At 61.5% G+C, this 57671-nt stretch carries 47 protein-coding genes and 2 pseudogenes; 24 read left to right on the top strand and 25 right to left on the bottom strand.

Annotated features, from left to right (window positions below; translation table 11 throughout):
• Positions 1 to 245: 245 nt before the first annotated feature.
• The 6 genes from PSH78_RS12425 to PSH78_RS12400 all read left to right on the top strand — a co-directional run bounded on the left by PSH78_RS12425 (position 246) and on the right by PSH78_RS12400 (position 5417).
• On the top strand, positions 246 to 1412 hold the full coding sequence (locus tag PSH78_RS12425) for an ABC transporter substrate-binding protein (RefSeq protein ID WP_305500849.1): 1167 nt from the start codon (positions 246 to 248) through the stop codon (positions 1410 to 1412).
• Between the two features lie 26 nt (positions 1413 to 1438).
• Positions 1439 to 2413, top strand: a complete 975-nt coding sequence (locus PSH78_RS12420) for a YVTN family beta-propeller repeat protein (RefSeq protein ID WP_305500848.1) — start codon at positions 1439 to 1441, stop codon at positions 2411 to 2413.
• Positions 2410 to 3141, top strand: a complete 732-nt coding sequence (locus tag PSH78_RS12415) for an ABC transporter ATP-binding protein (protein WP_305500846.1) — start codon at positions 2410 to 2412, stop codon at positions 3139 to 3141. Before PSH78_RS12420 ends, PSH78_RS12415 begins: the two co-directional genes overlap by 4 nt.
• On the top strand, positions 3138 to 3929 hold the full coding sequence (locus PSH78_RS12410) for an ABC transporter permease (RefSeq protein ID WP_305500845.1): 792 nt from the start codon (positions 3138 to 3140) through the stop codon (positions 3927 to 3929). Before PSH78_RS12415 ends, PSH78_RS12410 begins: the two co-directional genes overlap by 4 nt.
• A gap of 235 nt (positions 3930 to 4164) precedes the next feature.
• Positions 4165 to 4698 (top strand): PQQ-dependent catabolism-associated CXXCW motif protein, encoded by a 534-nt coding sequence (locus PSH78_RS12405; RefSeq protein ID WP_305500843.1) that lies wholly within the window; start codon positions 4165 to 4167, stop codon positions 4696 to 4698.
• A 53-nt stretch (positions 4699 to 4751) separates the two neighbouring features.
• The gene (locus tag PSH78_RS12400; protein WP_305500841.1) at positions 4752 to 5417 is read left to right on the top strand and encodes a response regulator transcription factor; all 666 of its coding nucleotides are present in this window, start codon (positions 4752 to 4754) and stop codon (positions 5415 to 5417) included.
• Between the two features lie 168 nt (positions 5418 to 5585).
• Here PSH78_RS12400 and nahK read toward each other — a convergent pair.
• From nahK to PSH78_RS12375, 5 genes and pseudogenes are all read right to left on the bottom strand, one after another.
• Positions 5586 to 8229 (bottom strand): annotated as a pseudogene (gene nahK, locus PSH78_RS12395) (hybrid sensor histidine kinase/response regulator NahK/ErcS').
• Positions 8159 to 9322 carry a nitric oxide-sensing protein NosP gene (gene nosP / locus PSH78_RS12390; RefSeq protein WP_305500839.1) on the bottom strand — a complete coding sequence of 388 codons (1164 nt, stop codon included), beginning with the start codon at positions 9320 to 9322 and terminating at the stop codon, positions 8159 to 8161. The pseudogene nahK and the gene nosP overlap by 71 nt, the downstream one beginning before the upstream one ends.
• Before the next feature lie 301 nt (positions 9323 to 9623).
• Positions 9624 to 10808: a porin gene (locus tag PSH78_RS12385; protein WP_305500837.1), complete on the bottom strand. Its 1185-nt coding sequence runs from the start codon at positions 10806 to 10808 to the stop codon at positions 9624 to 9626.
• Between the two features lie 259 nt (positions 10809 to 11067).
• Entirely contained in the window at positions 11068 to 12342 is a 1275-nt protein-coding gene (locus PSH78_RS12380) for a glucarate dehydratase family protein (protein WP_305500835.1), read from the bottom strand.
• Entirely contained in the window at positions 12339 to 13646 is a 1308-nt protein-coding gene (locus tag PSH78_RS12375) for an MFS transporter (protein ID WP_305501236.1), read from the bottom strand. The genes PSH78_RS12380 and PSH78_RS12375 overlap by 4 nt, the downstream gene beginning before the upstream one ends.
• A gap of 202 nt (positions 13647 to 13848) precedes the next feature.
• Here PSH78_RS12375 and PSH78_RS12370 point away from each other — a divergent pair, with 202 nt between their 5' ends.
• Both PSH78_RS12370 and PSH78_RS12365 read left to right on the top strand, forming a co-directional pair.
• On the top strand, positions 13849 to 14745 hold the full coding sequence (locus PSH78_RS12370; RefSeq protein ID WP_305500833.1) for a LysR substrate-binding domain-containing protein: 897 nt from the start codon (positions 13849 to 13851) through the stop codon (positions 14743 to 14745).
• 110 nt (positions 14746 to 14855) lie between these two features.
• A complete protein-coding gene (locus PSH78_RS12365) occupies positions 14856 to 15287 on the top strand; it encodes a nuclear transport factor 2 family protein (protein WP_305500832.1) in 432 nt (143 codons plus the stop codon).
• 168 nt (positions 15288 to 15455) lie between these two features.
• Here the strand turns inward: PSH78_RS12365 and PSH78_RS12360 are convergent, their stop codons facing one another.
• Positions 15456 to 16379, bottom strand: coding sequence for a LysR family transcriptional regulator (locus PSH78_RS12360; RefSeq protein ID WP_305500830.1), 924 nt, complete (start codon positions 16377 to 16379; stop codon positions 15456 to 15458).
• 123 nt (positions 16380 to 16502) lie between these two features.
• Between PSH78_RS12360 and PSH78_RS12355 the strand changes: the two genes are divergently transcribed.
• Entirely contained in the window at positions 16503 to 16709 is a 207-nt protein-coding gene (locus PSH78_RS12355) for a 4-oxalocrotonate tautomerase family protein (RefSeq protein ID WP_030140737.1), read from the top strand.
• Between the two features lie 347 nt (positions 16710 to 17056).
• A complete protein-coding gene (locus tag PSH78_RS12350; RefSeq protein ID WP_305500827.1) occupies positions 17057 to 17791 on the top strand; it encodes an SDR family NAD(P)-dependent oxidoreductase in 735 nt (244 codons plus the stop codon).
• A 58-nt stretch (positions 17792 to 17849) separates the two neighbouring features.
• Here the strand turns inward: PSH78_RS12350 and PSH78_RS12345 are convergent, their stop codons facing one another.
• Together PSH78_RS12345 and PSH78_RS12340 are read right to left on the bottom strand one after the other, a co-directional pair.
• Entirely contained in the window at positions 17850 to 19991 is a 2142-nt protein-coding gene (locus PSH78_RS12345) for a TonB-dependent siderophore receptor (RefSeq protein ID WP_305500825.1), read from the bottom strand.
• Between the two features lie 77 nt (positions 19992 to 20068).
• The gene (locus tag PSH78_RS12340; protein ID WP_305500824.1) at positions 20069 to 21481 is read right to left on the bottom strand and encodes a PLP-dependent aminotransferase family protein; all 1413 of its coding nucleotides are present in this window, start codon (positions 21479 to 21481) and stop codon (positions 20069 to 20071) included.
• A gap of 131 nt (positions 21482 to 21612) precedes the next feature.
• On the opposite strand from PSH78_RS12340, the gene PSH78_RS12335 reads away from it, so the two are divergent.
• From PSH78_RS12335 to PSH78_RS12305, 7 genes are all read left to right on the top strand, one after another.
• Positions 21613 to 22779, top strand: a complete 1167-nt coding sequence (locus tag PSH78_RS12335; protein WP_305500823.1) for an MFS transporter — start codon at positions 21613 to 21615, stop codon at positions 22777 to 22779.
• Positions 22780 to 22859: 80 nt separating this feature from the next.
• Positions 22860 to 23531, top strand: a complete 672-nt coding sequence (locus tag PSH78_RS12330) for a GntR family transcriptional regulator (protein WP_305500821.1) — start codon at positions 22860 to 22862, stop codon at positions 23529 to 23531.
• A gap of 109 nt (positions 23532 to 23640) precedes the next feature.
• Positions 23641 to 24573: a 4-hydroxyproline epimerase gene (locus PSH78_RS12325; protein ID WP_305500819.1), complete on the top strand. Its 933-nt coding sequence runs from the start codon at positions 23641 to 23643 to the stop codon at positions 24571 to 24573.
• Positions 24570 to 25685: an FAD-binding oxidoreductase gene (locus tag PSH78_RS12320; RefSeq protein ID WP_305500817.1), complete on the top strand. Its 1116-nt coding sequence runs from the start codon at positions 24570 to 24572 to the stop codon at positions 25683 to 25685. Before PSH78_RS12325 ends, PSH78_RS12320 begins: the two co-directional genes overlap by 4 nt.
• 61 nt (positions 25686 to 25746) lie before the next feature.
• On the top strand, positions 25747 to 25983 hold the full coding sequence (locus PSH78_RS12315; RefSeq protein ID WP_305500815.1) for a 2Fe-2S iron-sulfur cluster-binding protein: 237 nt from the start codon (positions 25747 to 25749) through the stop codon (positions 25981 to 25983).
• Positions 25980 to 27236 carry an FAD/NAD(P)-binding oxidoreductase gene (locus tag PSH78_RS12310; protein ID WP_305500813.1) on the top strand — a complete coding sequence of 419 codons (1257 nt, stop codon included), beginning with the start codon at positions 25980 to 25982 and terminating at the stop codon, positions 27234 to 27236. The genes PSH78_RS12315 and PSH78_RS12310 overlap by 4 nt, the downstream gene beginning before the upstream one ends.
• A gap of 81 nt (positions 27237 to 27317) precedes the next feature.
• Positions 27318 to 27548, top strand: coding sequence for a hypothetical protein (locus tag PSH78_RS12305; RefSeq protein WP_305500811.1), 231 nt, complete (start codon positions 27318 to 27320; stop codon positions 27546 to 27548).
• Between the two features lie 67 nt (positions 27549 to 27615).
• Here PSH78_RS12305 and PSH78_RS12300 read toward each other — a convergent pair whose 3' ends face one another.
• The 3 genes and pseudogenes from PSH78_RS12300 to PSH78_RS12290 form a co-directional block, all read right to left on the bottom strand.
• Entirely contained in the window at positions 27616 to 29550 is a 1935-nt protein-coding gene (locus tag PSH78_RS12300) for a PAS domain-containing sensor histidine kinase (protein WP_305500810.1), read from the bottom strand.
• A 122-nt stretch (positions 29551 to 29672) separates the two neighbouring features.
• Positions 29673 to 32034, bottom strand: a pseudogene (locus PSH78_RS12295) (ATP-dependent DNA helicase).
• Positions 32013 to 33665 (bottom strand): VRR-NUC domain-containing protein, encoded by a 1653-nt coding sequence (locus PSH78_RS12290; protein ID WP_305500809.1) that lies wholly within the window; start codon positions 33663 to 33665, stop codon positions 32013 to 32015. Before PSH78_RS12290 ends, PSH78_RS12295 begins: the two are co-directional and overlap by 22 nt.
• Before the next feature lie 220 nt (positions 33666 to 33885).
• Between PSH78_RS12290 and PSH78_RS12285 the strand changes: the two genes are divergently transcribed.
• On the top strand, positions 33886 to 34110 hold the full coding sequence (locus PSH78_RS12285) for a YgdI/YgdR family lipoprotein (protein ID WP_305500808.1): 225 nt from the start codon (positions 33886 to 33888) through the stop codon (positions 34108 to 34110).
• 33 nt (positions 34111 to 34143) lie between these two features.
• Here the strand turns inward: PSH78_RS12285 and PSH78_RS12280 are convergent, their stop codons facing one another.
• Positions 34144 to 34545, bottom strand: coding sequence for a hypothetical protein (locus tag PSH78_RS12280; protein ID WP_305500807.1), 402 nt, complete (start codon positions 34543 to 34545; stop codon positions 34144 to 34146).
• 1 nt (position 34546) lies between these two features.
• Positions 34547 to 35464 carry a LysR family transcriptional regulator gene (locus PSH78_RS12275; RefSeq protein WP_305500806.1) on the bottom strand — a complete coding sequence of 306 codons (918 nt, stop codon included), beginning with the start codon at positions 35462 to 35464 and terminating at the stop codon, positions 34547 to 34549.
• A gap of 129 nt (positions 35465 to 35593) precedes the next feature.
• On the opposite strand from PSH78_RS12275, the gene PSH78_RS12270 reads away from it, so the two are divergent.
• Both PSH78_RS12270 and PSH78_RS12265 read left to right on the top strand, forming a co-directional pair.
• Complete coding sequence (locus tag PSH78_RS12270; protein WP_305500805.1) at positions 35594 to 37036, top strand: MFS transporter; 1443 nt, start codon at positions 35594 to 35596, stop codon at positions 37034 to 37036.
• A gap of 209 nt (positions 37037 to 37245) precedes the next feature.
• On the top strand, positions 37246 to 37524 hold the full coding sequence (locus PSH78_RS12265; RefSeq protein ID WP_003201764.1) for a DUF1652 domain-containing protein: 279 nt from the start codon (positions 37246 to 37248) through the stop codon (positions 37522 to 37524).
• Positions 37525 to 37580: 56 nt separating this feature from the next.
• Here the strand turns inward: PSH78_RS12265 and PSH78_RS12260 are convergent, their stop codons facing one another.
• The 5 genes from PSH78_RS12260 to PSH78_RS12240 all read right to left on the bottom strand — a co-directional run bounded on the left by PSH78_RS12260 (position 37581) and on the right by PSH78_RS12240 (position 46652).
• Positions 37581 to 40049, bottom strand: coding sequence for a UvrD-helicase domain-containing protein (locus PSH78_RS12260; RefSeq protein ID WP_305500802.1), 2469 nt, complete (start codon positions 40047 to 40049; stop codon positions 37581 to 37583).
• A 219-nt stretch (positions 40050 to 40268) separates the two neighbouring features.
• Positions 40269 to 41915: a phosphoglucomutase (alpha-D-glucose-1,6-bisphosphate-dependent) gene (gene pgm, locus PSH78_RS12255; protein ID WP_305500801.1), complete on the bottom strand. Its 1647-nt coding sequence runs from the start codon at positions 41913 to 41915 to the stop codon at positions 40269 to 40271.
• A 92-nt stretch (positions 41916 to 42007) separates the two neighbouring features.
• On the bottom strand, positions 42008 to 43405 hold the full coding sequence (locus PSH78_RS12250) for a PLP-dependent aminotransferase family protein (protein WP_305500800.1): 1398 nt from the start codon (positions 43403 to 43405) through the stop codon (positions 42008 to 42010).
• Positions 43406 to 43480: 75 nt separating this feature from the next.
• Entirely contained in the window at positions 43481 to 44965 is a 1485-nt protein-coding gene (locus PSH78_RS12245) for a hypothetical protein (protein ID WP_305500798.1), read from the bottom strand.
• A 661-nt stretch (positions 44966 to 45626) separates the two neighbouring features.
• Positions 45627 to 46652, bottom strand: coding sequence for a zinc-dependent alcohol dehydrogenase family protein (locus tag PSH78_RS12240; protein WP_305500796.1), 1026 nt, complete (start codon positions 46650 to 46652; stop codon positions 45627 to 45629).
• A 257-nt stretch (positions 46653 to 46909) separates the two neighbouring features.
• On the opposite strand from PSH78_RS12240, the gene PSH78_RS12235 reads away from it, so the two are divergent.
• Positions 46910 to 47824, top strand: coding sequence for a LysR family transcriptional regulator (locus tag PSH78_RS12235; protein ID WP_305500794.1), 915 nt, complete (start codon positions 46910 to 46912; stop codon positions 47822 to 47824).
• A 34-nt stretch (positions 47825 to 47858) separates the two neighbouring features.
• Here the strand turns inward: PSH78_RS12235 and PSH78_RS12230 are convergent, their stop codons facing one another.
• The 4 genes from PSH78_RS12230 to PSH78_RS12215 all read right to left on the bottom strand — a co-directional run bounded on the left by PSH78_RS12230 (position 47859) and on the right by PSH78_RS12215 (position 51438).
• Positions 47859 to 48251: a RidA family protein gene (locus PSH78_RS12230; RefSeq protein ID WP_030138712.1), complete on the bottom strand. Its 393-nt coding sequence runs from the start codon at positions 48249 to 48251 to the stop codon at positions 47859 to 47861.
• A gap of 1120 nt (positions 48252 to 49371) precedes the next feature.
• The gene (locus PSH78_RS12225) at positions 49372 to 50139 is read right to left on the bottom strand and encodes a molybdopterin-dependent oxidoreductase (protein ID WP_030138710.1); all 768 of its coding nucleotides are present in this window, start codon (positions 50137 to 50139) and stop codon (positions 49372 to 49374) included.
• Positions 50132 to 50692, bottom strand: a complete 561-nt coding sequence (locus PSH78_RS12220; protein WP_370871119.1) for a cytochrome b/b6 domain-containing protein — start codon at positions 50690 to 50692, stop codon at positions 50132 to 50134. The genes PSH78_RS12225 and PSH78_RS12220 overlap by 8 nt, the downstream gene beginning before the upstream one ends.
• Before the next feature lie 134 nt (positions 50693 to 50826).
• A complete protein-coding gene (locus PSH78_RS12215; RefSeq protein WP_030138708.1) occupies positions 50827 to 51438 on the bottom strand; it encodes a hypothetical protein in 612 nt (203 codons plus the stop codon).
• A 216-nt stretch (positions 51439 to 51654) separates the two neighbouring features.
• Here PSH78_RS12215 and PSH78_RS12210 point away from each other — a divergent pair, with 216 nt between their 5' ends.
• The gene (locus tag PSH78_RS12210; RefSeq protein WP_305501234.1) at positions 51655 to 52350 is read left to right on the top strand and encodes a heavy metal response regulator transcription factor; all 696 of its coding nucleotides are present in this window, start codon (positions 51655 to 51657) and stop codon (positions 52348 to 52350) included.
• The gene (locus PSH78_RS12205; RefSeq protein ID WP_030138706.1) at positions 52323 to 53717 is read left to right on the top strand and encodes a heavy metal sensor histidine kinase; all 1395 of its coding nucleotides are present in this window, start codon (positions 52323 to 52325) and stop codon (positions 53715 to 53717) included. Before PSH78_RS12210 ends, PSH78_RS12205 begins: the two co-directional genes overlap by 28 nt.
• A gap of 58 nt (positions 53718 to 53775) precedes the next feature.
• On the opposite strand, the gene PSH78_RS12200 is transcribed toward PSH78_RS12205, so the two are convergent.
• On the bottom strand, positions 53776 to 54282 hold the full coding sequence (locus tag PSH78_RS12200) for a nuclear transport factor 2 family protein (protein WP_305500789.1): 507 nt from the start codon (positions 54280 to 54282) through the stop codon (positions 53776 to 53778).
• Between the two features lie 54 nt (positions 54283 to 54336).
• On the bottom strand, positions 54337 to 55194 hold the full coding sequence (locus PSH78_RS12195) for an SDR family oxidoreductase (RefSeq protein WP_236010357.1): 858 nt from the start codon (positions 55192 to 55194) through the stop codon (positions 54337 to 54339).
• 123 nt (positions 55195 to 55317) lie between these two features.
• Between PSH78_RS12195 and PSH78_RS12190 the strand changes: the two genes are divergently transcribed.
• Positions 55318 to 56775 carry an MFS transporter gene (locus tag PSH78_RS12190; RefSeq protein ID WP_030138703.1) on the top strand — a complete coding sequence of 486 codons (1458 nt, stop codon included), beginning with the start codon at positions 55318 to 55320 and terminating at the stop codon, positions 56773 to 56775.
• 1 nt (position 56776) lies between these two features.
• Here the strand turns inward: PSH78_RS12190 and PSH78_RS12185 are convergent, their stop codons facing one another.
• Positions 56777 to 57637, bottom strand: a complete 861-nt coding sequence (locus PSH78_RS12185; protein WP_305500782.1) for a LysR family transcriptional regulator — start codon at positions 57635 to 57637, stop codon at positions 56777 to 56779.
• Between the last annotated feature and the right edge of the window lie 34 nt (positions 57638 to 57671).

Raw genomic sequence — 57671 nt, 5'->3', positions numbered from 1 at the left:
GCTCCCACAGGGATAGTCTTGTGTCGATCAACCCCGATCAGGCTCAGGATCAGCAACAACGGCAACAGCAGCGTCTTGAGTATCCGCACGATCCGTTCGCTCCCTGATGAATGACGATATCGCCATCCTAAAACCCCGACGCCCGCGCCGAGCTACTACCTTGGTACTGCCCCGGCGGTACTTTCTGCATATTTCCCCGCAACCCTGGCCTTCCTATGCTGGCGCTACCTGCAATGGAGGATGTCATGCGCCGGCTCGCACGTTTTGCCCTGGTTTATCTGCTGGCTATGACCACCGCTCAGGCCGGCGATGCCGTGGCGTTGCAAGTGCGCATCGGCTACCTGGGTTATCGCCCCGATCCCGGCCCGCTGCTGTCCAATGTGATTGCCGAACCCACCGATGCCGGGCTGCGCGGCGCCGAACTGGCGATTGTCGACAGCAACAGCACCGGACGTTTTCTCCAGCACGACTACCGCCTCGAAAGCGCCAGCGTAGACAGCCCCGAAGCGCTGCTCCAGGCAGCCCGCGCCCAGCATCAACAGGGCCTGCGGCTGTTCGTGGTGAATGCACCCGCTGCCAGCCTGCGCCAGCTCAGCGCCGCCCTGCCCGACAGCTTGCTGTTCAACGCCGGTAGCCCCGACGACAGCCTGCGCACCCGCGACTGCCTGGGCAACGTGCTGCACACCCTGCCTGATCGGGCGACACTCGCCGATGCGCTGATCCAATTCAGCGTTGTGCGTAAATGGCAACGCGCCTTGCTGATCGTCGGCCAGACACCCGCAGACCAGGCCTACGCCGCCGCACTGCGCCGGGCCATGAAGCGTTTCGGCATGAAGATCGTCGCCGAGAAACCCTGGCAGTTCGACAACGACCAGCGCCGCAGTGCCCAGGCCGACATGCCGCTGTTCACCCAGACCGCCGAATACGACGTGGTGCTGGTGGCCGACGAGCGCGGCGATTTTGGCGAGTACGTGCCCTACCAGACGTGGTACCCGCGCCCCGTGGCCGGCACCCAGGGACTGACCCCGACCGGCTGGCACAAGACCGTCGAGACCTACGGCGCGGCGCAACTGCAAAAACGCTTCGAAGCCATGGCCGGGCGCTGGATGAACGACCGCGACTTCGCTGCCTGGATTGCCGTGCGCAGCATTGCCGCCGCAATCAGCAAGCTGCGTCAGGATGAGCCGTTCGCCATCCGCCAACTGGCCCTCGGCGACCAACTGCCGCTCGACGGTTTCAAAGGCCGCAAGCTCAGCTATCGCCCCTGGAACGGCCAATTGCGCCAACCGATTGCGCTGGTCCAGCCGCGCGCTCTGGTCAGTACCTCGCCCCAGGACGGGTTCCTGCACCCCAGCAACGAAATGGACAGCCTGGGCTACGACCGGCCCGAAGTCGGCTGCCGCTACCCCTGATCAATAACAACAACAAGGAAAACGCCATGCGCCGCTCTCTGCTTCACCAGATTCTCGCCTTCGGCGCTGCGTTGATCGCGGCGGGCCCTGCCGTCGCCGCCATCGCCTGGGTCTCCAACGAGAAAGACAACAGCCTGAGCCTGATCGATATGCAGAGCCTGGAAGTCGTCGACACCCTGCCGGTGGGCCAGCGCCCTCGGGGCTTGCTGCTGTCCCATGACAATCGCCTGCTGTACATCTGCGCCAGCGATTCGGACCGCGTCCAGGTGATGGACATTGCCACCCGCAAGATCATCAAGGAGTTGCCCTCCGGCAAGGACCCCGAACAGTTCGCCCTGCACCCCAACGATCGTTGGCTCTATGTCTCCAACGAAGACGATGCCCTGGTCACGGTGATCGACACCGAAACCTCCGAAGTACTCGGCCAGATCGCCGTGGGCGTCGAGCCCGAAGGCATGGCCGTCAGTCCCGATGGCAAGTGGGCGGTCAACACCAGCGAGACCACCAATATGCTGCACTGGATCGACACCAGCACCCAGACATTGGCCGACAACACCCTGGTGGACCAGCGGCCGCGCTTCGTCGAATTCAACCGCGACGGTACGCAGCTCTGGGCCTCGGCCGAGATCGGCGGCACCTTGAGCATTCTCGACGTCGCCACCCGCCAGGTACTCAAGACCCTGACTTTCCAGATCAAGGGCGTGCACCCGGACAAGGTCCAACCGGTCGGCATCAAGCTCAGCGCCGACGGCAAGCTGGCGTTCGTCGCCCTGGGCCCGGCCAACCATGTCGCGGTAATCGACGCGCAAACCTTCGAAGTGCTGGATTACCTGCTGGTGGGTCGACGGGTCTGGCAGTTGGCATTCACCCCGGACCAGCAGCAACTGCTGGCAACCAATGGCGTCAGCGGCGATGTCTCGGTGATCGACGTGCGGAGCCGCAAGGTGCTCAAGTCGGTAAAAGTCGGACGTTATCCGTGGGGCGTGGTGGTGACGCCATGAACGTCTTGGAGGTCAGCGACCTGAGCTTCGCCTACGGCGCGCGCGAAGCCCTGCGCCAGATCGGTTTCAGCCTGCCCGCCGGGCGCTTCGCCGCGCTGCTCGGGCCCAACGGTGCCGGCAAGTCGACGCTGATTGCCTTGCTGACGCGGCTGTACGACGTGCAACGCGGCGAGATCCGGGTCGGCGGCCACTCGTTGCAGGGCGCGCCGCGACAGGCCTTGCGCCAGTTGGGCGTGGTGTTCCAGCAAAGCACCCTGGACCTGGACCTGAGCGTCGAACAGAACCTGCGTTATCACCTCGCGCTGCACGGCATTGCCCGGCGCCAGGCCGACGTCCGGATTGAGCTCGAACTGGCTCGCCAGCATCTGACCGAACGGCGTCACGAGCGGGTGCGCGACCTCAACGGCGGGCATCGGCGCCGGGTGGAAATTGCCCGCGCGCTGCTGCATGAGCCGCGCCTGTTATTGCTCGATGAGCCGAGTGCCGGCCTCGATCCGGCCAGCCGTCAGGCCCTTGGAGAGCATATCCGCCAACTGTGCCGCGAACAGGGCATCAGCGTGCTCTGGACCACGCACCTGCTGGACGAAGTGCAGCCCTTTGACGACTTGCTGATCGTGCATCAGGGACGGCTGGTCGCCAGCGGTCGCGCCGAAAAGGTGAGCCTGGAACATGGCGGCAGCCTCGGCTCGGCCTTCCATCGATTGACCGCCTCGGGAGTGGTCGTATGAATGCGTATTGGCAATGTTTCAGCGGCATCGTGACGCGCGAATGGCTGCGTTTCGTGTTGCAGCGCACGCGGTTGCTCAGCGCCCTGGTGCGGCCGCTGTTGTGGCTGCTGGTGTTCGCCGCGGGCTTCAGGGCCGCCCTGGGCATTGCGATCATCGCGCCCTACGACACCTACATTCCTTATGAGGTGTACATCGTGCCGGGGCTGGCCTGCATGATCCTGTTGTTCAACGGCATGCAGGGCTCACTGTCGATGGTCTATGACCGGGAAATGGGCAGCATGCGCGTACTGCTCACCAGCCCCCTGCCCCGGGCCTTCCTGTTGGCGAGCAAGTTGCTCGCGACTTCGCTGATCTCGCTGTTGCAGGTCTATGCCTTTCTCGCCATCGCCTGGCTGTATGGCGTCCAGCCTCCCGCCACGGGCCTGTTGCTGGCGCTTCCGGCGTTGCTGTTGGTGGCCTTGATGCTCAGTGCCCTCGGCCTGTTGCTGTCCAATGCGATCCGCCAGCTGGAGAACTTCGCCGGGGTGATGAACTTCGTCATCTTCCCGATGTTTTTCCTGTCTTCGGCGCTGTACCCGCTGTGGAAAATGCTCGAGGCCAGTCCGTGGTTGTACTGGCTGTGCGCGGTGAACCCGTTCACCCACGGCGTGGAGCTGGTGCGCTTCGCCCTGTATGGGCAATTCAACCTGCTGGCGATGTCGGTGTGCGTGGCTCTGAGCCTGGTGTTTGCCTTGCTGGCGGTGTGGACGTTCAATCCGCAGCATGCGGCGTTGCGCAAGGCGAATTAAAGCTACCTGGCAAATATCCCTGTGGGAGCGAGCCTGCTCGCGAAGGCGGTGGATCAGACACATCAATGGCGACTGGACCGCCGCTTTCGCGAGCAGGCTCGCTCCCACAATGGATTGGTGTGTACGTCCATAATGTGCAAATTACTACTTTAGTAGCGGTTTTCCTGTCTATGGTCGCATTCACAAGACCTCGACCGTGACATGTAATGGGCGCATAACAAGAAGGATAAAACCTATGCCCCGTTTGCTCGCGATCGTCTTGCTGGGCCTGTCGCTGAATGTCGCGCAGGCCGACACTGCGCTGTTTTCCCCGCAGGGCTTTCGCATCACTCAATACCGCAGCCCGACGCCCGCTTCCGCAGACGGCGCGCAAACCGTCGACACCGAAGCCTTGCAGCGCCTGCTCAGGCAAACGCCCGCGCCCGTGCTGATCGACGTCTACCGCCGGCCCTGGGTCCAGGGCCGGTTCATCGACACCGAACCCCATGCCAACCTGCCCGGCAGCTTGTGGCTGGCCAACACCGGCGACGGCGAACTGGACGCGACCTGGCAGGACTACTTCACGTTTTACCTGCGCAAAGCCACCGCCGGCCAGGCCGATCAACCGCTGGTCTTTTACTGCCGCTCCGATTGCTGGTTGAGCTGGAACGCGGTAAAACGCGCCGCCGCCTTGGGCTATAAACATCTGTATTGGTACCGCGACGGCCTGGATGCCTGGGAGGCGGCCAACCTGCCCCTGCAAGCGGCCCGACCTGAACCCTTGCGCTGAATGGCCGTGAGCCGTGCAACTGCCCCAACACGACAATAACGAGGTGAATGGCCATGTATAAAATCCTGATAGCCGACGATCACCCACTGTTTCGCGAAGCCATCCACAACGTCATCAGCGATGGTTTTGCCGGGAGCGAGGTGATGGAAACCGCTGACCTGGACAGCGCCCTGGCGCTGACCCGCGAACACGATGACCTCGACCTGATCCTGCTCGACCTGAATATGCCCGGCATGCACGGCCTCAATGGCCTGATCAACTTGCGCAACGAGGCGCCGACCATCCCGGTGGTGATCGTGTCCGCCGAGCAGGACAAGCAGATCGTCCTGCAGGCCATCACCTATGGCGCGGTGGGTTTCATCACCAAGTCGTCGCCGCGCGCGCAGATGACCGACGCCATCGAGCAGATCCTCAACGGCAACGTGTACCTGCCGCCAGACATCATCCGCACCCAGAAGAGCCCGACCGGCCGGCGCCTGAACGAGACCCCGGCGTTCCCGCCCGAACTGCTCCAGGCCCTGACCCGCAAGCAATTGCTGGTGCTCGAACGCATGACCAAAGGCGAGTCGAACAAGCAGATCGCCTACACGCTGGACATCGCCGAAACCACGGTCAAGGCCCACGTCTCGGCGATCCTGCGCAAGCTCAACGTGCATAACCGGGTGCAGGCGATTCTCAGCGCGGGGGATATTGATTTCGGGGCTTATCTGCGGCGGTAACTGCTATCCGCACTTCATGGCGAAAGGAGATCAACTGTGGCGAGGGGATTTATCCCCGCTGGGTCGCGAAGCGACCCCATGATTCTTCCTGCTGTACCGAGTTGCCAAGTTTTAGGGCCGCTTCGCAGCCCAGCGGGGATAAATCCCCTCGCCACAACAGCGTTCGACTCACCAAACCTGGGTTTGGCCCAACAAATGACTCATCGCAATCTTCAGCTTCATCGGCCGCACCGGCTTGTGCATCAGCGTGTGCCCGCGCTCGCGGATCTGCTGCTTGAGTTCGTTGCTGTAGTTGGCCGTGATCATCATGGCCGGGATCGGTGAGGTGCGGCAGGCGTTGATCCGGGCCACCGCGTCCATGCCATTCTGATCGTGGTCCAGGTGATAGTCGGCGATCAGCAGATCCGCCTTGGTGCGGTAATCGTCCACCTGGCGTGCCAGGTCCTGTTCCGATAGCGCCGTTACCACGCGGCAGCCCCAACCTTCGAGCAAGGTCCGCATGCCGGCGCAGATTGCCGCGTCGTTATCCAGCACCCAGACCCGCGCGCCGCGCAGGCGTTCGAGCATCGGCTCGCCTCATGTCCAGGCAGGCCAGCGGCTTGGGCGCGGTAGCGCTGAGCGGCACCTCGATGGCGAACACCGAGCCCTGGCCCGGCCAGGAGCGGACCCGGATCGGATGCCCGAGGATCCCGGCGATCTTCTCGACGATCGCCAATCCCAGGCCGAGTCCGCGGTCCTGGTCCGGGCGCTGGACGTCACCACGCTTGAATTCCTGGAAGATTTCCTCCAGCCGATCCTGGGCAATGCCGATGCCGGAATCCCAGACTTCGATCGAGACACGGTTGCCGTGACGCCGGCAACCCAGTACCACCCGCCCGTTGGGGGTGTAGCGAATGGCGTTGCTCAACAGGTTGCGCAGGATCCGCGCCAGCAACTGGATGTCGCTGCGCACCAGCACCGAACAAGGCACGAAGCGCAACGCCAGGCCCTCGCTACGGGCAACCTGAAGGTATTCGGCGGCCAGGGTGTCGAGCAACTCACTGAGGGCGAACGGCGCCACATCGGCCTTGATCACGCCGGCATCCAGCTTGGAAATATCGACCAGGGTGCCCAACAGGTTTTCCACATCCTGCAGCGAATTGCTGACGTTGCGCACCAGTTGCGCGTTCGCCACCGGTTCGCGGCGTTCGAGCAAGGCGCTGGTGAACAGCCGCGCCGCGTTCAACGGTTGCAGCAGGTCATGGCTGACCGCCGCGAGGAATTTGGTTTTCGACAGGTTGGCCCGCTCGGCCTCGCGCTTGGCTTCGCGCAGGCGCAGCTCGACCCGGCTGCGCTCGTCGATCTCGCGTAGCAACTGGTCGTTGAGCGTGGTCAGCTCGACCGTGCGCTCCTGCACGCGCTGCTCCAGGTTCTGGTAGGCCTGATGCAGGGCCTCGGCGGTGCGGCGACGTTCGGTGATGTCGCGGATCAGCACGAAGATGCCCACCACCTCGCCGTTGGCCAGCCGATTGGGCACGTAGGAGCGCAGCATGTAGCGCTCCTGGTTGTTGATGTTGGTCTCGGCGAATTCGAAGGTCACGCTCTCCCCGGCCAACGCTCGGGCCACGTAGGCTTCCAGGCGCTGGTAATGCTGCTCGCTGTGGGCTTCGCGCAGGCTTTGGCCGAGCATCACGCCCCGCGGCCAGCAATACCACTGCTCATAGACCTTGTTGGTGAATTCGTAGACCAGATCGGCGTTGAGGTAGGCGATCAGTGCCGGCACGTGATCTGTGATCAAGCGGATCCAGCGCTCGCTTTCGCTCAGGGCCTCGGCATGCTGGTAGCGCTCGGTAATGTCAGTGAAGGTATTGACGTAGCCGCCGGTCGGCAGCGGATGAGTCCGGATCTCCAGGACCCGGCCATCGGACAGGCGCTGTTCGCACTCCTGGATCAACCGCCCATTGCCGTCGCGACTGGCCGGCGTCAGCAGTTGCAATTCACTGTCGGCGATCACCTCGTTGAATGGTCGATGAGCCGCCACCGGTGCCAGGCCGCTGAGCTCCAGGAAGCGCCGGTTCCACAATTCCAGCACGCCCTGGGCATTGACCATCGCTACGCCCTGGGACAGGTTGTCCACCGCGCGCTGCAACAGGTGGGATTTCTGCGCGATGGCTTGCTCACGGCGTACGGTTTCGCTGAGTTTGACGTCAGTGATATCGGTAAACAGAAACACCCGTCCGCCTTCCTGGGTCGGCCGTTCGCTGACCTGCAGCCAGCGGCCGTTCTGCAATCTGTACAGCACCGGCTCATCGGGCTGGCCGCGGGTTTCTTCGCTGAACAGGCCATTGGCGGTCATCAGGCGCTTGACCTCGCCAAGGCGCATCCCCGCGATGATCCGCACCCGGCTGTGGGCCCAGAACGCCTTGAAACGGCTGTTGAAGAGGACGATGCGTTGCTGTTCGTCGAACAGCACGAACGCATCGGAAATGCTCTCGATCGCATCGATCAGATGGCGATGGGCGGTTTCCGCTCGCAGCCGGGCTTCGCCCAGCAGATGGTTGCCGGCCTTGAGCTCGGCCATCGCCTGGTTCAAGGCGTCGGTGCGCTCGCGGACCTGTTCGGCCAGCACCACCGAATGCTGGAACGCTGCGTACGGGTCGCTGCCTCGGGTCACGCCGGATTCGACCCGCTCGATCAGCGCCGCGTTGATGCGCCGCAGCTTGTGGTTGTCGTGTTGCAGCGCGGCGATCTGTGCCTGCAGTTCAGCGATGACCGGGGACGCGCTGACGGGCAATGGCAACTCCGGTGAAGGTCTGGTTGATGTGCATGCCATTGAATTGTTCTCCATAGGTGTTGAACCCCATCACCCGTTGTTCGCGCAGGAACTGGCCGATCTGCTCCAGGCCAGCGCTGTCTTCCAGCTCAAGGCGCCTGAGGAAGCAGTCGCAGCCGATGGTCAGCAACAAGTCACCAAGGCGCTCCTGCAAGCCGTCAAACAGCGCGTGCAGGTTTTGCAACAGAGGCCCCGGGCGCATGGCCGTGAGCACGATGCCGTTCTCTACGGCGCAATAAAAACTCAGGCTCAGGTCCGAGTGGACCTGCTGGATCGCCCGCACGTAGTACTGATCGTTGATGCGCACGGCCAGTGGATGGGCGGCAAAGATCCGGTAATCCAGCGCGCTGACCGGCACACCGATATGCCGGGCGTATTCTTCGGCGGCGGGTTCGGCATTGAGCTCGTAGACCCGTCGCGAGGCGCTGTCGGCGCCGGTCACCACCAGCTTCTCCTGGCGAGGCAGGATGTGATGGGTGGTGAACACCTCGAACTCCAGCCAGGTATTGATCAGCACCACCACGGCAGCGCCGCTGTGGAACTGGCCTTCGAAGTAGACGTGGGTGTGGGTCAGGTAATTGTCATCGCCGGCCGAGCCACCGAAATGCGGGATGTCGCCCAAGGCTGCGCTCAACGCGGCCAGCACCATTTCCTCGCGACTGGACAGGCCGTCGAGCAAGGTCAGGGCAAAACTGTGGCCCTTGATCGGCGCCAGAACGTTGCTGCGACAGCCTCCGGCCAGGCGCTCGACCATCTGCTGGGCGTCGATCAGGCTGAAGTGCTCCATCTCGCCGATCAGCTCGGCGGCAATGGAGAAGTGCCGATGATCGAACCCCACCGCCGTCACGCAGTTACGACCGTAGCCCTGCGGGGTGATTTCCCCGGCGCTGGTGCAGCCGACCAGGCGAATCCCGCCGAAACTGCGTGACAACGCCTGGCCCAGGGCCGGCAAGTTGTATTCGGCGGAACAGAAAAACAGCACGAAACCCAGGTATGGGTGCAACAGCTGTCGCGCCAGTTCCTGGGCCACTTGCTCGACGTCCGTTGCCTGGGACATGGCGCTGACCACACCTTCGCTCTGGGCCTGCTGCATCTGCGCCTCCGACGGTGCGTGATAGAGCCCTGAGTGTACGAACCCGCGCCCGGTGGACGAATGCTACTTGGGTAGCGGGTGGACACTTCCATGGGTGGAGAACCGTGGCGGCCCCGACCGCGATGCGCACGGTGGGGGCTGCCACTAAAACCTGGATTGATGCTTTTGTGGCGAGGGAGCTTGCTCCCGCTGGGGTGCGAAGCAGCCCCGAAAATCTGACTGAATGAGCCTGATATACCTCAATCCCAGTTCAAGGGGCTGCTGCGCAACCCAGCGGGAGCAAGCTCCCTCGCCACGTGCCTTACCAGGTCAGCACGGCCCCCACCGCAAAGGTGTCGGTGTCTTCGTTCTGCGCGCTGGTGTCGTGGCCGTTGATTTCGAACTGGTTGTATTCGGCGACGAGCTTGAGGTTGTCATTGATGTCATGAAACAGCGCGACACCGCGAGTCTCGTAGTCGGCACCGCTGCCGACCACTCCGTTGCCGTCGTCCTCGGTCTTGCCGTAGGACAGCGCCAGGCGATTCTTGCCGAGCTTGTAGGAGCCTTGCAGCAGGTAGCCCTTGCTGTCGACGTTGCGCAGTGTGGCCTCGCCGGCGTTGTTGGTGAAAAACGGGTTGATGCCCTTGGCCTGGAACCCTGAGCCGGTGAGCGAGAGCCCGCCCATCTTGGCCTGCACGCCATAACCCAGGCCTTTTGAGGTGACCGATTCGACATTGGTATCGGTGTTATCCGAGGTCTGGTAGCTGCCGTTCAGCCAGCTGTAGATCTTCGCGCCGCCGAGATCGAACTGGTAGGTGACCTCGCTCTCGGTACGCGGGTTTTCCTGGTAGGCCTTGCCGGTGGCGCTGCTGTCGTTGGTGTCCACCGGGTCCATGATGCCCACCGCCACACGCAACCCGTCCATCACCGGAGTGCGATAGGTGATCTGCGAAGTCGGGAACGGGTATGGGTAACCGCTGCCGATATTGCCGAACGACACCCCGCCGCCATCCACCAGGCCGAGGGTGTCGCTGACCTGGCCGTAACCGGCCAGCAACTCATCAAGCAAGATGTTGGAACGGGCAAACAGGCCGAAGTCCTTGCCGATCAGCACCTCGCCCCACTCCGGATTGGCGACGGTGCCGTAGAACTGCCGCACGTCGATGGCGGTGTCGGTGCCGTTGGTTTCGCTGTCATTGATGGTCACCCAGAACGAGGCACGGGCGCCGAGCTTGAGGTCATCGACCTGCTTGCCCATGTTGAAGCCCAGGTAGTTGGGCAAAAAGCCCATCTTGACCCGCGACTGGCGCCGGTCGAACTGCTCCCCCGCCCGGTCCACGTCGCTGTTGACGTAGAAGGCGTTGATGTAGCCATCGGTGGAGAAAGTGGTCTGGTCCTTGTCGTACAGCATGATTTCGGCTTGCGCCCAGGGCGTCAGGCCCAGGCTCGACAGGCCGGCGATGACCGCAGGCAAAAAACGCAGGCAGGTATTCTTATTGTTGTGCATGGCGCGCTCCGCAACAGGGGACGGGATGTCGGAGGCGATTATCGAAAGGCCCCCGGGCGCGTCATACGCTGCCTTGGAGGGAATTGCCGGCTGCTTTGGCAGCGCCGGCCCGGCGCGGCAGTTTGGGTGTAAGACGGCGAGGCTGGCGGGCGCGGTACTTTGGGTGGGGGCCAGCGGTATTGCCCGAGAAGGCAACAGCAGGCCCTGTGGGAGCGAGCTTGCTCCCGCTGGCCTGCGCAGCAGGCCCATGGGATTCGGATCAGAACCGCGGTTTGACAGTGGTCCAGTCCGGCCGATAACGCCGCATCTGCCGCACATCGTCGCGCTGGCGGATGCCGCAACTGAGGAACTGCTCATGCAGCTTGCCCAGTTGATCGCGGTCCAGCTCCAGGCCAAGGCCCGGCGCCCGGGTGATCTTCACGCAACCGTCGACGAATGCCAGCTTGCCGCCCTTGATCACCTCTTCATCCGGTTCCTGCCAGGGGTAATGGGTATCGCAGGCGTAATCCAGGTTCGGCACCGAAGCCGCCACGTGGGCCATGGCCATGAGGCTGATGCCCAGGTGCGAGTTGGAGTGCATCGACACACCCAGACCAAAGGTCTCGCACATTTTCGCGAGCATCTGGGTATCGCGCAGCCCGCCCCAGTAATGGTGGTCGGCCAGGACAATCTGCACGCTGTCCTGCGCCACGCTGCGGCGGAACTCGTCGAAGTCGGTGACCACCATGTTGGTCGCCAGCGGCAGGCCCGTGCGCTTGTGCAGCGCGGCCATCCCTTCGAGCCCGGGCGTGGGGTCTTCGTAATATTGCAGGTCATCACCGAGCAGCTCGGCCATGCGAATGGAAGTCTCCAGCGACCAGTTGCCGTTAGGATCGATGCGCAGCGGCAAGCCAGGAAAAGCCTGTTTCAAGGCCTTGATACAGGCCACTTCATGCTCCGGCTCCAATGCCCCGGCCTTGAGCTTGATGCTCTTGAAACCGTACTCCTCGATCATCCGTCGGGCCTGGGCGACGATCTGTTGCTCATTCAGCGCTTCGCCCCAACTGTCCGCGGGATACGGTGAATCGATATGCTCGGCGTACTTGAAAAACAGGTACGCGCTGAACGGCACTTCGTCGCGGATCGCACCGCCCAGCAAATCCACCAGCGGCACATTCAGATAATGCGCCTGCAAGTCCAGGCAAGCGACTTCGAAAGCGGAATAGGCATTGCTCACCGCCTTGCTCGCATGCGAGCCCGGCGCCAGTTCCGCCCCGGCGACGCTCGCCGGTTTGTGAGCAGCCACGGTGGCCTGGACGATAGCGCGCAACTGGTTGAGATTGAACGGATCGAGGCCGATCAACTGGTTCTGTACCTGCTGCTGGATCGCCAGGGCCGGCGCATCGCCGTAGCTCTCGCCGAGGCCGATGTAACCGTTGTCGCTTTCGATCTCGATGATCGAGCGCAGCGCGAACGGCTCGTGAATGCCGCTGGCGTTGAGCAGAGGTGGATCGCGAAAAGCGATAGGGGTCACGGTAACGCGTTTGATCTTCATGCAGCGGCTCCCGATGGGCCAGGTTTCAGGACGTGAGATTTGTTCAGCGGGTCAGCTTCGACCGAGTTTTCAGGCTGGCCGGACAGCGCGTCAGGTTTGCCGCGCCCCGGTTGGGTCCGGGCGAAAAAGATCACCACGGCGGCAACCAGCGAGGTGATCGCCAACCCATACAGACCGCCTTCGATGGAACCGGTGGTCTGCTCCAGGAACCCGAAGGCTGTCGGGGCGACGAAGCCGCCGAGGTTGCCGATGGAATTGATCAGGGCGATCACCGCCGCCGCGATGCGGGCGTCGAGATAGCCTTGGGGGATCGGCCAGAACAGCGCCGAGGCGGCCTTGAAGCCGATGGCCGCGAAACAGATGGCGACGAAGGCAAAGATCGGCCCGCCGGTGGTGGACATGAACATGCCGAATGCAGCGATCACCAGCGTCACCGCGACCCAGGCCTGCTGGAACTTCCACTTGCCGGCCAGGGCAGCAAAGCCATACATCGCGACGATGGAGATGATCCACGGAATCGAGTTGAGCAAGCCGACCTGGAAATCCCCCAGGTTGCCCATTTTCTTGATCATGCTCGGCAGCCAGAACGTGGCGCCATAAATGGTCAGGGCAATGGAAAAATAGATGAAGCAGAACAGCGCGATCTGCCGGTCGGCGAGCAATTTGAACATCGACGGCTTGATGACCTGGGCGGCTTCCCGCGCCCGCTGCTCTTCGGCGATGGCGGCGATCAGTACGGTTTTCTCTTCAGCCGTCAGCCATTTGGCCTGGCTGGGGTGCGATTGCAGCCAGAACCAGACAAACCCGCACAGGACGATGGACGCGCCGCCTTCGATCAGGAACATCCATTGCCAGCCATGCAGGCCCAACCCGCTGATGTGCAGCAAGGCGCCGGATACCGGCCCGGAGATCACCGAGGCGATGGCCGAACCGCTAAGGAAGATCGCCATCGCCTTGCCGCGCTCGTTGGCCGGCAACCATTGGGTGAAGTAATAGATGATGCCGGGAAAGAACCCCGCCTCCGCCGCTCCGAGGATGAAGCGCAGCACGTAGAAGCTGGTTTCGCCACGCACGAACGCCATGGCCATCGCCGCCGCGCCCCAGGTGAACATGATGCGCGTCAGCCAGGCCCGGGCGCCGTAGCGCTGCAAGAGCATGTTGGACGGCACTTCGAACAGCGCGTAGCCGATGAAGAACAGCCCGGCACCGAGGCCATAGGCCGCTGCGCCAATACCCAGGTCGGTTTCCAGGTGGCTGCGGACGAAGCCGATGTTGACGCGGTCGATGTAGTTGACGATGAACATCACCACCACCAACGGCAGGACGTGACGTTTGACCTTGGCCGCGGCGGTGGCCAGGGTCGAGTCCGATACGTGATTCAAGGGTGCCTCCCAATCTTGTTTTTGTGGGGCTTGCTGCTTTTGCGAGGAGCGGATTGATGATGGACGCGAGGGATTGTTCCCGTCCAATCTAAGTTGGCACTTGATTGATACCGGGATTGAATCAATGTTTGAACTGGCCCAACTGCGCTGCTTCACCACAGTGGCTACCGAACTGAATTTCCGCCGGGCCGCTGAACGCTTGAACATGACCCAGCCGCCCTTGAGTCGACAGATCCAGTTGCTGGAGCATCACCTCGGCGTCGAACTGTTCACCCGCAGCACCCGCAGCGTCGCCCTCACCGCGGCCGGCCGGGCATTTTTCATCGAAGCGCAGAACCTGCTGCAACAGGCGCAACAAGCCGCCGAGGCCGCCAAGCGTTTTGCCCGGGGCGACATCGGCTCGGTCACCATCAGCTTCGTCGGCAGCGCGGTGTATGAATTTCTGCCCAAGGTCATTGCCGAGGCGCGGCTCAAACAGCCGCAGGTCAAGATCGTTCTCGCGGAGATGAACACCTACCAGCAGCACGAAGCCCTGCGCGCCCGGCGCATCGACCTCGGCATCGTTCGCTCGCCGCTGCTGGAAACCGGCTACGCCACCGAATGCCTGGTACGCGAACCGTTCGTCCTGGCCGTGCCGGCCGGCCATCCGCTGGCCAGCGCCGAGTCTGTCAGCGTGCAGGATCTGGACGGGCAACCGTTCCTCATGTACTCCCACTCCGCCTACCCACCCTTCAACGAATTGCTCACCGGCATGCTGCGCTCGGCCCGCGTCGCCCCGCAGTTCGTGCAATGGCTCGGTTCATCGCTGACCATCCTGGCACTGGTCAACGCCGGCATGGGCGTGGCGCTGGTGCCCCGGTGCGCGACCAGCGTGGTGTTCAAGCAGGTGGTGTTTCGCGAGATCGACCTGGGCGAAGGCGTGCAAAGCGAACTGCATCTGGTGTGGCGGGAGGATAACGACAATCCGGCGTTCACGATGCTGTTGGAGGGGATTCGCGGGGCGGTTCGGGAGGGGTTGTAAGAACATTGGCGGAACCACGTGGCTATTCCAGTCTTTCCTGACAAGTTGTACGATGACCGACGAGAGCTCACGCCTCGTTCCTGCATACCTACAACAACAAGGAAATTCTCATGAAAAAAGCACTATCGGTCATCGGCTTCCTGTGCCTGTTCAGCGGCTACGCCGCAGCCGCCCCCGCCTCGGCTGAAAAAGAGGTTGCCGAAGCGGTCGACCACCTGACCCAGGCCATGCTGCACAAGGACATTCCCCAGCTTCAGGCGCTCGCCGCCGAGAACCTGACCTACGGCCATTCCAGCGGCAATATCCAGGACAAGAAAGCCTTCATCGCCGACATCGAAACCGGCAAGAGCGCGTTCAAGACCCTGGAAATGAAGAATCAGAAAATCACCCTGTCAGGCGATGTGGCCCTGGTGCGCAATCATTTTTCCGCGCAAGCACTCAAGGGCACCGAAGTGATCCCGACGGAAATCGAGAACTTCCAGATCTGGCAGAAGCAGAATGGCAAGTGGCTGCTGATCGGGCGTCAGGCGTTTCGGTTCTGATCGCGGGTAGCGTTATTTGAGGTGATGGTGATCCCGTGGCGAGGGAGCTTGCTCCCGCTGGGCCGGTCCGACGCTTCGGGCGCAGCGGCCCCTTTTTTGCGGTTGCTTTGCAACCGAGCGGGAGCAAGCTCCCTCGCCACGGGGATCAGGCTAGGCCGGGCGCCTGCTTCAGCCCTCGGCCCATTGCTGCCGATACCCCAACAGAAAATCCACAAACGCCCGCACTCGCTGCGGCACGTAACGGCCGTGGGGATACAGCAAGGTGAACGGGCGCGAGCGTCCCGCGAACGGCGCCAGCACTTCCACCAGTTGCCCGTCCGCCAGTTCCTTTTCCACGATGAACCTATAGGTCTGGAACAATCCCGCACCATGCCTGGCCAGCGTTACGCCGCCCAGCACATCATCGGAACAGCAATACCCGCCCTGCCCGAATACCTCCTTCTCCTTGCCCTCGACATTGAACAGCCAGGAAATACGTCGCCCACTGCTGGGCAGCTCGAACTGGATGCATTCGTGTAAGTCGAGGTCTTCCAGGGTGAGCGGCGTGCCAGCCCGTTGCAGGTAGTCCGGGGATGCGACCACGACCAGCCCGGCGTCTTCCAGCAATCGGGCGATCATCGAAGAATCCGGCTGGGCGCGCACCCGTATCGCCAGGTCATAACCTTCGGCAACGAAGTCAATGTTGCGGTTGCTCAAATGAACATCCACGCTGACCTGCGGATACAACGCACGGAATGCCGGCAGCAGCGGCAGGATGCGATGATGACCATAAGTCGTGGGCACGCTGATGCGCAGTTGCCCGGACGGCACCGTTTGCGCGCCCATCACTTCCTGTTGCGCCTCGACCAGTTGCGTCAACGCCTGGCGGCACTGCTCAAAAAAGGTCCGGCCGGCATCGGTCAGCCGGATGCTTCGAGTGGTCCGCACGAACAGCCGCGAACCCAGGCGCTCCTCCAGGCGAAAGATCGAGCGGCTCACCGCCGCCGGAGTCACCCCGGCCACCTGGGCGGCCGCCGTGAAGCTGCCCGCCTCGGCCGCCAGGCAGAACAATTCGATGCTGCCCAACTGCAAGTCTTCGAAATGCCGCTTCATGATTCATTACACCGCGTATCAACATAAGATTCCCGATGCCTGTTTATCAGCCCGTGACGTATAAATACAGTGGTCATTGATTGCGCGGCATCTGCTGCGCACTTTCCTCAACTGGAGTGCATCATGCCTTTCGTCAATGTTCGTATCACCCGCGACGGCGTTACCCGCGAGCAGAAAGCCCAGGTCATCAGCGAAATCACCGAGACTCTGCAGCGCGTGCTGGGCAAGGACCCGCACCTGACCCATATCGTGATCGAGGAAGTCGACACGGATAACTGGGGTTACGCGGGCATGACGACAACCGAGTATCGAAGCAAGCCCAAGGAATGACTCTTCATCCCCGACGAGCCCGGTCCGAATGACCGGGCTTTTTTCTGCCCGCGCTAACCACCTCCTGTGGGAGCGAGCCTGCTCGCGAAAGCGGCCTATCAGGCGATGAGGATATTGAATGTGCTGGCCTCTTCGCGAGCAGGCTCGCTCCCACACTGGAATGGGCCAGGCGTTGGATGTGTATGCGCCACAGGGGTTGGGTGAATTTCTGCAGGATTGATTACACCAAGTATCAACTCAAGTACCAGAACCCCCATTTATCAAACCCGAGCGCATCAATAACCTGATCTCAACCCCGCCAACCCAGGCGCAGCGGTTCTAACCCAACGTGATCAGGAGTCAACATCATGAGCAATCGGAAAACCGTCATCATTACCGGCGCGTCCAGCGGCATCGGCCTTGGCCTGGTCAAGGCTTTCCTCGCTCGCGGCTATAACGTGGTGGGCAATGCCCGTTCGCAATCGGGCCTGGATGACGCGGCAGGCCAGCTCGGTCACCCGGCGAGCTTCATCGGCGTGGCCGGTGACATTGCCGCCCCGGTTACCGCTACCGCCCTCGTCGGCAAAGCCATCGAAGTCTTCGGCGCGGTGGACGGGCTGGTGAACAACGCCGGGTTCTTCCTGCCCAAACCCTTCATCGACTACAGCCCCCAAGACCTCGAATCGCTGTTGGATACCAACCTCAAGGGGCTCGTCTACGCCAGCCAGGCTGCTGCCGCACACATGATCAGCCGCCGCCAGGGTTTCATCATCAACATCTCCGCCTCGGTGGCCTTGCAACCGAACATCCAGGTGCCGGCAGCGCTGCCGGTGCTGATCAAGGGCGGCGTCAACCAGATGACCCGCGCCCTGGCGCTCGAACTGTCGCCACACAACATCAAGGTCAACGCGGTAGCGCCCGGCATCATCGACACGCCGATGCATGACCCGGCCAATCGTGACTTCCTCAACAACCTGGCCCCGGCCGGTCGGGTAGGCACCATCGACGAGATTGCCGAAGCGGTCCTGTACCTGGCGGGTGCCGATTTCACCACTGGCGCGATCCTGCCGGTGGACGGTGGGATGAGCACTGGCAAGTGGTAAAAAACAAAAACCCCGAAGGCGAAACCTTCGGGGTTTTTCGTGCAGCCTGGCCTGGTCGCTACAGCGTGTAGGAAATGCCTGCCTGCACCGTACGCGGCGCACCTGGGTAAGCGTAGACGCCGCCAAAAGCGCCCTCCTCGTAATCCGCATCGAACAGGTTCTTGAGGTCGAGGTTAAGGCGAATGCGCTCGTTGACCTTGTAGTAGCCGAGCAGGTCAACCACGGTGTAATCGTCCATGGTGAAGGTGGTGGCCGCGGTGTTGCCGGCCCGCTCGTCGACGTACCTGGCGCCCAGGCCAAGGCCCAGTCCCTTGAAGCCGCCGTCCTGGAACTCGTAGACGTTCAACAGGCTGAAGGAGTTCTTTGGCACGTTGAGCAAGCGCGTCCCCGTGGGAATGCTGACGTCCTTGGTCACTTCGGCATCCACATAGGCGTAGCCGCCAATCACGCGCCACTCCGGCGTCAGGTTGCCCGCCACGTTCAGGTCGAAACCACGGCTGCGCACCTCGCCAGCCGCCACGCTGAAGGTCGAATCCAGCGGATCGGGTGTCAGCACGTTGCGTTTTTCGATCTGGTATATCGCCGCATCGACGCTCAACTGACGATCCAGCGCCTCCCATTTGATACCCATTTCGTAAGACTTGCCTTCCTCCGGCTTGAACCCGCCCCCTTCGCGGCTGGCGCCGTTGTTGGGTTTGAACGAACGGGCGGTGTTGGCATAGACCGCTACCGTGTCGGTCAGGTCATAGATCACGCCCAGGCGCGGGGTGACGGCGTTGTCGGTGACGTCCCAGTTGCGGCTGCCGGGACGCGCCTGGGGAACGAAGGTTTCGTACTCATGCTCGAATCGCTCGAAACGCGCACCGGCCAGCACCTTGAAACGCTCGGTCAGCGCCACCTGGTCCTGGATGAAAAAGCCGAAGGTCTTGAGGTTTTCCTGGTCATTGGTAGGCGTGCGGGTCAGCGCCGGACGCGGCTGCCCATACACCGGATCGAAGATGTCGATCGGATACGCACCGGCACCGGCAGCAGAGCGCTGGATGATCGACTTATAGTCGTAGTCTTCATACTCGACGCCGGTCAACAGCGTGTGCTCGAACCCGCCGGTGGAGAAATGCCCGGTGAGATTGAGTTGGGTATCGCGGTCGGTCCATTCCAGTTTGCGATAGTTGAAATTGCGCCCCAGGGTCCGCCCGTCGGCACCGATGCCGTTGGCTTCGACGGCGTTGCCCTGCAACGTGCCGTCGAGCCACTGGGTGCCGCCGGCCAGGGTCCAGTCGTCGTTGAGCATGTGCTCGAAACGCACCTGCAGCATGCTGTTGTCGTTGTGCAGCTTGCCGGCGTCTTTCTCACCGAAGAAGGTATCGCGGGACGCCGTGCCGCGCTGGCCGGGATAATGGGTCAAGCCACGGTCCAGCGGATGATTGTTGCGCATGAAATCGCCTTCGAACGTCAGGCGCGTGGTGTCGTTGATCTGCCAGGTGACCACCGGCGCGATGCCATAACGCTCGGTCTCGACGTGGTCGCGGAACGTATCGCCGCCCTCGCCGATCACGTTCAGGCGATAAGCCAGGCGCCCTTCTTCATCCAGCGGCCCCGACGCATCCAGGGTGCCGCGACGCATGCCCTGGTCACTGACCTGGCTGCCCAGGGTCACCGTGCGCTCGGCCAGCGGTTGCTTGGAGACGATATTGAACGTGCCACCCGGGTCGCCACGGCCATACAGCATCGTCGCCGGGCCGCGCAGTACCTCCAGCCGCTCGATGGTGTTGGCATCCGGCATGTTCGGATAGCCGCGGTTGATCGGAAAACCGTTACGGTAGAACTCGCCCGTGGTAAAGCCGCGCACCGTAAAGGTGGTCAGGCCCTGGCCGCCGAAGTTGTTGGCCCTGCCGACGCCACCGGCATAATCAAGGGCATCCTGCAGACGCGTGGCGCTTAGGTCCTCCACCACGTCGCGGGAGACGACGGAGATCGATTGTGGGGTTTCATGAATCGCGGTGTCGGTACGCGTGGCACTGGCCGAACGGGTGGCGTGGTAGCCCTTCACCGGCCCCTGCGCGGTCTCGAAGTCCGAGGTGCCGACGATATCGGTGGCTTGCAGCTCCAATGGCGCCCTGTCCGTCGTGCCGGGTTCTTCTGCCCAGGTGGAAATGGAATAAGCCTGGAGCACACACAGAGAAACGAGTATCCGACGCATCGACACACAATCCTAACGAAAGAACGCCAGCCTGGAGGCCGGCAGGAATAGGTCGCGAAAGATACAGCAACTCATTCCTATTTGACATCTATTCCCATTAGCACTGACGTCCCAACAGTCGACTCCTGTTCAATCTCGCGGAAAAAAGCCTGGGCACGCGCGTCCTGGGTATACGCCACGTTCAGGCGCAACCAGTCACTGCCCTCCCCGTGCGGCAAGAACGTCGACCCCTGGGACAATTGCACCTGCAATTGCTCGGCGATCCGTTGCACGCGCGCCGCCGGTACATGCCGCGGTCGCGCCCAGATGAACAGGCCACCCGAGGGCTCGGCAAACACTTCCCAATGGGCCCGCTCAAGCTGGCGCAACGTGCTTGCCAGCTGCTTGTTCAAACGCAGGCGAAGGCGTTGGATCAGCTTGCGATAGGCGCCGTTGGCCAACAGCGTCGCCACGACGTTTTCCGCCAGCAATGAGCAGCCGATGCCGGTCACCATCTTGATTTCAGCCAGGCGGTTGATGATTTCCGGTAGGGCCACTACGTAGCCGACGCGCAATGAACTGGACAAGGTCTTGGAAAAACTCGCCAGGTAGATCACCCGGTCCAGGGCATCGAGGGAAGCCAGGCGTGAAGTCGGGCCGTTCTGGAAGTCGGCGTAGATGTCGTCCTCGATAATGCGAAAGTCATGCAGCGTCGCCAGTTGCAGCAGGCGATAAGCAACGCTCGGCGCCAGGCTGGTGCCGGTGGGGTTCTGGTACATGCTGTTGACGAAGAAGTACTTCGGTTCATGCGCGCCGAGCAAGCGCTCCAGGCTCGCGATGTCCGGGCCCTGCGCGGTCCTCGGCACTGCCAGAGTCTTGACCCCGTGCAGCTTCAGCAGGTTGAACAGGTTGTAGTAACCGGGGCTTTCCACCAGTACCAGGTCGCCGGGTTTGAGCAACGTGCGCACCAGCAGGTCGAGGCCATGACTGGCGCCCTGGGTCGTGATGATTTGCGCCTGATCGACGTGAATATCGATCAGGCCCAGGCGCTTCTGGATTTGCAGGCGCAGATGAGCCGAGCCCAGCGGGGTGCTGTAGTTGAACAATGCATGACTGTCGCAGCGCACCACTTGGCGGATCGCCTGGCCCAGATCGCTGTCGTCGCGCCAGGCGTCCGGCAGCCAGCCGCACCCCAGCTTGAGTTGGGTCGATGGGTTATCGAACAGTTTCCAGGCGACAGCTTCCTCGGTTTGCGCGGCTAACGCCTGTGGCAACTGTTGCGCCACGAAAAACCCTGAGCCATGCCGGGACTCCAACACGCCACTGGCGACCAACTGATCGTAAGCCTTGATCACGCTCGACAGGCTCAAGCCATTTTCCGTCGCCAGTTGGCGGATCGAAGGCATGCGGGCGCCGGGGCGAATGCCGTGGGCGTTTATCCAGTCGCTGACGCTGGCGACGAGTTGCCGGACCAGGGACCCCGTAGCGTTGCGATCGATGTTCAGGTCCACGGCACGGGCTCTCTCCAAGTGTTCTTTATTTTTGCCCAAACAGTTAAACATAAAAGGCATCCCTCTGTTCCTTGTTTGCCTGCGGGACGGCCCGGATAGTTCGCCGAGTCTCCCCCCCTCAAGGAACGCTCTTGAACGCATCGCAACGACACTCATGGGGCCTGGCATTCGGACTGTGCCTGATCACCCTGGCGGTCAATCTCCAGGCGCCGCTGTATACCACCTATGCGCAGCTTTCCGGCTACGGTGCCGGCGCCACGGCGGTGGCGTTCTCCGGTTATGTGCTGGGGGTGTTGCCGGTGCTGCTGGCCTTCGGCGGCTTGGCCGACCGGGTGGGCCGCAGACCGTTGATCATCGCGGCGCTCGGCCTGTCGATGCTGGCGACGCTGGTCACCGTGATCTGGCCCAACCTGATCGCCCTGGGTGTGGCGCGCCTGATGATGGGGGTCGGGACCGGGCTGGCCTCGGCGACCGCGACCGCCTATATGACGGAACTGCTGGCAACCACCGACAGCCGTTCACCGGCCAACCGGGTCACGGCCAGTACCTCCCTGGGTTTTGGCCTGGGCGCGGCGCTGACCAGCCTGTTTCTTTTCGCCTGTCCCAGCGTTACCCCTGGCAGTTTCTGGCTGCAGTTGGTGCTGGCTGGCCTGGCGCTGATCGTGGTCTGGCGCCTGCCCGACCCCGCCGTGCGAATCGAGCAGGCGCCGCTGCTGCGCCTGCCGCTGTTTCCCGCCGGGAGCCTGCCCTACAGCTTTTCCATGCTGCTGGCCTGGGCCACTTCCGGGCTGGTGATCGCGATCCTGCCATCGGTGCTCGCCAGCCACGACTTGCAGCGTTGGTCGGGATTGTCGACGTTTACTGTCATCAGCTGCGGCCTGCTCTTCCAGCCCTGGGTGCGGCGCATGCAACCGGCCAGGGCTACCGGCTTGGGCCTGTTGGTCTTGCCGTTGAGCTATGCATTGCTCGCCTGGGGCGCGAGCATCGGTTCCCTGGCCGCGGTGCTGTTCGGGGCCCTGGGCGCCAGCAGTGCGTGTTACGGCTTTTTGTACCTCGGCGGATTGTCGGCCGTGACCGCCATGGCCGGTGCGCAGAAAGCCCGGGTCAGCGCCGGTTTTTTCCTGTTCGCCTACGTCGGGTTCAGCATCCCGGTGGTGGTGACCGGGTTGCTGGCCGATCGGTTCGGCGCTGATCTGGCGCTGCTGGTGTTCGGCCTGGCACTGCTGGCGGGCGCAACGGTCACCGGTTTGCTGATCGTTCGCAGCGAAGCTTTCATCGCCCAGCCATCCCATGGCTGACCTCGCCACACCAGCGCTCGACGTCGCCGCAGGCAAAGTCGTATACCATATCCCCAACTCAGCCCGAACGACCCGCCGCCGTGACATTATCCAAGTTCAATCTGCCCGACCTGGGCAACACCCCCTCCACTTCGGAAATCATCACCCGTCACCTGCGCGATGCCATTGTGGCCGGGCATTTCGCCGAAGACGAGCCGATTCGCCAGGACGACATCGCCCGGCAGTTCAATGTCAGCAAGATCCCCGTGCGCGAGGCGCTCAAGCGCCTGGAGGCCGAAGGCCTGGTGATGTTCCAGCGCAACCGCGGGGCGATGGTCACGCGGATTTCCGAAGCGGAACTGGCGCAGATGTTCGAGGTGCGGATGCTGCTCGAAGACAAGGTCCTGCGCCTGGCCATTCCCAACATGACCGAAGCGACCTTCGCCCGCGCCGACAGCATCTGTCGCGAGTTCATCGGCGAAGATGATGTCGGCCGCTGGGCCGAGCTCAACTGGCAACTGCACGCCTGCCTCTACGAACCGGCGCAACGGCCGTTCATGGTCGGGCTGATCCGCTCGGTCCACGACAAGCTGGAACGTTACCTGCGCATGCAGATGAGCCTGTCGGCGGGCAAGGAGCGCGCCGACCACGAGCACCGGGAAATTCTCGACGCCTGCCGGGCCGGTGATGTCGAACGCGCGGTGAAGCTGCTGGACGAACACATCGCCGGAGTCTGCCAGACACTGTTCGAATTCCTGCCATCGAGCCGATGATGCCTTCGCGCTATGCCGATTTCGTCACGACCGGCAGATAAAACCCTCAAGCCGCCAACCCCCGGCGCGGGCCACGCTTGCGTTCACTCACCTGAACGGACGTGGCGCCATGAAACGCATCACTGTGATCGACTCCCACACCGGCGGCGAACCGACCCGATTGGTCACAGCCGGTTTCCCTGACCTGGGCCAGGGCAGCATGGCCGAGCGCAGGCAGCGCTTGGCCGAACAGCACGATGCCTGGCGCACCGCGTGCGTGTTGGAACCCAGGGGCAGCGATGTGCTGGTGGGCGCCCTGCTGTGTGAACCGGTGGATCCGACGGCCTGTGCCGGAGTGATCTTTTTCAACAACAGCGGCTACCTCGGCATGTGCGGCCACGGCACCATCGGCCTGGTGGCGTCATTGGCTCACCTGGGCCGGATCGGCCCCGGCGTGCATGACATCGAGACGCCGGTGGGCACGGTGCAGGCCACTCTGCATGAAGATCGTTCGGTCAGCGTGCGCAACGTGCCGGCCTACCGTTATCGCCAGGCGTTGCGCCTGGAAGTGCCCGGCATCGGTCCGGTGGTGGGCGATGTGGCCTGGGGCGGCAATTGGTTTTTCCTGATCACCGACCACGGCCAGCGGGTGGCGGGCGACAATCTCGATGCCTTGACCGCCTACACGTTCGCGGTCCAGCAGGCTCTGGAACAGCAGGGCTTTCGGGGCGAGGACGGCGGGCTGATCGATCACATCGAACTGTTCGCCGATGATCCCACTGCCGACAGCCGCAACTTCGTGCTCTGCCCCGGCAAGGCCTATGACCGCTCCCCTTGCGGCACCGGCACCAGCGCCAAACTGGCGTGCCTGGCCGCCGACGGCAAGTTGCAACCGGGACAGATCTGGCGTCAGACCAGTGTCATCGGCAGTGAATTCGAAGGCTCGTACGAGCGTTCAGGCGAGCGCATCGTGCCGACCATTCGCGGCCGCGCCTACATCAGCGCCGAAACGACGTTGATCATCGATCCGGACGACCCGTTCGCCTGGGGCATTCGTCCGTGAGCGAGGGTCCTGTCGCCGATGTCATCGTCATTGGCGCCGGCATCATCGGCGCGGCCTGCGCACGGACCTTGGCCCTGCGTGGCTTGCGGGTGCTGGTGCTCGACGCCGGCTGGCACGGCGCCACGGCGGCCGGCATGGGGCATTTGCTGGTGCTCGACGACAACCCGGCGGAGCTGGCCCTGAGCCAATATTCACTGCGGCGATGGCGCGAGTTGGCCCCCGCCTTGCCTGAGGGCTGCGCCTGGCGCAATAACGGCACGCTGTGGCTGGCCGCCAACGCCGAAGAGATGACCGTGGCCCACGACAAGTACCTGAACCTGATGGCCCACGGCGAAGCCTGCGAACTGCTTGGCCGGGCCGCTTTGCAGCAGCGCGAACCGGAACTGCGGGCGGGACTGGAAGGCGGACTGCTGATCAAGGGCGACGGCATTCTCTACGCGCCCGCCGCCGCCCGCTGGATGCTCGATCACGACAACATTCGCCAGCAGCGTGCCGAGGTCAGCGAAGTGGACGGCCACCGCGTGCGACTCAGTGACGGTCATTGGCTGAGCGCCGAAGCGGTGGTGCTCGCCAACGGCATCCAGGCCACCGAGTTGTGCCCGGAACTGCCGATCGAACCCAAGAAAGGCCACCTGTTGATCACCGATCGTTACCCCGCCACTGTCACCCACACCCTGGTCGAACTGGGTTATGTCACCAGCGCCCACAACGCCAGCGGGCCATCGGTGGCCTGCAACATCCAGCCGCGCCCGACCGGACAACTGTTCATTGGCGCCTCTCGGCAATTCGGCAACATCGATCCGCAGGTCGAGGGCTGGATGCTGGCGAAAATGCTCAAGCGCGCCGTTGATTACATGCCGGGCCTGGCACACCTCAACGGCATCCGCGCCTGGACCGGTTTTCGCGCGGCGAGCCCCGACGGCCTGCCGCTGGTGGGCCAGCATCCGCAACGCAAGGGCTTGTGGCTGGCGGTGGGTCACGAAGGACTCGGCGTCACCACCGCGCCGGCGACGGCCGACCTGCTGGTCGCGCAACTGTTCAACGAAACCGCGCCGCTGGCCGCACAACCGTATCTGCCGCAACGTTTCCTGGGAGAACCTGCCCATGCCTGAAGCCCTGAACCTCGCCACGGTGGGTTGCTCCAGGCTCTATCTGGCTGAAGGGTAAGAGACCATGCTTGAACTCTGCATTGATGGACGCAAACTCTCGATCGCTGAAGGCTCCACCGTCGCCGCGGCTTTGGCCTTGGGCTCCGACGGCTGCAGCCGAACCTCGGTGACCGGCCAGCGACGCGCGCCCTTGTGCGGCATGGGCATCTGCCAGGAATGCCGGGTGCTGATCGACAGTCGCCGGCGCCTGGCCTGCCAGACGCTGTGCCGAGATGGCATGCAAGTGGACACCCGGGCATGAATGAATCCACTGACATTCTGATCATCGGTGCCGGTCCTGCCGGAATGGCGGCGGCGCTGGCGGCGTCCAGCAGCGGCGCGCGCATTGTGCTGCTCGACGACAACCCGGTCCCTGGCGGACAGATCTGGCGCGACGGCCCCCAGGCCAACCTGCCCAAGGAGGCACGACGCTTGCGGGAACGTGTGCGCGCTTGCACCAATGTGTCCTGGCGCATGGGCGCCCGAGTGGTCGCCAGCGCCGCCGATAAAACCCTGCTGGTAGAAGATGCCGAGCAGGGTTGGCTGATCGCTTATGACCGCTTGATCCTGTGCACCGGAGCCCGTGAACTGCTGCTGCCCTTCCCTGGCTGGACGCTGCCCGGTGTCACCGGCGCCGGCGGCTTGCAGGCGTTGATCAAGGGCGGCCTGCCAGTGCGTGGCGAACGCTTGGTGATCGCCGGCAGCGGGCCGCTGTTGCTCGCCAGTGCGGCCACGGCGAAACATCACGGGGCGCAACTGCTGCGAGTCGCCGAGCAAGCCAACCGCGCCGCCGTGGCGGGTTTCGCCGCGAATCTGCCGCGCTGGCCGGGCAAATTGTTGCAGGCGTTCAGCCTGTTTGATGCGCACTACCGCACCGGTACCCACGTGTTGGAGGCCTTGGGGAAGGACAGACTCGAAGGCGTGCGGCTGCTGCAACACGGCAAAACCGTTGAACTGGCCTGCGACCGGTTGGCCTGTGGCTTCGGCCTTATTCCCAATACCCAGCTGGGCCAGGCTTTGAACTGCGGCCTTGACGGACAAGCGCTTGCGGTCGATGCCTGGCAAGCCACCACTCGCATTGATCATTACGCCGCAGGTGAATGCACCGGTTTCGGCGGCAGCGAACTGGCCCTGGTGGAGGGCGCCATCGCTGGCCACGCCGCTGTCGGCGATACCCTGGCCGCCGAGCGCCTGTGGCCTGGTCGTGCACGCTGGCAAGGTTTTGCCCGGGCCTTGAACACTGCCTTTGCCCTTGATACCCATTTGAAAAACCTGCCCCAACGCGACACCTTGGTATGCCGTTGTGAAGACGTGGTCTATGGTGAGCTGCGCGATTTTGAGAACTGGCGTGAGGCGAAACTGGCGAGTCGTTGCGGCATGGGGGCGTGTCAGGGCCGGGTCTGCGGTGCGGCGCTGGAGCATCTGCTTGGCTGGACGGCGCCTGCCCCTCGCCCGCCTTTCAGTCCGGCGCGGATAGAAACGTTGCTGAGGTTGGAAGATCTCCCGTTCAATTGAGAACGCCCTTGTGCTTGAAAAAAAAGAATTCCACGCCCGTGCCAAGGTCTGTAGAGCATCAACGGCAAGAGGAAGAAATGCGTGGATTATCTGGGATGGGTCCAATGGCCCGCGATGGCGGTAACGGTATTGGCCGCGTGGCTGATCGGCTCACGCCAACCCCGTCGGCGGGTCGCTGGGTTCAGTTGTTTTATCGTCAGTAACATTCTCTGGGTCGTATGGGGCCTGCACACCGATGCCTATGCGCTGATCGTCCTGCAGTTCTGCCTGTGTGCGATGAACCTGCGGGGCTTCAAGAAAAATACCCAGTAGCTGCGCAAGTCGCTTTGGTGGCGAGGGAGCTTGCTCCCGCTGGGTTGCGCAGCGACCCCAAGACGGTTTATTTCATCGTCTGCCCAATCACCTGCACCAGGTCAATCTGCTTGAACGGCTTGGTCAGCCGCGGCAGTTGCGTGGCGAAGCCTTCGAGGCGCTCGGCGTAGCCAGTCGCCAGGATGATCGGCAGCGTCGGCTGACGGTCGCGCAGCAGTTTCGCCAACTGCGCACCGTCCATCTGGGGCATGGCCATGTCGGTGATCACCAAGTCGATATCCGGGTTGCGCTCATACAACTCCAGCGCCTGGGGGCCCGACAGCGCGCAAAGCACCCGGTGGCCAAGGTCTTCGATCAGCAAGCGGGTGCTGGTCATCACCAGGCTGTCATCGTCGACCACCAATACCAGCAGCGCGTGGACAGGTGGCGTAGCTGTCTCTACTGCGGGCGGCTTGTCCGTGGTCGACTCATCAGCCACCGGCAACCACAGCTCGGCGGTGGTGCCTACGCCTTTTTCGCTCCTGAGGATCAGCCGCCCGCCCAATTGCTCGGCCAGACCATGCACCATGGACAATCCCAGGCCGGTGCCCTTGCCCACGCCCTTGGTAGTGAAAAAAGGATCCACGGCCGAGGCCAGCGTCATTTCGTCCATGCCATCGCCTTCGTCGGTGAGCGACAGGCAAATGTACCGCTCGTTGCCCAACGGCCTTCCTGGCCCACCGGCCTGGCTGCCCAGCCGCTCCTGCGCCTCGATCAATATCCTGCCGCCCTGGGGCATGGCATCGCGGGCATTGGTTGCCAGGTTGAGGATCGCCAGTTCGAGCTGGTTGACGTCGGCCAGCACCGGCGACAACGCCTCGGCAAATCGGGTCTGGATATGAATCGACGGGCCCATCGAGCTTTGCAGCAGGCCGCTGATGCCTTGCACCAGCGTCGCCAGCTCCACTGGTTCGGAGCTGAGCTTCTGTCGACGGGCGAACGCCAGCATGCGCTGGGTCAGGGAAACACCGCGAAGCGCCCCCTGGACGGCGTTGTCCAGCAGTTGGGTGAGTTTTGGTTCGCTGGGCATGCGCTTGCGCATGATTTCCAGGTTGCCGAGGATCACCGTCAGCAGATTGTTGAAATCGTGGGCGATGCCGCCGGTGAGCTGGCCGATCGCTTGCAGTTTCTGCGCTTGAAACAGTGCCTCGCGAGCCTGCTCCAAGGCCTGTTGCGCCTGCGTGGCATCGGTAATGTCGCGGGTGATCTTGGCAAATCCAAGGAGTGTGCCGGTATCGCTGCGAATCGCATCGATAACCACATGAGCCATGAAGCGCGTGCCGTCCCTGCGCACGCGCCACCCCTTCTTTTCAAAACGGCCGACGCTGGCGGCTATGCTCAAGGCCCGCTGTGGCTCCCCGGCCTCCCGGTCTTCGGGGGTGTAGAACATCGAGAAGTGCTGGCCGATCGCTTGGGCCGGCAGGTAGCCCTTGATCCGCTGCGCACCCTGGTTCCAGTTGGTCACCTGCCCGTCCGGGTCAAGCATGTAGATGGCGTAGTCGGTGACGCTCTGCACCAGCAGCCGGAACTGTTGCTCGCTTTGCTTGAGGGTTTCCTCGGCCATCTTGCGATCGGTCAGGTCCCGGGTGATCTTGGCGAAGCCGAGCAGCTCGCCGCTCTGGCTGTCGATGATCGGGTCGATGACCACATGGGACCAGAACAGCGTGCCGTCCTTGCGCACCCGCCAGCCTTCGCCTTCGAAACGCCCCTCGCGCACGGCCGTATCGAGGGCCAATTGCGGCAGCCCGGCGGCACGGTCCTGATCGGTGTAGAACCGGGAAAAGTGCTGGCCAAGGATCTCGGATTCCTCGTAGCCCTTGAAGCGTCGAGCGCCAGAATTCCAGCTGGTGATGATGCCGGACGGGTCGGTCATGTAAATGGCGTAGTCGACCACGGCATCGATAAGCAGCCGAAAGCGCTGTTCTTCGTTGATGCGGTTAGTCTTTGGGTTGTTCTCAAGCATGTTGGCCGAGGGATCAGGGGGATTTGTGCGGAGTATGGAACAACTGCAGCCCGAGTAAAAACCTGATTTATGTGGGGCTATAGAATACTTGTGGGAGCGAGCTTGCTCGCGATCGCGGTGGATCAGTCTATGAAGATGCAACCTGTTCCGACGCCATCGCGAGCAAGCTCGCTCCCACATTGGATTGGGGTTGCTCCTGCCTGACGGTCCACCACTGCGGCAATAATCGCTGCACCTTGGCCTCGCCAAAGCGGTCGTCGATCAGCATCACCACTCCGCGATCCTGCTGGGTGCGGATGACCCGGCCAGCGGCCTGCACGACTTTTTGCAGGCCGGGATACAGGTAGGTGTAGTCATAGCCGTCGCCAAAGATCGTCGCCATGCGCTGCTTGATCTGTTCATTGACCGGGTTGAACTGCGCCAGCCCGAGGGTGGCGATGAACGCTCCGATCAGCCGCGAGCCCGGCAGGTCGATGCCCTCGCCGAACGCGCCGCCCAGCACCGCGAAGCCAATGCCCTGGCTGTGCTCCATGAAGCGTTCGAGGAACGCCTGCCGCGGCGCCTCGCCCATGCCGCGCGATTGCGTCCAGGTCGCAATGTGCGGATGTCGCTCGGCCAACAACCCGGCCACCTGCTGCAAGTAATCGAAGCTGCTGAAGAACGCCAGGTAGTTGCCGGGACGCTCGGCGAACTGGCGAGCCATCAGCGCGACGATCGGTTCAAGGGAGCCCTGGCGATGGGCGAAGCGAGTGGAGATCCGGCTGACCACCTGAACATCCAGCTGCTCGGCCTGGAACGGCGACTCGACATCGATCCATACCGTGTCCGCGGGTGTGCCCAGCAAATCGGCGTAATAGCGCCGCGGGCTCAGCGTCGCGGAGAAGAGTACGCTGCTGCGCGACGCGGTGAACCTGGGTCGCAGGAAACCGGCCGCGGCACCACGTTGCGCAGGCACAGCGTCGACAGGCTGCGCTGGCGGCTGGATTCGCGCTTGTGAATATCGAACAGGAAATGCTCATCAAATGCCTCCGCCACGCGACCGAACTGCAACGCATCGAAATAAAACGCTTGCAGCTGACTGTCCAGTCCTTGGGGATGGTCATTGAGGTAGTCGCCGATGGCGCTGGTGCACGTTCCCAAGGCCTGAAGCAGTTTCTCCGGTGGTTTTCCATACGCCTGGTAGGCGGCAATTTGCGGCTCGTGCGAGGCGTTCCACTGACGGCTGACCTTGCGCAATGCTTTCTTCAAAGGCTCCGGCGCCGTTTTCAGCACCGTCGCCAGCGCAAGCTGGTCGAGGCTCGCGCTGTACATCTGGCGCCCTCGCTCCACCAGGTTGTGGGCTTCGTCCACCAGGGTCGCGACCGTCCAGCCATTGGCCTGGGCGAGGCCGAAGAGCAAGGCGCTGAAATCGAAGTAGTAGTTGTAGTCCGCCACCACCACATCGGCCCAACGGGCCATTTCCTGGCTCAGGTAGTACGGACAGACTTCGTGGTTCAGGGCGATATCGCGCAACGCCGCCTGGTCGAGCAGCGTGACCTGGCTCGCCGCTGCCCGGGCCTGCGGCAGGCGATTATAGAACCCACGGGCCAGCGGGCATGATTCGCCGTGGCAGGCTTTGTCCGGATGCTCGCAGGCCTTGTCCCGGGCGATCATTTCCAATACCCGCAGCGGCATTGCCGGGGCGTTGTTGGTGATCAGCCGGGCCGCATCCAGGGCCAGCCTGCGGCCGGGGGTTTTCGCCGTGAGAAAGAACACCTTGTCCAGACGCTGCGGCGCCAAGGCCTTGAGCATGGGGAACAAGGTGCCGACGGTCTTGCCGATGCCGGTGGGCGCCTGGGCCATCAGGCAGCGCCCGGTGCTGATCGCCTTGAACACCGATTCGGCCAGGTGACGTTGCCCCGGCCGGAAGCCGGCGTGGGGAAACGCCAGCGCCTGGGCGCCCAGGTTGCGCGCCTGGCGATGGCGCATTTCCTGTTCGGCCCACGCCAGGAACCGTGCGCACTGCTGCTCGAAGAACGCCTGGAGCTGCGAGGCTTCGTAGCTTTGGGTCAGGCAGGTTTCCTTTTCACTGACGATGTCGAAGTAGACCAAGGCAACGTCAATGCTTGGCAATTGCAATTTGTCGCACAGCAGCCAGCCATAGATTTTCGCCTGGGCCCAATGCAACTGGCGGTGGTTGTCCGGTTGCTTGCTCAGGTCGCCCCGATAGGTCTTCACTTCCTCCAGGCGATTGCGGGCCGGGTCGTAGCCGTCGGCCCGCCCCTTGACTTTCAAGGTCTGGTAGACGCCTTCCAGGCTGACTTCGGCCTGATAGCCCTCCTGGCGCCGCGCTGCCACTGTACGGTGGCCGACGATACCTTCCAGGGCGGTGGGTGACGGCGTGAAACGCAAGTCAAGATCGCCGACCTTGGCGGTGAACTCGCATAACGCCCGCACGGCAATGCTGTAGCCCGGCATCTCGGTCACGCGCCCTGCTCCGCCCATTGCACATAACAGACGGCAACGGGCATCCGGTGTTCGTGGCAGAACTCCAGCCAGCGCAGTTGGTTGTCCTGCAGGCGATCGCCGGGGCCTTTGACTTCGATCATGCGGTAGGTCTTGTGCTGCGGCCAGAACTGGATCAGGTCGGGCATGCCGGCGCGGTTGGCCTTGATGTCCAGCAGCAGACGGCCGAACCAGTGCTTGAGGTGTTCGGCCGGCAGACAGTCGAGCGCCTGGTCCAGCAGGTCTTCGGACAGTGCGCCCCAGAACACGAACGGTGACTGCACGCCCCATTTTTCCGCGTAACGTCGACGGATGGTCTGCCGATAGCGCCCGTCGTCCAACTCGGCGAAGCACGCCGCGAACAGTTCGGCGCGACGGTCATGGAAATCTTCGTTCAGCAAGTCCACCGGCCCGCGCTGGAACGGGTGGAAAAAAGCCCCCGGCAGCGGCGCGAAAATTGCCGGCCAGCACAACAGGCCGAACAGCGAGTTGACCAGGCTGTTCTCCACGTAATGCACCGGGGCGGCTTCGTCATGCAGATGAGCCTGGACGTAATATTCCACCGATAACGTCGGGTCGACACGCGGCAGATGCAAATCCAGTCGTTCGACCTCCCTGGCCACGGCACGGGCCACCGGCGGCCCGCCCAGTTTGCGCCGCAGTCGGGGCAAGATCCGCAGCAAGGCCTGGCGCTCGGCAGCGCTTTGTGGCGCCTGGGCCGCGGCTTCACCCAGTTCGAGGGCCAGGGCATATTCGCCGATGCGCTCCAGCACGCGGATCATTCGCAGTCGCGCGCCGGGGTAGGTACAACCGCGATAAAGACTCAGGGCCTGGGCAAAATCACCGATGCGTTCGCAATGCTGGCCGAGCTGAAACAACAGCTTGCCCCGGCGCCGCTCAAGCCAGGGATTGTCCAGCTCCAGGGCATGGACCCGGGCGATGATCGGTTCGAGCGGTTCGCTGGCGTCGAAGCGTTGCTGGCATTCATGCAAGAAGACACAGGCATCGATGTCCTCGCGGCTGCGCAGCCCCCGGGACTCGGCGCTGAACTCAACGGCTTCATAGACAAAGATGCCCAGGTCCGCCAGCACGAACTCCGACCAGTCCTGATAGAGATTGCCGAAGAACATCAACCGCAAGCGGTCGCACAGCCCCATCACCGTGAGGCTGTACAGCCGCTCTTCGAGTTGCGGGCACCAGGCGCGGAACGGCTGCGGCTGGCCGTCCTGATCACTCAGGGCCTGCAGCCATTCGGATTTGCGTGCCTTGGGTTGCCCGATCAGATGCCCCAGGCACAGAAGTATTTCCGGCTTGAGCAGCACCTCGAACAGTTCGACAGGGCTCAGGCACGCCTGCTCTTCGACCCAGCCCAGCGCCAACAACGGCGCCACGGCGTCGGCGATGTCGCCAATTTCCGCGTAGCGCAGTTTGGTGTGACGAAAGTGCAGGCCCTTGCGCATCACCATCCGCACCAGCAAGCCTTGGGCCGGACGCGGCAAAGCGATGAAATCATCGATAAACCGCTGCTCTTCGACACTCAATACGTCGGCATAACGTTGCGTCAACCAGGCGAGGACCCGCTGGAAGTTGTTCAGGTAATAAAAGGGGTCGTCAAGGGGATTGGCTGTCACGGAAAAAAGCGCCACGCATGCTGAAACACTGGTTATGCGTACAGATATCAGCTACTCGCGGCCCAGGCAACTGCAAAAGATGAGCGGTCGCCTATATTTAAAGGAGAAATCCTTCCCAGTGCGATGAACTTTCCTACAACAAGCGAGACCAATGGCGGTTAACTCAGTGATGGCCCGGTCGAATCAGCCGGGCTGCGTCCTTTCGAAAGAGGTTATGGATATGAACATCAGGTTTCTGGGCCTGCCCTTGGCCGTCACCGCGCTGCTGGCGTTGGCCGGCTGCGCCTCGCCGACCGTGGTGACCTTGCAGAACGGTACCCAGTATTTGACCGAGGACACGCCGAACACCCGCACCGCCGATGGCTTCTACGAATTCGAGGACATTTCTGGCCGCAAAGTCCGGGTCCGCGCCGATGAAGTGGCGACGATTCGCAAGGAAGACTGAACCAACCTCACCTCTGCGCGAAAGGGCCAACAGTCAGTTGATCGGCGCAAACTCGATTCCTACGCTGATGGCTGGCCCGAGAGCGCTCTCGCCGCAACCATCCCATCCGCTCTTTCGCTGTCGAGCCTCGTCCCGCAAGCGCAGGCAGCGCGCCCGTTCCTGTTGAAGGGCACGGTCGATGCTGATATTGCCAGTCACCGGCGGCGTGACTGCCTCCTCCAGGTTCAGTGTCGCCCAGGGTCTGTGTGCCGATATTTCAAACCGCGTTTTTCCTGGAAAGGGTTCTACAGGTTCGCCCGTCCGGGCGGCGGGCAACTGTTCCGAGGTGATGCCGTAACGGTTGAGAATCGAATGCTCCGGCAGCTCCGCCATCACGCTGTCGCATACCAATACACAGATGGCGGCTGCGATAACGCTGTGTTTATTATTCACCACGCTATATCTCCTTTAAACGCGGTTCGAACTGACCCGCGCAGACCTCCCTCATGCAACCTCTAAGCCAGCGATGCACCGGATCGGCATCCATACGCGGGTGCCAGAGCATGGCGATAGTGAACCCGGGCAGCGCAAACGGCAGCGCGAAACTGTGCATGCCGTGGCGCAAGCGGCTGGTGTAGCGCTCCGGCACGCTGGCGATGAGGTCGCTGGACCGGGCGAGCCCCAGCGCAGCGGAAAAACCCGAGACGCTGGTGACGATTTCACGGGACAGGCCCAATGCCCCCAACGCCTGCTCCATCGGTCCATGATCGAGGTCGTGCAGGGACACGCCGATGTGCGCGCCCATCGCATAGTCGGCAGCGCTCACCTCGATCTGGCCCAGCGGATGCCCCGGGCGGACCACGCCGATGAGGCGGTCTCGAAACAATGCCTGCGTGCGCAACTCCGGACGGGTGTGCTCATCCACCACGGCGGTTTCCAGATCCACACTGCCCTCGCGCAGCGCGGTGCTGTCCTTATCAGCCTTGTCGACAAAACACAGCCGAACCCCTGGCGCCTGCTCGCTGACTCGGGCAATCAGCTCCAGCGCGAAATTCTCCACGAAGCCTTGCCGAGTGCGCAGCGTGAAGGTTCGGTTCACCCGTCGCAGATCCGGCGCCTGCTCCGGGCGCAGCGCGGCCTGGGCATCCTGGACCAGTTGACTGACCTGCTCGCGCAACGCCAGCGCGCGCGGAGTCGGCACCAGACCCCGCCCGGCCCGCACCAGCAACGGGTCGCCGGTGGCCTGGCGCAACCGCGCCAATGCCCGGCTCATGGCCGAAGGACTGAGGCGCAGCCGCCGCGCCGCGCCAGCCACGCTGCCTTCGGACAGCAGCGCATCCAGGGTGAGAAGCAAATTCAAATCGGGTGCGGACATTGACGGGACTCGAGCACAGGTGGCGTTGTGTGCAGCTATAACATGCAACTGCTGCGTCTTCCGCCATGTTATGCCTCGGCGTACCGTTCTGACAGCTGCGCCGAAGGAGCCGCAGACAGAGAGGACACGATGAAACCAGCTATTGCAGAACCCCTGTCGACAATCGCCGACAATCCACCGCAGCGCAGCGCACATGGGGCCCTGGCCAGCCTTGCACTGGCAACGCTGCTCGCCTCCCTGGGCGCCAGCGTCGCCAGCGTCGGCTTACCGGTGCTGGCCCAGGCATTCGATGCCTCCTTCCAACTGGTCCAGTGGGTGGTCCTCGCCTATCTGCTGGCGATCACCACGCTGATCGTCAGCCTCGGACGCTTGGGCGACCTGATCGGGCGTCGCAAGCTCCTGCTGGCTGGCATCGCGCTGTTCACGCTGGCTTCGGCCCTGTGTGGCCTGGCGCCGTCGTTGTGGCTGCTGATCGCTGCCAGGGCCCTGCAAGGCGTGGGCGCGGCCATCATGATGACATTGACCCTGGCCCTCGTCGGCGAAACGGTCGACAAAGCCAGGACCGGCAGCGCCATGGGCCTGCTCGCCACGCTGTCAGCGGTCGGCACCGCCCTCGGGCCCTCCCTCGGTGGCGTCTTGATCAGCGGGTTCGGCTGGCAGGCGTTGTTTCTGGTCAACGTTCCTCTCGGGTTACTGACGCTGTCGCTGGCCTGGCGCTTTTTGCCTGCCGGATACCCGGCGCAAAAGACCGGGCGCGTGGGCTTCGATGGCCTGGGCACGCTCCTGCTCGCTTTCACACTGGGCGCTTATGCCCTGGCCATGACACTCGGACGTGGGAGCTTTGGCGCACTGAATATCGGCCTGTTGCTGGCGGCGGTCCTGAGCGGCGGATGGTTCGTCCGGACGCAGAAACGACTCGCGTCGCCACTGATCCCGCTGCCGATGTTTCGCGACCGCCTGCTCGTCTCGGGCCTGGCTACAAGCGCGCTGGTCGCCGCGATCATGATGGCGACGCTGCTGGTCGGCCCGTTCTATCTCGCCATCGCCCTCGGGTTGCCTCCGACAACGGTGGGCCTGGTGTTGGCTGCGGGGCCGTGCGTCGCCGCTTTCGCCGGCATGCCCGCCGGGCGGCTGGCGGACCGTTTCGGCGTGCGCCTGATGCGTCTTGCCGGACTGGCGACCCTGATGCTCGGTTGTCTACTGCTGTCGCTGGTTCCTCCCGCCTTGGGCATAGCCGGTTATGCCGTGGCCATTGTGGTCACGACACTTGGCTATGCGATGTTCCAGACGGCCAACAATACATCGGTCATGGCTGAGCTCCCCGCCCATCAGCGGGGGGCCATCGCCGGCTTGCTCAACTTGTCGCGCAACCTGGGATTCCTTACTGGCGCATCGCTGCTCGGTGCAGTCTTCGCCAGCGCTTTGCCGACGAACGGTATTGGCGCTACAACACCCGAGACTGCGGCCCACGGCTTGCACGTCACCTTCGCCATTGCCTTCGCAATGGCGGGCCTGGCACTGCTGATTGCGCTGAAATACCGCGATCCAGAGCCGTCGCCCGAACGGCAGTAAACCTCACGCAACCGATGGTGGCATTCTGAACATTCCCGGTTAAGTCATGATCCAGATCAAAAAAACTGAACCAATCGCCAAACGGACTGAAAAAATCCACATCAGCTTCATTTTCCGGTGCTATTTTAATTCTCACTGGTAGGGCCATGATGGCTCTTCCTTCCTGACATGAGCAAACGGAAGCGCTTGATGAAGAAGGCGGGCTACAGATGAATAAAGGATCTTTCAGCAAGGTTACGTTCCCCAACGCCTGCCAATTGATGCGCTGGCATTTCCATCCCATGGGCTTCGAGGCCAGCATGGATGCGCCGGGCAGCATGGTTGCCCGGTTGTTCGACCGTGCCAGCGGCGAAACCATGATCGCGATCGCGGGCATTCCCTGCGCCACCGTGATGAACGCGCCCGATGTGGAGCGAATCATCGAAGCGGTGGAAGCCGAGCTTGAAGCTTTCGTGCCGCCGGTTGGCTTGCGACGATTCGCTTCCTGAACAAAAAAAGCCCACGTTAACGTGGGCTTTTTTGTGGCTATCGACTGTGGCACGTATCAGCCACGCGCACGGCGATGGTCGAGGAAGAATGGCTTGCCCGCCGCGACACGGTCCGAAGCTCTGGGCGCGTTGGCGGCTTGACTGTCCTGGCTGTCGACATACCAATAGCAGTGCTGCATCGCCCGCGTGATCCCCACGTATGCCAGGCGCAGAATCTCATCTTTCTGCGCCGTGTCGTACGGTTCGGTGTCGCCGTCCTGGCCCAGCCCAGCCATCCGGTAGACCTGGTTCTTGTACGGCGAACTGGTCAGATGCTGGCAGTCACCCAGCAGGAATACCGCATCCGCCTCAAGGCCTTTCGCGCTGTGATAAGTCATTTGCCTGAAGCGCCTCATTGGCACCGGCAAGCTAGAATCAACATTAACTATTGGCTGAATATGCTTTTCTAACAATGACTTATCGCTACTTCTTCGATACAGCATCAAGATCGAGTCACCCTTCCGGTAATGCTCATCAAGCCGCCGCGCCAACCCTTCATCATCCCGATCCAGCACGTTGACCGGACTTGGCGTTCGTGACACGCCGCTGGCCTTGGCTTTTTTGCCAGGCATGGCCGCCGCCGCGCGCACGACGTGCTCGGCGGCGTCGATGATGTATTGATGGCTGCGGTAGTTTTCGGTGAGCATCACCCGGGTGCTGGCCGGGGACGGGAACTGCTTGTTGAAGGCCATGAAGAAAGTCGGCGAACTGCCGCGCCAGCCATAGATCGATTGCCAGTCGTCACCCACGCACAACAGCGAAGAACGCTGGGCGGCGCGCCCCACGTGCAGGGCGGCACCGCGCCTGCGCACTTCGCGCAGGCTCGCCCGGAGCCAGGAGACAATCTGCGGCGAAACATCCTGGAACTCGTCGATCATCAAGTGGGCCATCGGCCGCAACAGCGCGTCATCGAGCAGCTTGAAGTTTTCCTCTGAATGCTCGCTGAACAGCGCAAACATGCGGTTGTAGGTCATGACCGGCGGCGATTGGTCGAGCAGATGATCCTCGAAAGCGCGCCAGAAGCGGCTCAATGCCTCGAAGAAATACCGATCGGGATCGTCATGAGAGAAACTCATCTGGCCCACGGCATCAGGGACATCCAGGCCAAGATTCTCGATGAAGCCTGCCGCCGCGACAAAACAGTCCAGCAAAGGGGCGGAACCCAGCTCTCCCTTGACCTTGTAATCGAACCCCGGACCGGCACTGGCGTCCCCGGCCAACGAGGCCAATACGCGCCTGGATTCTTCATAACTATCAATCCATATCAATGGCTTACGACAGAAAGCTTGAAACAGGGTTCGCTTTACAGCCCATTCCGCGCGCAGGCTCAGCTTGGCGCCGGGCCGGCTGAGTTGAGGATTTTCGCGTGGATCGAAACCCAGCATTACCCAGGCGTCCAACGACGGCACGTAACCGTGGCAATGAAATCTGGAACCATTGACTTCGAAGGCCTGGCGTTTCGGCTCGATCCCCTTGATCGGCCAGGCGCCCGCCTTGAACCAGAGATCCTCGATCGCGTCGCACAGTGCTTCGTCGCGCTGGGCCGCCAGTTCAGTCACGGCTATCCGCTTCTGCACATCCGGGTGATCGCGCTCCAGCGTCTTGAGCTGCAAGGCGTGCCGGGAAAGCGGCTTGATCAGCTCGCGGAAACGCTCGTCACGCTTGTAGAGGCTGTGATAACAGGCGTTGAGGTGTTGGCGCTGAACCTCGTTGATGCGCAAGTCGAATGGGCTGGCCAAGGCGCCATCGTCATTTGGCCCGGCGCGAAGGCTCAGCGCCTCGAAGGCCTGGAGCCGTTCGAATCCAGGCAGGCTGCGCACCATGGGCAGGATTCGTGAGTGGAACGTGCGCACCAGCTCGCGTGCCTGCGCCAGGCTGATCGTACGCCCCCAAAGCGCAAACATGTCGATGAGCTTCTGCATGAAGTCCTTGCGCGATTCGCGGGTAAACGTGACCACGGTCATCGAATCCAGCTCGAACCCCAGGTAATGACAGAGCAGCACGATGCGCAGTACCAGCGTCGTGGACTTGCCTGCGCCTGCGCCCGCGACGACCGACGTCGCCGGGGTGTCGCTGAAAATCATCTTCCACTGCGCGCTGCTGGGTTGCGCATGCGCCGGTAGCAGGCGCGCGACGTCGGCCTTGATGCGTTTCTTCAGTTCGGCGGTAAGCGGCAGACGCCAGTCATCGAACAATAGATCGTCGACTTTGGGCCCCGGGTGCTCGGTGCTGCGCGAATCCCTGATCAGCAGGACCTGACGCCCCTCTTCCAGGCCTTCGGCCTTGCCTTCCTTGAAACCATAATCAAAACCCGCGGTGTGCCCGCTACGAAAGCCATCGGCCTGGCCATGCAGCCAGGACGCCCGATGCTGGGCGCGCAGGCGCGTCAGGCCATGGCCAAAGAAACGCGCTGCCAGGCGCTTGAGCCAGGGCATCTGGGCCAGTGGCAGGAGTTCGGGAGGAAGATCGGGAGTGTGTTGCGACACGCTGAAGGACTCCGGTGTTCAGAACCATGAGGGCTATGGTGTCTGGATTTGCAGCCGGATTCCAGCCAAAAGCTTTGCTGTCAGCTATTTAGACGATGAAATGAAAGTGATATGGCAGGTTGGCATTGCGGCATTTCAGAGGGCTGGCCCCTTCGCGAGCAGGCTCGCTCCCACGGTAATTTGACTGTGGGAGCGAGCCTGCTCGCGAAAAGGACGCGATCACTGCCCGGAAATTGCGCCATCCACGAGCGCCTGGGCCTCGACCACCAGCTGTTTCAGGTGCTCGTCGCCAACGAAGCTTTCGGCGTAGATCTTGTAGATGTCCTCGGTGCCGGACGGACGCGCGGCAAACCAGCCATTTTCGGTCATGACCTTCAGGCCTCCGATGGCCTGATCGTTACCCGGGGCGTGGCTGAGGATGCTCTGGATCGTTTCGCCCGCCAGCTCAGTGGACTGGACCTGATCCGGCGACAGCTTGCTCAGCAGCGCTTTCTGCTGCGGGCTGGCCTTGGCATCGACACGCACCGAGAACGGCTCGCCCAGCTCGTCGGTCAAGGCGCGATAGGCCTGGCTTGGGTCGCGACCGGTGCGAGCCGTCATTTCAGCGGCCAACAAGGCCGGGATCAGCCCGTCCTTGTCGGTGCTCCATACGCCGCCATCCTTGCGCAGGAACGAGGCACCGGCGCTTTCTTCGCCGCCAAAGCCAAGGGAACCATCGAACAGACCGTCGGCGAACCACTTGAAGCCCACCGGTACCTCATAGAGGCGGCGGCCCAGGCGCTTGGCCACGCGGTCGATCAGGCCGCTGCTGACCACGGTCTTGCCGACCGCCGCATCGGCACGCCATTGCGGCCGGTTCTGGAACAGATAATCGATGGAAACCGCCAGGTAATTGTTCGGCGCCAGCAAGCCGCCACTCGGCGTCACGATGCCGTGGCGGTCATGGTCCGGGTCGCAGGCGAAGGCCACGTCGAAGCGCTCCTTCAAACCGATCAACCCTTGCATGGCGTGGCTGGAGGATGGGTCCATGCGGATCTGCCCGTCCCAATCGACCGTCATGAAGCGGAAGGTGGAATCCACCTGGGTGTTGACCACTTCCAGGTCCAGTCGATAGTGCTCGGCGATGGCGGGCCAGTAGCGCACGCCAGCGCCGCCCAGCGGGTCTACGCCCAGGCGCAGCCCTGCACCACGAATCGCATCGAAATCGATGACGTTGCCGAGGTCTGCCACGTAGGTATTGAGGAAATCGTGACGGTGAGTGGTTTCGGCCTTGAGCGCCTGTTCGTAGCTGATGCGCTTGACGCCGGCCAACTGGTTGGCCAACAGCTCGTTGGCCTTGGCTTCAATCCATTTGGTGATATGGGTATCGGCCGGACCGCCATTGGTGGGGTTGTATTTGTAGCCGCCACTTTGCGGCGGATTGTGCGACGGCGTAATGACGATGCCGTCAGCCAGCCCAGTGGTACGGCCACGGTTGTAGCACAGGATGGCGTGGGAAATCGCTGGCGTCGGGGTGTACTCGTCACCCTCGGCGATCATCACGGTCACGCCATTGGCGGCCAGCACTTCCAGCGCGCTGGCTCCCGCCGGAGTCGACAGTGCATGAGTGTCGATACCGACAAACAGCGGTCCGTCGATGCCCTGGGCTTCACGGTACAGGCAGATCGCCTGACTGATGGCCAGTACGTGCCATTCGTTGAACCCAAGATCGAACGAACTGCCACGGTGCCCGGAAGTGCCGAACGCGACGCGCTGGGTCGCAATCGAGGCGTCGGGCCGGCCGGTGTAATACGCCGTCACCAGTCGCGGGATATCGATCAACAACTCTGCCGGCGCCGGCTTGCCCGCAAATGGACTGACTGTCATGCAAAACCTCGGAATGGAGTGGCTCGGAAAAATGAAGGCAGTTTACTGACAGTTCGACCATCACGCGACGGGTTCGATCCATCGCCCCGCGATCAGGATTGTTCGAGCCTCAGGGCCTCGGCCAGTGCGCAGAAGGCCGCTTCCCGGCCGCCCACGCCGTCGTACGCATGAGCCAACCGAAAATGCTGGTCATATAGTCCCTGGGTGCTGAACAGCTCGCCCGGCGCGATGACGATTCGCCGGGCGAGCAGCCGTTGGAAAACCCGCCGCAGATCGACCTGGCGTGAAGAACGTACCCAGATTGTTGCGCCGCCCTCGGGCTCCTCCCATTGCAGGCAGTCTCCGACTCGCTCGCGCAACAGTTGCGTTGCCGACGCGGCGCTTTCGCGCAGCAGGCGCCGCAATACCAGTAGATGCTGGTCGATCCGGCCATTGTTGTATAACCGCGCAATCGCTTTCTGGCGAATCGGCGAAAGACGAAATGCGCGCAACAGGAAATGACGCTGCAACATCAGCGTCAGCTGGCGCGCCAGCACATAACCGTAGGGCGCCTCGGGCCCTATGGTTGTCTCGAAGGTGGAATACACGATCAGCCGGTCCGGGTCGAGCCACTCTCGAAAAGGCGACGCGCCGGGCTCGAATACCAGCTCCGTATGGCTGTCGTTCTCCAGTACCCATGTGCCGTACTGTTCCAGCAGACGCGCCAGTGCACGCCGGTCGGCTGCACTTTTCAACCTGCCCCTGGGCATGCTCAACACCGAAGACACCACCATCAGGCATACCGTCTCAGTCGCCAGCAACCGCTCCAATTGCTCGATATCGATTTCCCCCTCGGCCAGCAAGGGCAGCTCGATGACGCGGATATCGGCCGCTTGCAACAAACGCAGGACGGTCCATTCGCAGGGCGACTCCACCAGCACCGTGTTGCCCTTGAGTGCCAGCACCGCAATCAGGATTTCCAGAACGCCACGCAAGTCAGCGCCGATATAGACGTCATCGGCACTCCAGCATCGCGACGGTGAAGAGGTGTAGCGTGCCGCCAGTGCGGTACGCAATTCCTGCTCTCCCCAAGGCTGCAGGGGATGTTGTGAAGCGCGCGGGTACTGGCGCAGGAGCTCGCGTTCAAGCAACAGAAGCGGACTGTCGAGCGGCTGCAACGAAGCCGGTTCATCACCGCTGAGCACCAGCATGCCTGGGCGACGCGCGTTGACGTACAGGGTTTCCAGCAAATCATCGCCATCGCCAAGAGTGGACACGCTGACCATCGGCAATGCGTAGTATCCAGACTTTGCAATCGAATATACCCGCCCTTCCTTTTCCAGCAGGGAATAAGCGTACTGGATGGTGGAGATGGAGACATTGAGGCGCTCGGCCAACTGCCGCAATGACGGCAGACGCACCCGAGCATCAGCGCCCAGCTCATTGATCAGGTTCGTCAGGTATCGATAAACCGCCTGGTAGGTGAAGTCTGTTTCACGGAGGCCCTTCATGAGACCGGTCCACCGAACCGAACCTTCACCAACCGGGCCTGGGCGATCACGACAAAATACCTCAAACCCCGTCCCTCAGCGCCGCGCTGCACGTTCGCCGGGATCATCGGCCCCCTGCCCGCCCTGGTCCGTATCAGCGCCCTCCATGGCCGTTTGCGGGTCCGCCCGGATGATCTCCGGCTCCGGCGTGGTGATTCGGGCCCGGTACAACTTGCAGAGCATCGCAACGGGCAGGCCACTGACATCGACCATCCAATGCGCCACCTGATCCGTGACCGGACCGCCCCGCAAGGCCCTGTGCAGATCGGGCATGCCCACCAGCATGCCGGGATGACAGCACCGCAGGAAATGCTCCAGGCCGGCGCCCTTTTCAACGAAGGGCGCAAACAGCATGCACACCAGTTGCGTTTCGTTCAGATTCAGATTTTTTTCCGTTTCCAGGGCGATCACGGCTCGACGCTCGGGAATCTCCGACGGTGCACCCAACAGCCCCTGGACCTGCTGGCAGACGGGCTCCGGCATACGCTTGCGGTGCATGACCATGATCATGCGTTGCACGTAATCGGTGTAGCCAGCCGCATAGCCGCGTTCCTGCTGATGACAGGCCCGCAAGCCACATAGGTGGGCCGAGAGGTACGGACTCAGGTATTCATGCTCGGGCGATGGCGCAACCAGCTCATCGGAGCTGACGCCGAGAAATTCACTGAACAACGCCCAGTTGCTTTCTTCCAGCCGCTCGGTGATCAGATCATCAATCCGGATGTGCCCGACTTGCCGGCAGGCCTCCAGACGCCTTTCGGGTTGCCAGACACCCAGGTGCTCCTGGCCATAAAAACGCCGGAACAGGTCACTGCCCAGGTAATCGAGTTGGGCGAACAGGCCGTCGAATCCACCCGCGGGTTCAAACACCAGACCGATCTTGCGGGTCGCCCGGCGCAACCCGGACAGGAACAGCTTTTGCTGGCGTGGCGTGTCGCAACTGACCCATGAATCCACGCCCGCATCCCAGCGAGCCATGTTCTTGTAGAACTCCGCCATCGCCAGGTAGCCTTCGTCGCCCACCCCCAGGAGGCTGTCGGAGGAACGCAGATGCCCGAGCATCAGCATGTCAGTGCGATTGGCCTCGCGCCCTTGCGCCGATAACGGCTTGGAGCGATCAAACGGCACCACCTCTCGATTGTCCGCCATCAGCAGCTCTACCCGTGGATCGTCGTAGAGAAACAGCGCGCTGTAGCAACAGTGGATATTCTCCAGGGTGGCCTGGGTCATCTCGCCCAGGCGTGGCGTGGCGACGCGCAGGTCGAAAGTCGTCGGATGCCGGCCAGCAATGCTCAACTGCGCGGCGCGCAGGGCCGTCAGCGCATAGAACCCCTCCCGACTGCCATTCTGGGCCACCAGCACCCGATAGGTGCCAATTCGTTCAATACCACCAGCGGCGACGATCAATCGCTGGACCAGAAGCTGCAGTGCGGTCCGTTCCGCACGGGAATAAAATTCCAACAAGCGTTGCAATACCTGTTGATATACGTAAGTCATTGCTTGTTGATGAATTGCACTCATAACCGTTTACCTGGAATTCGTTTATCGGCGTCGCACCCACACCGCCTTGATTGCTCGATACAGCAGACGGGTGGATGGCTTCGCCATTTATTAAGAGTATTGACGATACACTTTGCTTTCGCGCGATGTAATTAATCCATACAAGTACGGATCGTGACTCCCTGCTTCTCTATTTCTGCCGGAAACGCCCGCATTCATTGGACTTGGCCCAGCTAGCAAGCCGTCCTAGGAGATTTCTTACAGCGTCCCACAGACAATGGAGACAGAAAACAAGGAATATGCCGAGCCAAGATAATCTTCTTCAAGTCAGCAGGCGACCAAGAGCAAACAACACCCCGGACACTTTAAATAGGAACAAGAAAAAGCAGACGGCCGCGCAAACGAGTGTTGCGCAGCAATTCCTCCTTGAGTTCGAAAGTCAGTATTCAATTATCAAGACTTAAGTAATGATTAAAAGATACAGATTGGCGGCAAAAACCAGTTCAGTTGCTTTTTGCAAGATGCCGCCTTTCGACAGTCGGGAGTAAACGGGTCGTTGATTCGGGCGCAGCCATGCGCAGGCCTGCTGAAGGACAGCCACACAGAACGGTCAAGAAGACTGGCCAGGGCGGCCGAAAACAGCGCAAGAGTCGAAACGATGACTCTTGCGCAAGGGAGGAAATCAGGCGGGGTCGACTACCTGGAGGGCAACGCGTTCACGGCAAGGACATTCGCCCATGTACCGATGGGCCTCGACGAACTCGGAGAACGGAAACACCCGAGTCTTGAGGGGCAACAGCACGCGGTCGGCGGTCAATTGGTTGATATCACGCAACGCCCGTTGCAACGCGACCTGGTCCTGGAGAATGCCCAGCTCCGGCTTGCCGGTGAAATTGCCGATGCAGTGGACAAAGAACTGGATGTTCTTCTGGAACGCCGCGCAGGCTGGAAACGGTGTCTGGTTGCCGCCCTGCAAGCCATACAGCACCAGGCTGCCACGGGGCGCCAGGACATCGCCGAGCAGCGACATCTGCGGCCCGCCCAAGCCGTCGAACACCACATCGACGCCACGGCTGTCGGTGAGTTTGTTGATTTGCATCAACAAATCCTGCTCTTCGGTGACGATGACTTTTTCGGCGCCCAGCGACAGCAGGTATTCACGCTCTTCAGCCGTCTTGGTGGCGGCGATCACCCGCACGCCCAACGCCTTGCCAAGTTGCACGAAGGAAGGACCGGCGCAATGGCTGGCATCGGTCACCAGCGCAAACTGCCCGGGCTTGACCCGTGCCAGGTCCATGTAGGCGAAATAGGCGATCAGCAGCGGCGTGTAATGGACCGCGGCCTCGATCGGGCTGAGCACGTCGGGATAGCGGGTCAAAGCGGTGCGCGGCAGGACGATGACCTCACCGTACACCGGATAATCGTTCGGGCTCTCGGCGGGGAAGCTGGCGACTTTGTCGCCCACGGCCAAGTCATCGACCCCGTCGCCGACGGCTGTCACCACGCCGGCCATTTCATGGCCCAGGCCTGAAGGCAGGCGCGCCTGGGACGATGCCAGGTTCTGGCGCCACAGGGTGTCGTACCAACTGATGCCGATCGCTTCGACACGGACCTGCACTTCTCCTGGCGCAGGAAGAGCCGCCGCATGCTCTTCGCATTTGAGCACCTCGGCACCACCAAACTTGTGAAAACGGATCGTGCGGGACATCGCAAACCTCGTCAAAGTAACCTCTAATGCCATGAACTCTATCCGGGCTTTGTAGCCAAGACCATCAGTGGCTATTAATAGTCGACATGCCTGTCATTGATTCCGCAGCAAGAAAACTGAACCGGCCCTGTAGGACCCAGCCCTGAAAAATGCAATTAGCCGGTGCAGAGTACCAGCCTTTCCCCGTAAGATTCATGCCGGCCATTGTTCCCATATGGCCGCCCACGTCAAGCTTGCCGAATCTGCCAGGACCCCAGATGAATCGTAATGACCTGCGTCGTGTCGACCTGAACCTGTTGATCGTGTTCGAAACATTGATGCATGAGCGCAGTGTGACCCGCGCCGCCGAGAAATTGTTCCTCGGCCAACCGGCCATCAGCGCAGCGCTGTCGCGCCTGCGCAGCCTGTTCGACGATCCGCTGTTCGTGCGTACCGGGCGCAGCATGGAGCCCACCGCGCGGGCGGTGGAAATCTTCGCCCTGCTCTCTCCAGCGCTGGACTCGATCTCCACGGCGGTCAGCCGGGCAGCGGAATTCGATCCAGCCACCAGCACCTCGGTCTTTCGCATCGGCCTGTCGGATGACGCCGAGTTCGCCCTGCTGCCGATGCTGCTCAAGCGCCTGCGGGCCGAAGCGCCAGGCATCGTGCTGGTGGTGCGCCGGGTCAATTACATCCTGATGCCGGGCTTGCTGGCCTCTGGCGAAATCTCCATCGGCGTCAGCTACACCGACGACCTGCCGGCCAACGCCAAGCGCAAGGTCTTGCGCCGCAGCTCGCCGAAAGTGCTGCGCGCCGACACCGCGCCGGGGCGTCTGACGCTGGACGAATTCTGCGCCCGCCCCCATGCATTGGTGTCCTTTGCCGGCGACTTGAGCGGGTTCATTGATGAAGAGTTGGAAAAGCTCGACCGCAAGCGCCATGTGGTATTGGCCGTACCGCAGTTCAACGGCCTGAGCACGCTGCTGTCGGGCACCGACATCATCGCCACCGTGCCCGACTACACCGCCGAAGCACTGACCGCCGCTGGCGGCGTGCGCGCCGAAGACCCACCGATCCCGGTGCGCAGCTTCGAACTGCACATGGCTTGGCGCGGCTCCCAGGACAACGACCCGGGCGAACGCTGGTTGAGATCGCGGATTCAGATGTTTTTCGGCGATCCTGACAGTCTCTAGGCTTCGTCGGGCAGGCTGGTGCCTAGCAGATAAATTATCGCTCTACAGCGACGCATTTGATCTCCACGAGAAGGCCGGGGCGAGCCAGTTCACCGACACCTATGCATGTCCATGCACAAGTGCCCCTAGGAAACACTTCATCTTTCACGCGTCTGAAAATGGGCATGTGGCTGTGCATATCGACGTGAAAAGTTGTCATTTCGACAATATCTTCAAATTCGCAGCCACCGGCTTCCAAGACGAGCCGAAGATTCTCCCATGCCGCCAAAAACTGCTGCTCAGGGTCTTCGATAACTGATAATTCCGGCGTCCGGCCTACCTGACCAGCGCAATAAAGCGTTTTTCCTACCTTTACAGCGGGTGCATAACCAGCCTGCTCGAAGAGCAATCTCATGCCATCTGGAACAATAATCTGACGATCAGTCATGGTTGTGGAGCCCAAAATATAAACGGATACGAAAGCTGACCCAGGCGCCAGAGCGGCGTCCACTCGGGTCACGCGTCATTGATCAATCAAATCCGGCAGGTATCAGGCGCACACTTACGCGGAATCTGAACAGTCGACCAGCCGCCTGCTTCCTCCGATGGGGTAGGATAATCAGAGACCTATCGAAATCGCCGTAGCTGCATTGCCCCTGGAAATCCTAGCCCGCGACGAAAGAACTATCGAGAGCCGTCCGTTCCCCTTTCTCTGAATCTGACTGGTCGAAAAGATGGCTCTCGGCTGAAGAAGACTTGCGACGGCGCAAAATCCGAATATTGGGCGATCGTAGTGGCGCTCGAACAATCTCAATCGGTATCCAGGTGAAGGTTGTTGCGGACAGAGCCACTGCGATCGCGAAGGCATTCAGCCCGCCTCCGAAGATAATGTCAGAGGAGAGTTCGCTTTCTTCGCCACACTCGGTCCGGTCATCAAAAGACTTCAAGTAGAGCGGCCTACCCGCTTCATTCAGGCAGCTCTGTTGGGTGATCACACTGCTAGCCAAAACGCCTCGAACGGGGAAGTTGAAGTCCGCAATATCCAGGCCACTGGCTCGCGTACCTGGCACTGATCGACCTGGTCTGCTCGGAGCGCTCACCGTACGCTTGCGCCATGCCAACATTTGAAGCATTGCGTCCATCTCCGGTCGGCGTGACAAGGTCGTGGTCGAGTCCGATAGCACGTGTGCGCTCGTTGTATCCGGCTGCTGCACATGTGACCTGGACTGAGCCTGCAAGTGGGAGCGGAAATCCGCTCCATTGGTAGGAGCTCGCATTTTGTTTTCTGATGTCGGCAACACGGTTGGACCTGGCGGTACGGCAGAAATACCGGTCATAAAGCACCTCATACCAGACTGATGTCATCACTAACTCCGATGCTCCTGGCATTGCTATGCACTACCAGAACGCAACTGCGCCACCTCGACCTGCCTGACCATTGGGGTCAAGAGTGACTAGTCGCGCGAATGAGATGGGGAGCGAACGCGCATCCAATAGAAAACTGATTCGGTCGTATGCGTCGGAAGCAGTTGGCAAATCGAATGTCTATTGTTTTGGTTTTTGCCTCATCAGATCCCGCTGAACCAGTTGTATCCCTGGTCTTCCCAATACCCGCCCGGGTTGTCGTTGCTTACGAAAATCTCGACAACATGCTTGGGGTTTTTGAAGCCCAGCTTGGTGGGTACTCGAACCCTGAGGGGATAGCCGTACTCGGGCGGCAATGCAACGTCAGCGTAATCCAGAGCCAGCAGTGTTTGTGGGTGCAAGGCTGTTGGCATGTCCAGACTGGAGTAATAACGATCAGCACATTTGAAACCGACAAATTTCGCCGTAGTGTCGGCCCCGATGTGTTCCAGGAAGGTTTTGAGCGGTACGCCTCCCCATTGCCCGATGGCGCTCCAGCCTTCAACACAGATCAAACGGGTTATATCGCTACGTTGCGGCAGCTTGCGTAAGCTTTCGAGTGTCCAGGGTGCCTTGTCCGTGACCCGGCCGGAGACAGCCAGCGAGTAACTCGCCAAGTCCACTTCAGGGATATCGTCCTGACCATAGAATGCGTTGAACGGAAATGGCGTGGTGATCTGCGCGCTGGTGAAGGTCGGCGCCAGTTTATGTCCGCTGAACAGCCAGGCCTGGACCCGATCGTTCCAACGCGACATGGCCCAAAGAACCTTGTCGACCTGATCGCCGTCCTGCAGGTTGCAACCGGTCAACATCGACATCGCGCCCACGGTCAAGCCGGCACGAAGGAAATGCCGGCGCTGAATGTTCTCCAGTTCTAGCTGTTGCGCAGGTTCAAGCCTGATGCGCTGAACAGTTTTTTTAAGTTCAGTCATGGTCATTTTCCCCGGCCTCAAGAGACCGCACTCCACCCGTAATCATTGGCAGCAGGGTTTTCGGTACCAAAATCACCAAGGCCAGATGAAGCACGACGAATGCAGCAATCATCGCCATCGCCCCGAAATGTACATAACGTGCAATGTCATAGCCGCCCAGCAGCGCCACCAACTCTTGAAGTTGAATGGGTTTCCAGATCGCTACGCCCGAGATGACGACGAGTGCGCCTGCCGCCAGCACCATCCAGTACATCAGACGCTGCACTGCGTTATAGATGCCCTTTTCATGCACCAGCCGTAAGTGCAAAGCGTCCGTAAAATCATGCTTCAACGCGGCAAGCCCGATGGGCAGCAACTCACGTTTGAAGTGACGACTGAAGAATCCATACAGCACATAGATCGCGCCGTTGATCAGCAGCAGCCACATGAATGCGAAATGCCAGGCCAGCGCCCCGCCCAGCCATCCGCCCACGGTCAACGCCACCGGGAACCTGAAGCTGAGCAGTGGCGAGGCGTTGTAAATGGCCCAACCGCTCATGAACATGCAGACCATGCAAACGGCGTTGAGCCAGTGGGTGAGGCGAACCGGCCAGGGATGAAGCTTTTTCTGTCTCACGTGTTTCCCCTTGAAAGCCATCCATGTAGCGGAGCGTTGCCAGACGGCAGCGCCCCAGCCTTTTCAGGTGATTACATCGGTGGTTGGAAGCCATCCTTGCCAACCGCAATGCCGCGCGCGGTGGTTCCATCTGCGGCCGGGAACACGACAATTTTCGTACCTTTGACCAGTTCATCGGCTTTGCCTGGCTCGACGTAGGCGATTGGCACGTCATCCGGTACGACGATTTGTTTCTCGCCACCCTTGTAGTTGACGGTCAATGTGCGGCCGTCAGCTTTGGACAGTTTCCCCACGGTACCGTTGGTCATGGTGCCTGTGCTGCCATCCGCGTTCTGCCAGCCATAATGACCTTCACCGCTACCCTTGAGGCTGGCGTCGAATACCGTGACCTCGAGCGCCTTCAATGTTCCGTTGGCCTGCGGGATGGCCGCCGAGCCAATGAAGCTGTCGGATTTGATCGAGTCGATATTGGCCTTCGATACCCGGTTGATACCGGTCTTGTCTGTCAGTCCGATAGTCTGCTGAGCGCCGGAGCGGACAGTGAATGTCAGAGTATTGTTGCTGACGCTTTCCACCGTGCCACGCAGCGGTTTGATCACCGGCATGTCGGCCGCGGTGGCAATGACGGCAGCACTGAACATCAACAAACCGAACGTGGTAGACAGGGCGTGTTTGAGTTGCATGGCGACGATTCCTCACTGGTAGATGTGCCGCCATCCTCGACCGCAGACCGGGACGTCACGATGACCGCCGAATGACATTTTTGTCATTCGCCAGCCCATCCCAATGAATGACAGAAATGTAACCAACTGCGCCGGCTCATCTCGTTACACTGCACAACCGAGATACCGATGTCGCGGGTTGAATCCCGTCATGAAGAGACCCGAGCGCGCCTCACGATGCATATCCTGCTGATCGAAGATGACACCAAAACAGGTGAGTACCTCAAAAAGGGGCTCGGCGAGTCCGGTTACAACGTCGACTGGACCCAGCATGGTGCCGACGGCCTGCACATGGCCTTGCATACAATGTACGACCTGATCGTGCTGGACGTGATGTTGCCCGGGATTGACGGGTTTCAGATCATTGAGCTCTTGCGCGCCAGACAAGACGTACCCGTGCTGTTCCTCACCGCGCGCGACCAATTGCATGACCGCATTCGCGGCCTGGAACTGGGCGCCGATGATTACCTGGTCAAACCTTTTTCGTTTACCGAATTGCTGTTACGCATCCGCACCATTTTGCGTCGCGGTGTGGTGCGCGAAGCCGACCATTTTCACCTCGCCGACCTGGAGCTGGATCTGGTGCGCCGTCGCGTTACTCGCCAACAGCAGGTAATCGTGTTGACCAACAAGGAGTTCGCCCTTCTGCATCTGTTTCTGCGCCGGACAGGCGATGTGCTGTCAAGGACACAGATCGCTTCGGAAGTCTGGGACATGAATTTCGACAGTGATACCAACGTGGTGGACGTCGCGGTCAAGCGCCTGCGCAGCAAGGTCGACCAGTCCTACCCGAATAAACTGATCCATACCATTCGCGCTATCGGCTATGTCTGCGAGGTGAGGCCATGCGGTCCCGACGCCAACCCTCTCTAACCCTGCGATCGACCATGGCGTTTTCCATGGTAGCGATGCTGGCCGTAGCCGGCGCAGGCGTTTATCTGTATCAGACCATGAAAGCCTCGGTATTGGTGTACAGCGATCATGCGGTCATGGGCCGTCTGGAGCATTTTCGCAAACTGCTGCACTACGAGCTCGCCATCGAAAAGCTGCGCGACAGCCCACAGATTTTCAAGAACATGCTCGACAGCGAAGACGACATCTTCATCATTGAACAGCCCGGACAGCAACCGGTAATCCAGGTAAATCCACTGAACGTCACGTTGCCTGAACTGCCCGTGATCGGCCAAGATACAAAGCTGAGCGTCAGTGACCTGCGTAGCGGCGTGACCGACTCGGGAACAATGCTGCGCGCCGCCTCCGTCGTCACCACCTCGGGGGGACGTGAAGTGCGCCTGACCGCCGCACACCTCATGGGCAAGGAAATGGCCATGCTCGCGGCGTATCGCGAACGTATCTACCTGGCCGTTGCCCTTGCCTTTCTGGCCACCGCGTTGCTGGGTTACCTGGTACTGCGTCGAGGGCTGCGTCCGTTGTGCAAGATGGCCGCGCATGCGGCAGCGATAACACCCGAGCGTCTGCACAGCCGTATGGACAGCGCCGATACGCCGGTTGAACTGCAACAGCTGAGTGACGCCTACAACGCGATGCTCGATCGTCTTGCCCGGGGTTATCAACGATTGACGCAATTTTCCGCTGACCTTGCCCATGAAATCCGCACGCCGGTGGGGTCGCTGATGGGGCATTGCCAGGTCGCCCTTCGCCAGCGCCGCAGCGAGGATGACTATCAGGCACTGATCGCTTCTAACCTTGAAGAGCTCGAACGGATCTCGCGCATCGTCGAAAGCATTCTGTTCCTTGCGCGCGCCGATGAAGCACAAGCAGTGGTAGAGCGCCAACAACTATCGCTGCATGACGAATCACAGCGCATTGCCGACTACTTTGAAGGCTTGGCTGAAGAGCGGCGAATGACCGTACAAATAACAGGCGATGGAAACGTGCTCGCTGACCCCTTGCTGCTGCGCAGAGCCTTGAGCAACCTGGTGGCGAACGCCGTTCGCTATGCCTGCGAGGGCACCGAGATTCAGATGCGGGTGATGGAAACCCCCGGCGAAGCTCGCATTGAAGTGGAGAACCAAGGGCCGGTGCTGAGTGACGAAACCATGGGCAAACTCTTCGACCGCTTTTACCGCGGCGATGCGTCTCGCCACCAGAACTCTGACTCCTACGGCCTTGGCCTCGCCATCGTCGTGGCAATCATGCAACTGCATGAAGGTCACGTGCGTGTTGAACAGCCAAAGCCCGGGATTATCCGTTTTTCGCTGTCATTCCCTGGAGCCTGAACGACATCCGCGAGCAGCGTTTGTCGTTTGAGCTCTCACTGAACATCATGCAAGCACGTCATCCCTTTGAAAGCGTGCTCCGGCTCTGATGTTGCTCCACTGCATGCTTTTCATCGCCCGCTATGGGCACCCAATCTTTTAACGGTGTCAGGAAATGCAGTTCAAAACGACGTGACAGAAACGCCCATTTTCCGTCCCGACGTTCAAACCTATCGTGGTACAACCCGCTGACTTGAACCGGGCCTTTTTCAATGTCATGGAACAGGCCATCCGCAGCTACCGTGCCCACCGCGCTGTCACCCTCGATTTGGATCAGCGGGTTGGCCATCCAGTGGTGCATATGGGGCATCTGGCGCCAGCTGTTTTGCGCCATCGCCAGGATTTCGTCACGGTTTCCGGCCTGGCCGAAACCCGGTAGATCCAGTGTCGACTCTTCGTGCCAGATTGCGCTAAGAAGCGATGCGTCGATGCGGTCGAAGGCATTGGCGTAAGCGCTGATCAGCGACTCGATGGCGGCGCGACTTTCCAGGGCTTCCAGTCGAGTGGTCAGTTCTTCAATATTCATGATGAGGTATCCTGCTGAGGCTTCGCGAGGGCTGCGCTACGGTTGAGCGAGTGTTCAGATCTGCGACAGGCCGCCGTCGACCATCAGCTCCACACCGTTGACATATTTCGCATCGGCGGATGCAAGGAACAGCGCCGAGGAGGCGATTTCCTCAGGTTGGGCCATATACCCCAGCGGAGTGATCTGCTCGACATGTTGGCGCAGCGCGACAATGTCGCTTTCGCTCATCTTCAAGCCGTTATCCATCAGAGGGGTGCGGGTGAAGCCAGGGCTCAGGACGTTCGCTCGAACCTTGCGGCCTTTGAGTTCGTTGGCCCAAGTCCTTGCGAAGGACCTCACTGCAGCCTTGGATGCGTTGTAGAGACTCAGTCCTTCCATCCCATTGCTGGAGCAGATAGAAGCCGTCAGCACGATCGAAGCGCCATTTTTCAACAAAGGCATCAACGTCTGCACAGTAAAAAAGACGCCCTTCACGTTTATGTCGAACATGTTGAAGTAGGCCGCCTCGGTGGTCTCGCCCAACGGGTTTTTTTCGCAGATACCCGCGTTGGCAAACACTGAGTCCAACTGATCGTTACGGGCCTCAATCGTGGCCTTGAGCTTGTCCAGATCAGCCTGGCGCGCGACATCGGAAGTGACCGCGATCGCTCTATCGCCGAGCTTGGCCACCGCCGCTTCCAGCGTGGCTGCAGAACGCCCAGTGATGTAAACACGTTTCGCCCCCTCGGCAATCAAGCCCTGTGCAATCGCAAACCCGATCCCGGTGGATGCACCGGTGACGACTGCAATCTGATTAGCGAATTTACCTGACATATCTGACTCCCCAGTCTCGGCTGTGTGGCTCGACTGAAACCACAGTGCGGCCATTTTGAGAGGAATCAGGGTCTGAGCGGCACTGCCATAAATGAACATTGGTCGTTCAATTATGTGAGGCGTAAGCGAAGGTTCGATCGTTTAGATTGGAGCCAGCTGATTCAGAACATGACCCGCAATCGAGAATATTCTGGCACCGAAGGGTTCCAGAAAGGAGACCTTATGCCTCAGAAAAAAGTAGCCCTCCCTGAACCGCGGCGCTGGCTGATGTTCGCCATCTTGTTGGTCGGTGCATTCTTGCCGCCGCTGGATTTTTTCATCGTCAACGTAGCGCTGCCCTCAATCCAGCAATCGCTGGGCACGGCCGCCTCCTCCGAACAGTTGATCATCTCCTCATATGCGGCGCTTTATGCCGTGACACTGATCACCGGCGGACGACTTGGAGACATCTTTGGCCGCATGAGAATGTTCTTCGTTGGCCTGATTGGCTTTGCCATTGCCTCACTGATCTGCGGTGTCGCCGAGTCACCCTGGGTGTTGATCGCCGGACGTTCGCTGCAAGGCGTGACGGCAGCCATCATGGCCCCTCAGGCACTCGCGTCAGTTCAGGCGATATTCCCAGAGTCCGAAAAGCCCTTGGCGCTGAGCCTGTATGGCGCGGCCTTTGGTCTGGCCTCGGTTGTCGGCCAGGCACTTGGCGGAATATTGATATCGCTCAACCTGATGAACTTGGGCTGGCGGGCGATATTTCTGGTGAATTTACCGATTGCATTGCTGGTCATTCTGATCGCCATCCCCGTAGTCAAGGAAACCCGCGCGCAACAGACCAGCAAGCTGGATCTGGGCGGAACGGTCCTATCCATGGTGACGCTTGCGGCTCTGATCGTTCCACTGATTGAGGGGCGTGAAGCGGGCTGGCCATTGTGGGCCTGGCTGTCGCTTGCGGCGGTGCCACTGCTGGCCTGGCTGTTCTGGCGCTACGAAGCCCGTTTGTATCAAGCGCAAGGCGCTCCGTTGCTCAACCCTGCTGCACTGCGTGCACCCGGGCTGGGCCGGGCATTGCTCGTCGCACTGACCTTCTATGCGATCGGCGTGTTCTTCCTGCTGTTTTCCATTTATTTACAGGGAGCACTGCATGCGAGCCCGCTCAGTGCAGGTCTGGTCTTTCTTCCATTCGGCGCTGGCTTCTTGCTGGGACCGCTCGCCACCCATCAGTTCCGGCGTTGGCTGGGGTCTTATGTGAATCCCTTCGGAATGGCACTCGAAGTGCTGGGGTTCGTGCTGTTGGCCTGGCTCGTGGCGCACACACCGACGGCCGTCACGCCCTCTGCGCTGTCCCTTGCCGTGATCCTCTTTCTGATCGGCTTCGGACAAGGACTGGCCCTTCCGACATTGATGCGCATGATCACAGGACGCGTGGTACCGGCGTATTCCGGGATGATTGCGGGCATCACCAGTTCCACCCTGCAAATCAGCACGTCACTGAGCGTGGCGATCATCGGCGGCATTTTTTACACGCTTCTGGGCACGAACACGGACGCGGCGGCCATCACCCACGCCTTCACCGTCTCGATCCTCTGCATCGCCGCATGCCTGGCGGTAGGCGCAGGACTGAGCCTGAGCCTGGCGCGCCAACCTGCTGCAGAGCTGCAAACGGCGGCCATGCACCCGGCAGAGTGAGTCAATCGTCTGCCTGAGTGCCGATCATGACGGAGGCCAGGTCGGCAAGCGCACGCAGACTGTCCATCTGGCGCATGTCCTGGTGGTAGCCCATCCATATGTCCCGGCCCGGTGGCGGTTCATCAGAGTCAATAAGCCGCAGCGCCGTCAACCGGTCGCCCAGGGCGCGAGGCAATACCGCGACGCCTTGCCCTTGCGCGCACATTTGCGCCTGGATCGTGCGGCTGCTACTGGTGAACACGGTACGCGCCAGAGGGTAACGCTGCTGCAGCCACTGCACATCGGGATAATGAGACTGGGCAACACTCATGGTAATCAAACCACCCCCTTCGCCCTGTGGCTCCGGATCAGCAGATCCGACGGCCGTGTATAACCCATAGCTCAGGGCGATCAGCTTGCGGTGCACGATATCGGGTTCGGTGAAAGGGACAATTCGAAACGCGATATCGGCGTCGCGACGAGCCAGGTCGAACAATCGATGTCCGGCAATCACCTCAGGCACGATCAACGGATAACGTCGCCCCAGTTCGGCCAGCACCGGAGCCAGCACATAACAGGCGAACCAGTCAGCGCAGGAAATACGCAACACGCCTTCCGGCTGCGCGCTGTCCCCCGCCAGGCGCCTTTCGATGCCCAACGCACTTTGCTCCATTTCCTGCGCCAGGCTGAGCAGCTTCTCTCCGCTTTCAGTCAGTACCAGACCTTGGGTGGTACGCAGGAAAATGGGCTGGCCACTGGACTGCTCAAACACCTGCAAGCGCCGCCCCACGGTCGGATGGCTAACACCCAATAGCTTGGCGGCAGCGCCCAATGACCCGCTGCGGGCAATCGCAAGAAAGACCCGCACATCACTCCAGTCCATGCTTTACCCCGTACAAAAATGAACATTGAGAGTG

The sequence above is a fragment of the Pseudomonas sp. FP198 genome (assembly GCF_030687895.1).
Taxonomy (GTDB): Bacteria; Pseudomonadota; Gammaproteobacteria; order Pseudomonadales; family Pseudomonadaceae; genus Aquipseudomonas.
The sequence above is the reverse complement of the archived record's forward strand: the minus strand, read 5'-3'. Positions and strand labels throughout refer to the sequence as shown.

Coding starts and splice junctions, on each gene's coding strand:
- PSH78_RS12425 (WP_305500849.1), top strand. CDS start 246: ATGCGCCGGCTCGCACGTTTTGCCCTGGTTTATCTGCTGGCTATGACC.
- PSH78_RS12420 (WP_305500848.1), top strand. CDS start 1,439: ATGCGCCGCTCTCTGCTTCACCAGATTCTCGCCTTCGGCGCTGCGTTG.
- PSH78_RS12415 (WP_305500846.1), top strand. CDS start 2,410: ATGAACGTCTTGGAGGTCAGCGACCTGAGCTTCGCCTACGGCGCGCGC.
- PSH78_RS12410 (WP_305500845.1), top strand. CDS start 3,138: ATGAATGCGTATTGGCAATGTTTCAGCGGCATCGTGACGCGCGAATGG.
- PSH78_RS12405 (WP_305500843.1), top strand. CDS start 4,165: ATGCCCCGTTTGCTCGCGATCGTCTTGCTGGGCCTGTCGCTGAATGTC.
- PSH78_RS12400 (WP_305500841.1), top strand. CDS start 4,752: ATGTATAAAATCCTGATAGCCGACGATCACCCACTGTTTCGCGAAGCC.
- nosP (WP_305500839.1), bottom strand. CDS start 9,322: ATGCAGCAGGCCCAGAGCGAAGGTGTGGTCAGCGCCATGTCCCAGGCA.
- PSH78_RS12385 (WP_305500837.1), bottom strand. CDS start 10,808: ATGCACAACAATAAGAATACCTGCCTGCGTTTTTTGCCTGCGGTCATC.
- PSH78_RS12380 (WP_305500835.1), bottom strand. CDS start 12,342: ATGAAGATCAAACGCGTTACCGTGACCCCTATCGCTTTTCGCGATCCA.
- PSH78_RS12375 (WP_305501236.1), bottom strand. CDS start 13,646: ATGTTCATCGTCAACTACATCGACCGCGTCAACATCGGCTTCGTCCGC.
- PSH78_RS12370 (WP_305500833.1), top strand. CDS start 13,849: ATGTTTGAACTGGCCCAACTGCGCTGCTTCACCACAGTGGCTACCGAA.
- PSH78_RS12365 (WP_305500832.1), top strand. CDS start 14,856: ATGAAAAAAGCACTATCGGTCATCGGCTTCCTGTGCCTGTTCAGCGGC.
- PSH78_RS12360 (WP_305500830.1), bottom strand. CDS start 16,379: ATGAAGCGGCATTTCGAAGACTTGCAGTTGGGCAGCATCGAATTGTTC.
- PSH78_RS12355 (WP_030140737.1), top strand. CDS start 16,503: ATGCCTTTCGTCAATGTTCGTATCACCCGCGACGGCGTTACCCGCGAG.
- PSH78_RS12350 (WP_305500827.1), top strand. CDS start 17,057: ATGAGCAATCGGAAAACCGTCATCATTACCGGCGCGTCCAGCGGCATC.
- PSH78_RS12345 (WP_305500825.1), bottom strand. CDS start 19,991: ATGCGTCGGATACTCGTTTCTCTGTGTGTGCTCCAGGCTTATTCCATT.
- PSH78_RS12325 (WP_305500819.1), top strand. CDS start 23,641: ATGAAACGCATCACTGTGATCGACTCCCACACCGGCGGCGAACCGACC.
- PSH78_RS12315 (WP_305500815.1), top strand. CDS start 25,747: ATGCTTGAACTCTGCATTGATGGACGCAAACTCTCGATCGCTGAAGGC.
- PSH78_RS12310 (WP_305500813.1), top strand. CDS start 25,980: ATGAATGAATCCACTGACATTCTGATCATCGGTGCCGGTCCTGCCGGA.
- PSH78_RS12300 (WP_305500810.1), bottom strand. CDS start 29,550: ATGCTTGAGAACAACCCAAAGACTAACCGCATCAACGAAGAACAGCGC.
- PSH78_RS12285 (WP_305500808.1), top strand. CDS start 33,886: ATGAACATCAGGTTTCTGGGCCTGCCCTTGGCCGTCACCGCGCTGCTG.
- PSH78_RS12275 (WP_305500806.1), bottom strand. CDS start 35,464: ATGTCCGCACCCGATTTGAATTTGCTTCTCACCCTGGATGCGCTGCTG.
- PSH78_RS12270 (WP_305500805.1), top strand. CDS start 35,594: ATGAAACCAGCTATTGCAGAACCCCTGTCGACAATCGCCGACAATCCA.
- PSH78_RS12265 (WP_003201764.1), top strand. CDS start 37,246: ATGAATAAAGGATCTTTCAGCAAGGTTACGTTCCCCAACGCCTGCCAA.
- pgm (WP_305500801.1), bottom strand. CDS start 41,915: ATGACAGTCAGTCCATTTGCGGGCAAGCCGGCGCCGGCAGAGTTGTTG.
- PSH78_RS12250 (WP_305500800.1), bottom strand. CDS start 43,405: ATGAAGGGCCTCCGTGAAACAGACTTCACCTACCAGGCGGTTTATCGA.
- PSH78_RS12245 (WP_305500798.1), bottom strand. CDS start 44,965: ATGAGTGCAATTCATCAACAAGCAATGACTTACGTATATCAACAGGTA.
- PSH78_RS12240 (WP_305500796.1), bottom strand. CDS start 46,652: ATGTCCCGCACGATCCGTTTTCACAAGTTTGGTGGTGCCGAGGTGCTC.
- PSH78_RS12235 (WP_305500794.1), top strand. CDS start 46,910: ATGAATCGTAATGACCTGCGTCGTGTCGACCTGAACCTGTTGATCGTG.
- PSH78_RS12230 (WP_030138712.1), bottom strand. CDS start 48,251: ATGACTGATCGTCAGATTATTGTTCCAGATGGCATGAGATTGCTCTTC.
- PSH78_RS12225 (WP_030138710.1), bottom strand. CDS start 50,139: ATGACTGAACTTAAAAAAACTGTTCAGCGCATCAGGCTTGAACCTGCG.
- PSH78_RS12220 (WP_370871119.1), bottom strand. CDS start 50,692: ATGGTCTGCATGTTCATGAGCGGTTGGGCCATTTACAACGCCTCGCCA.
- PSH78_RS12215 (WP_030138708.1), bottom strand. CDS start 51,438: ATGCAACTCAAACACGCCCTGTCTACCACGTTCGGTTTGTTGATGTTC.
- PSH78_RS12210 (WP_305501234.1), top strand. CDS start 51,655: ATGCATATCCTGCTGATCGAAGATGACACCAAAACAGGTGAGTACCTC.
- PSH78_RS12205 (WP_030138706.1), top strand. CDS start 52,323: ATGCGGTCCCGACGCCAACCCTCTCTAACCCTGCGATCGACCATGGCG.
- PSH78_RS12200 (WP_305500789.1), bottom strand. CDS start 54,282: ATGAATATTGAAGAACTGACCACTCGACTGGAAGCCCTGGAAAGTCGC.
- PSH78_RS12195 (WP_236010357.1), bottom strand. CDS start 55,194: ATGTTCATTTATGGCAGTGCCGCTCAGACCCTGATTCCTCTCAAAATG.
- PSH78_RS12190 (WP_030138703.1), top strand. CDS start 55,318: ATGCCTCAGAAAAAAGTAGCCCTCCCTGAACCGCGGCGCTGGCTGATG.
- PSH78_RS12185 (WP_305500782.1), bottom strand. CDS start 57,637: ATGGACTGGAGTGATGTGCGGGTCTTTCTTGCGATTGCCCGCAGCGGG.